Annotated in this window: 54 protein-coding genes (1 of these 54 running past the window's edge); 29 read left to right on the top strand and 25 right to left on the bottom strand. The window is 61.4% G+C overall.

Annotation, left to right across the window (positions count from 1 at the left end):
* The first annotated feature begins 341 nt into the window (after positions 1-341).
* From lhpI to EFB14_RS28145, 4 genes are all read left to right on the top strand, one after another.
* A complete protein-coding gene (gene lhpI / locus EFB14_RS28130) occupies positions 342-1289 on the top strand; it encodes a bifunctional Delta(1)-pyrroline-2-carboxylate/Delta(1)-piperideine-2-carboxylate reductase (protein ID WP_126829782.1) in 948 nt (315 codons plus the stop codon).
* Positions 1286-3751 carry an ATP-dependent helicase HrpB gene (hrpB, locus tag EFB14_RS28135; RefSeq protein WP_126829784.1) on the top strand — a complete coding sequence of 822 codons (2466 nt, stop codon included), beginning with the start codon at positions 1286-1288 and terminating at the stop codon, positions 3749-3751. The genes lhpI and hrpB overlap by 4 nt, the downstream gene beginning before the upstream one ends.
* 24 nt (positions 3752-3775) lie before the next feature.
* A complete protein-coding gene (locus tag EFB14_RS28140) occupies positions 3776-5086 on the top strand; it encodes an ActS/PrrB/RegB family redox-sensitive histidine kinase (RefSeq protein WP_126829786.1) in 1311 nt (436 codons plus the stop codon).
* A 66-nt stretch (positions 5087-5152) separates the two neighbouring features.
* Entirely contained in the window at positions 5153-5731 is a 579-nt protein-coding gene (locus tag EFB14_RS28145; protein WP_126829788.1) for an ActR/PrrA/RegA family redox response regulator transcription factor, read from the top strand.
* Between the two features lie 15 nt (positions 5732-5746).
* On the opposite strand, the gene EFB14_RS28150 is transcribed toward EFB14_RS28145, so the two are convergent.
* Positions 5747-6241, bottom strand: coding sequence for an MmcB family DNA repair protein (locus EFB14_RS28150; protein ID WP_126829790.1), 495 nt, complete (start codon positions 6239-6241; stop codon positions 5747-5749).
* 179 nt (positions 6242-6420) lie between these two features.
* Here EFB14_RS28150 and EFB14_RS28155 point away from each other — a divergent pair, with 179 nt between their 5' ends.
* Entirely contained in the window at positions 6421-7104 is a 684-nt protein-coding gene (locus EFB14_RS28155) for a L,D-transpeptidase (protein ID WP_125849606.1), read from the top strand.
* A gap of 69 nt (positions 7105-7173) precedes the next feature.
* Here EFB14_RS28155 and EFB14_RS28160 read toward each other — a convergent pair whose 3' ends face one another.
* The 6 genes from EFB14_RS28160 to hslV all read right to left on the bottom strand — a co-directional run bounded on the left by EFB14_RS28160 (position 7174) and on the right by hslV (position 14358).
* Entirely contained in the window at positions 7174-9345 is a 2172-nt protein-coding gene (locus EFB14_RS28160) for a malate synthase G (protein ID WP_126829792.1), read from the bottom strand.
* A gap of 85 nt (positions 9346-9430) precedes the next feature.
* The gene (locus EFB14_RS28165) at positions 9431-10843 is read right to left on the bottom strand and encodes a cytochrome P450 (protein ID WP_125849739.1); all 1413 of its coding nucleotides are present in this window, start codon (positions 10841-10843) and stop codon (positions 9431-9433) included.
* A 48-nt stretch (positions 10844-10891) separates the two neighbouring features.
* Entirely contained in the window at positions 10892-11839 is a 948-nt protein-coding gene (locus EFB14_RS28170) for a DUF1402 family protein (RefSeq protein WP_126829794.1), read from the bottom strand.
* Between the two features lie 188 nt (positions 11840-12027).
* Positions 12028-13335, bottom strand: coding sequence for an ATP-dependent protease ATPase subunit HslU (gene hslU / locus EFB14_RS28175; protein ID WP_125849612.1), 1308 nt, complete (start codon positions 13333-13335; stop codon positions 12028-12030).
* Positions 13332-13844, bottom strand: coding sequence for a GNAT family N-acetyltransferase (locus EFB14_RS28180; protein WP_126829795.1), 513 nt, complete (start codon positions 13842-13844; stop codon positions 13332-13334). Before EFB14_RS28180 ends, hslU begins: the two co-directional genes overlap by 4 nt.
* On the bottom strand, positions 13831-14358 hold the full coding sequence (gene hslV / locus EFB14_RS28185) for an ATP-dependent protease subunit HslV (protein WP_126829797.1): 528 nt from the start codon (positions 14356-14358) through the stop codon (positions 13831-13833). Before hslV ends, EFB14_RS28180 begins: the two co-directional genes overlap by 14 nt.
* 177 nt (positions 14359-14535) lie before the next feature.
* Here hslV and hisB point away from each other — a divergent pair, with 177 nt between their 5' ends.
* Genes hisB through coaA form a run of 9 tightly spaced genes read left to right on the top strand, consistent with a single transcriptional unit; the run spans position 14536 to position 19969 of the window.
* On the top strand, positions 14536-15144 hold the full coding sequence (gene hisB / locus EFB14_RS28190; RefSeq protein WP_003583306.1) for an imidazoleglycerol-phosphate dehydratase HisB: 609 nt from the start codon (positions 14536-14538) through the stop codon (positions 15142-15144).
* Between the two features lie 22 nt (positions 15145-15166).
* The gene (locus tag EFB14_RS28195) at positions 15167-15652 is read left to right on the top strand and encodes a DUF2628 domain-containing protein (protein ID WP_126829798.1); all 486 of its coding nucleotides are present in this window, start codon (positions 15167-15169) and stop codon (positions 15650-15652) included.
* 2 nt (positions 15653-15654) lie between these two features.
* Positions 15655-16305: an imidazole glycerol phosphate synthase subunit HisH gene (hisH, locus tag EFB14_RS28200; RefSeq protein ID WP_126829800.1), complete on the top strand. Its 651-nt coding sequence runs from the start codon at positions 15655-15657 to the stop codon at positions 16303-16305.
* A 52-nt stretch (positions 16306-16357) separates the two neighbouring features.
* A complete protein-coding gene (locus EFB14_RS28205; protein ID WP_126829802.1) occupies positions 16358-16540 on the top strand; it encodes a hypothetical protein in 183 nt (60 codons plus the stop codon).
* Positions 16537-17094 (top strand): hypothetical protein, encoded by a 558-nt coding sequence (locus EFB14_RS28210; RefSeq protein WP_126829804.1) that lies wholly within the window; start codon positions 16537-16539, stop codon positions 17092-17094. Before EFB14_RS28205 ends, EFB14_RS28210 begins: the two co-directional genes overlap by 4 nt.
* A gap of 6 nt (positions 17095-17100) precedes the next feature.
* Positions 17101-17847 (top strand): 1-(5-phosphoribosyl)-5-[(5-phosphoribosylamino)methylideneamino]imidazole-4-carboxamide isomerase, encoded by a 747-nt coding sequence (hisA, locus tag EFB14_RS28215; protein WP_126829806.1) that lies wholly within the window; start codon positions 17101-17103, stop codon positions 17845-17847.
* Positions 17848-18636 (top strand): imidazole glycerol phosphate synthase subunit HisF, encoded by a 789-nt coding sequence (hisF, locus tag EFB14_RS28220; RefSeq protein ID WP_126829808.1) that lies wholly within the window; start codon positions 17848-17850, stop codon positions 18634-18636.
* A 17-nt stretch (positions 18637-18653) separates the two neighbouring features.
* Positions 18654-18977, top strand: a complete 324-nt coding sequence (locus EFB14_RS28225; RefSeq protein ID WP_126829810.1) for a phosphoribosyl-ATP diphosphatase — start codon at positions 18654-18656, stop codon at positions 18975-18977.
* On the top strand, positions 18974-19969 hold the full coding sequence (coaA, locus tag EFB14_RS28230; protein ID WP_126829812.1) for a type I pantothenate kinase: 996 nt from the start codon (positions 18974-18976) through the stop codon (positions 19967-19969). Before EFB14_RS28225 ends, coaA begins: the two co-directional genes overlap by 4 nt.
* Before the next feature lie 21 nt (positions 19970-19990).
* Here the strand turns inward: coaA and EFB14_RS28235 are convergent, their stop codons facing one another.
* From EFB14_RS28235 to EFB14_RS28245, 3 genes are all read right to left on the bottom strand, one after another.
* Positions 19991-20608, bottom strand: coding sequence for an alpha-ketoglutarate-dependent dioxygenase AlkB family protein (locus EFB14_RS28235; RefSeq protein WP_126829814.1), 618 nt, complete (start codon positions 20606-20608; stop codon positions 19991-19993).
* A gap of 1 nt (position 20609) precedes the next feature.
* Positions 20610-21044 carry an alternative ribosome rescue aminoacyl-tRNA hydrolase ArfB gene (gene arfB / locus EFB14_RS28240; RefSeq protein ID WP_126829816.1) on the bottom strand — a complete coding sequence of 145 codons (435 nt, stop codon included), beginning with the start codon at positions 21042-21044 and terminating at the stop codon, positions 20610-20612.
* A 107-nt stretch (positions 21045-21151) separates the two neighbouring features.
* Positions 21152-22762 carry a phosphoenolpyruvate carboxykinase gene (locus EFB14_RS28245; RefSeq protein ID WP_126829818.1) on the bottom strand — a complete coding sequence of 537 codons (1611 nt, stop codon included), beginning with the start codon at positions 22760-22762 and terminating at the stop codon, positions 21152-21154.
* A gap of 338 nt (positions 22763-23100) precedes the next feature.
* Here EFB14_RS28245 and EFB14_RS28250 point away from each other — a divergent pair, with 338 nt between their 5' ends.
* The 12 genes from EFB14_RS28250 to trxA all read left to right on the top strand — a co-directional run bounded on the left by EFB14_RS28250 (position 23101) and on the right by trxA (position 40850).
* Entirely contained in the window at positions 23101-23838 is a 738-nt protein-coding gene (locus tag EFB14_RS28250) for a response regulator transcription factor (RefSeq protein ID WP_208661913.1), read from the top strand.
* Positions 23839-23915: 77 nt separating this feature from the next.
* Positions 23916-25706, top strand: a complete 1791-nt coding sequence (locus tag EFB14_RS28255; RefSeq protein WP_126829822.1) for a sensor histidine kinase — start codon at positions 23916-23918, stop codon at positions 25704-25706.
* Positions 25703-26152, top strand: coding sequence for an HPr kinase/phosphorylase (locus EFB14_RS28260; RefSeq protein ID WP_126829824.1), 450 nt, complete (start codon positions 25703-25705; stop codon positions 26150-26152). The genes EFB14_RS28255 and EFB14_RS28260 overlap by 4 nt, the downstream gene beginning before the upstream one ends.
* A gap of 150 nt (positions 26153-26302) precedes the next feature.
* Positions 26303-26704: a PTS sugar transporter subunit IIA gene (locus EFB14_RS28265; RefSeq protein WP_088675366.1), complete on the top strand. Its 402-nt coding sequence runs from the start codon at positions 26303-26305 to the stop codon at positions 26702-26704.
* A gap of 9 nt (positions 26705-26713) precedes the next feature.
* Positions 26714-26989 (top strand): HPr family phosphocarrier protein, encoded by a 276-nt coding sequence (locus EFB14_RS28270; protein WP_125849649.1) that lies wholly within the window; start codon positions 26714-26716, stop codon positions 26987-26989.
* Between the two features lie 277 nt (positions 26990-27266).
* Entirely contained in the window at positions 27267-28667 is a 1401-nt protein-coding gene (gene ahcY / locus EFB14_RS28275) for an adenosylhomocysteinase (protein ID WP_126829826.1), read from the top strand.
* A gap of 203 nt (positions 28668-28870) precedes the next feature.
* Positions 28871-31459, top strand: coding sequence for a sensor histidine kinase (locus EFB14_RS28280; protein WP_126829828.1), 2589 nt, complete (start codon positions 28871-28873; stop codon positions 31457-31459).
* The gene (gene tsaE, locus EFB14_RS28285; protein ID WP_126829830.1) at positions 31456-32967 is read left to right on the top strand and encodes a tRNA (adenosine(37)-N6)-threonylcarbamoyltransferase complex ATPase subunit type 1 TsaE; all 1512 of its coding nucleotides are present in this window, start codon (positions 31456-31458) and stop codon (positions 32965-32967) included. The genes EFB14_RS28280 and tsaE overlap by 4 nt, the downstream gene beginning before the upstream one ends.
* A gap of 13 nt (positions 32968-32980) precedes the next feature.
* Complete coding sequence (locus EFB14_RS28290) at positions 32981-33712, top strand: nucleotidyltransferase family protein (protein WP_126829832.1); 732 nt, start codon at positions 32981-32983, stop codon at positions 33710-33712.
* A gap of 4 nt (positions 33713-33716) precedes the next feature.
* Positions 33717-36911 (top strand): double-strand break repair protein AddB, encoded by a 3195-nt coding sequence (addB, locus tag EFB14_RS28295; protein ID WP_126829833.1) that lies wholly within the window; start codon positions 33717-33719, stop codon positions 36909-36911.
* On the top strand, positions 36904-40458 hold the full coding sequence (gene addA / locus EFB14_RS28300) for a double-strand break repair helicase AddA (RefSeq protein ID WP_126829835.1): 3555 nt from the start codon (positions 36904-36906) through the stop codon (positions 40456-40458). Before addB ends, addA begins: the two co-directional genes overlap by 8 nt.
* Before the next feature lie 71 nt (positions 40459-40529).
* Positions 40530-40850 carry a thioredoxin gene (gene trxA / locus EFB14_RS28305; RefSeq protein ID WP_008528748.1) on the top strand — a complete coding sequence of 107 codons (321 nt, stop codon included), beginning with the start codon at positions 40530-40532 and terminating at the stop codon, positions 40848-40850.
* Between the two features lie 72 nt (positions 40851-40922).
* On the opposite strand, the gene EFB14_RS28310 is transcribed toward trxA, so the two are convergent.
* The 10 genes from EFB14_RS28310 to EFB14_RS28355 form a co-directional block, all read right to left on the bottom strand.
* Positions 40923-42275 (bottom strand): bifunctional folylpolyglutamate synthase/dihydrofolate synthase, encoded by a 1353-nt coding sequence (locus EFB14_RS28310; protein ID WP_126829838.1) that lies wholly within the window; start codon positions 42273-42275, stop codon positions 40923-40925.
* 27 nt (positions 42276-42302) lie between these two features.
* A complete protein-coding gene (gene accD / locus EFB14_RS28315) occupies positions 42303-43208 on the bottom strand; it encodes an acetyl-CoA carboxylase, carboxyltransferase subunit beta (protein ID WP_125849665.1) in 906 nt (301 codons plus the stop codon).
* A gap of 39 nt (positions 43209-43247) precedes the next feature.
* Positions 43248-44087: a tryptophan synthase subunit alpha gene (gene trpA / locus EFB14_RS28320; protein ID WP_125849667.1), complete on the bottom strand. Its 840-nt coding sequence runs from the start codon at positions 44085-44087 to the stop codon at positions 43248-43250.
* Between the two features lie 3 nt (positions 44088-44090).
* Positions 44091-45311, bottom strand: a complete 1221-nt coding sequence (trpB, locus tag EFB14_RS28325; protein ID WP_126829840.1) for a tryptophan synthase subunit beta — start codon at positions 45309-45311, stop codon at positions 44091-44093.
* A gap of 2 nt (positions 45312-45313) precedes the next feature.
* Positions 45314-45982, bottom strand: a complete 669-nt coding sequence (locus EFB14_RS28330) for a phosphoribosylanthranilate isomerase (RefSeq protein ID WP_126829842.1) — start codon at positions 45980-45982, stop codon at positions 45314-45316.
* A gap of 75 nt (positions 45983-46057) precedes the next feature.
* A complete protein-coding gene (locus EFB14_RS28335; RefSeq protein WP_126829844.1) occupies positions 46058-46816 on the bottom strand; it encodes a M48 family metallopeptidase in 759 nt (252 codons plus the stop codon).
* A 108-nt stretch (positions 46817-46924) separates the two neighbouring features.
* Positions 46925-47362 carry a DUF2852 domain-containing protein gene (locus tag EFB14_RS28340; RefSeq protein ID WP_126829846.1) on the bottom strand — a complete coding sequence of 146 codons (438 nt, stop codon included), beginning with the start codon at positions 47360-47362 and terminating at the stop codon, positions 46925-46927.
* 144 nt (positions 47363-47506) lie between these two features.
* Complete coding sequence (locus EFB14_RS28345; RefSeq protein WP_126829848.1) at positions 47507-48784, bottom strand: polyhydroxyalkanoate depolymerase; 1278 nt, start codon at positions 48782-48784, stop codon at positions 47507-47509.
* A 204-nt stretch (positions 48785-48988) separates the two neighbouring features.
* Positions 48989-49831 carry a fumarylacetoacetate hydrolase family protein gene (locus EFB14_RS28350; RefSeq protein ID WP_126829850.1) on the bottom strand — a complete coding sequence of 281 codons (843 nt, stop codon included), beginning with the start codon at positions 49829-49831 and terminating at the stop codon, positions 48989-48991.
* Positions 49832-49925: 94 nt separating this feature from the next.
* On the bottom strand, positions 49926-50879 hold the full coding sequence (locus EFB14_RS28355) for a glutathione S-transferase family protein (protein ID WP_126829994.1): 954 nt from the start codon (positions 50877-50879) through the stop codon (positions 49926-49928).
* A 179-nt stretch (positions 50880-51058) separates the two neighbouring features.
* Between EFB14_RS28355 and EFB14_RS28360 the strand changes: the two genes are divergently transcribed.
* Both EFB14_RS28360 and EFB14_RS28365 read left to right on the top strand, forming a co-directional pair.
* Positions 51059-51343: a DUF2218 domain-containing protein gene (locus EFB14_RS28360; RefSeq protein ID WP_126829852.1), complete on the top strand. Its 285-nt coding sequence runs from the start codon at positions 51059-51061 to the stop codon at positions 51341-51343.
* 44 nt (positions 51344-51387) lie between these two features.
* Positions 51388-51987, top strand: a complete 600-nt coding sequence (locus EFB14_RS28365; protein ID WP_126829854.1) for a nitroreductase family protein — start codon at positions 51388-51390, stop codon at positions 51985-51987.
* A 66-nt stretch (positions 51988-52053) separates the two neighbouring features.
* Here the strand turns inward: EFB14_RS28365 and gyrB are convergent, their stop codons facing one another.
* The 5 genes from gyrB to EFB14_RS28390 all read right to left on the bottom strand — a co-directional run bounded on the left by gyrB (position 52054) and on the right by EFB14_RS28390 (position 57404).
* Positions 52054-54489 (bottom strand): DNA topoisomerase (ATP-hydrolyzing) subunit B, encoded by a 2436-nt coding sequence (gene gyrB, locus EFB14_RS28370; RefSeq protein WP_126829856.1) that lies wholly within the window; start codon positions 54487-54489, stop codon positions 52054-52056.
* 135 nt (positions 54490-54624) lie between these two features.
* On the bottom strand, positions 54625-55002 hold the full coding sequence (locus tag EFB14_RS28375) for a helix-turn-helix domain-containing protein (protein WP_126829858.1): 378 nt from the start codon (positions 55000-55002) through the stop codon (positions 54625-54627).
* Positions 54999-55568, bottom strand: a complete 570-nt coding sequence (locus EFB14_RS28380) for a Smr/MutS family protein (RefSeq protein WP_126829860.1) — start codon at positions 55566-55568, stop codon at positions 54999-55001. The genes EFB14_RS28375 and EFB14_RS28380 overlap by 4 nt, the downstream gene beginning before the upstream one ends.
* Positions 55568-56707 (bottom strand): murein transglycosylase A, encoded by a 1140-nt coding sequence (gene mltA / locus EFB14_RS28385; RefSeq protein ID WP_126829862.1) that lies wholly within the window; start codon positions 56705-56707, stop codon positions 55568-55570. Before mltA ends, EFB14_RS28380 begins: the two co-directional genes overlap by 1 nt.
* On the bottom strand, positions 56700-57404 hold the full coding sequence (locus tag EFB14_RS28390; protein WP_125849695.1) for a Tim44/TimA family putative adaptor protein: 705 nt from the start codon (positions 57402-57404) through the stop codon (positions 56700-56702). The genes mltA and EFB14_RS28390 overlap by 8 nt, the downstream gene beginning before the upstream one ends.
* Positions 57405-57538: 134 nt before the next feature.
* Here EFB14_RS28390 and EFB14_RS28395 point away from each other — a divergent pair, with 134 nt between their 5' ends.
* Positions 57539-57671: the 5' end (the start) of an FxsA family protein gene (locus EFB14_RS28395; protein ID WP_126829864.1), read on the top strand. It continues 371 nt past the right edge of the window; 133 of the gene's 504 nt are visible here — the first part of the coding sequence; its start codon is at positions 57539-57541; its stop codon lies off the right edge, out of view.

Below are 57671 nucleotides of genomic sequence, written 5' to 3' on the forward strand. Positions count from 1 at the left end.
TTAGAACGAAAGACTTCGTCGCCAGCAGCGCCGCCGCCCTCGTTCAGTGAGTGGGCTTATAGAACTAACCCTCCCAAACAGTCAACACACCAAAACAAAGTTTTTTGACATTTTTGTAACAGGTTGAAAATTAAGGGGTTTTAGCAACCGTTTCCAAAAACGCGCAAATTCGCCGCTCGATCGAGCGATATTTGAGATTCGTTTTCGCCGAATCCCCAGGAATGACTTCGCGAAGGAGACAAGAGCTATATGGGAAGCCTGAGATGGAATTCCAGGGCGCTTGCCTCTTACGTGCCTCACTCGCTAGTTTGGCGGGAAAGAACGATCCGGCGGAGTGAAAAATGCTTGTCCTCGATGAAGAACAGACGCGCGCGGCCCTGCCCTGGCCCGAACTGATCGAGGCGATCGCTGCCATGTTCGCGAGCGAATGCGTGATGCCGGTGCGCCACCATCACGACATGGACGTGCCCGGCGAGGAGAGTGCGACACTGCTTCTGATGCCGGCCTGGGTTCCCGGACTCTATGCCGGGGTGAAGGCGGTTTCGGTTTTTCCAGGCAATGTGCGGCGCAGCCTGCCGGCAATCTCTGGAACCTATCTTCTTTCCTCCGGCGCAACTGGTGAAATGCTCGCCGTGATCGACGGCGGTGAGCTGACCGCGCGGCGAACGGCGGCGGCATCGGCGCTGGCAGCCCGTTATCTCGCCCGCCCGGATGCGGAAGAAATGCTCGTCTGCGGAACCGGGCGGCTGTCGCTCAACCTGATGCTCGCCCATGGCACGACCCGCCCAATCAAGAAATACAGGATCTGGGGCCGCAACGAGCAAGCGGCAGAGAAGATCGCAGCCGAAGCACGAGCGTTCGGCCTCGATGCCGAGGCAACCGCGGACAGGGAAGCCGCAGCGCGAACGGCCGATATCATTTCCTGCGCCACGCTTTCGGGCGAGCCGCTGATATCAGGCGAATGGTTGAAGCCCGGCGCCCATCTCGATCTCGTCGGCGCCTTCAAGCCAAGCATGCGTGAAAGCGACGACGAGGCTATCCGCCGCGCTTCGGTCCATGTCGATACCCGCGCCGGCGCCACCAGCGAGGCCGGCGATATCGTCCAGCCGCTGAAAAGCGGTGTGTTACGACTGAACGACATCAAATCAGAGCTTGCGGAACTCGTCAGCGGCGCGCATGGCGGGCGAAGCCATGACGAGGAAATCACGCTGTTCAAATCGGTCGGCGCGGCGCTCGAGGATCTCGCCGCCGCCATCCTTGCCTATGAGACGGTGGCAGGCCGCAAGTGAAAATCGGTGCATCATTGCCGGAGCTTCCGGTTTCCCATGTCCTGCCTGCCGTCGCCACGGCGCTGGCCGAGCAGAGGCGCGCCGTTCTTTCCGCCCCGCCCGGCGCCGGCAAGACGACGCTGGTGCCGCTTTCCCTGCTCGACCAGGCCTGGCGCGGCGACGGCAAGATCATCCTGCTGGAGCCGCGGCGGCTTGCGGCGCGGGCGGCGGCAAGTCGGATGGCGTCGTTGCTCGGCCAACAGGTCGGCGAGACGGTCGGCTACCGCATGCGCCTTGACAACAGGATATCGGCCGCGACGCGGGTCGAAGTGGTGACTGAAGGGGTTTTCGCCCGGATGATCCTCGACGATCCGGAACTGACCGGCGTCTCGGCGGTACTCTTCGACGAATTCCACGAGCGATCGCTGGATGCCGATTTCGGGCTGGCGCTGGCGCTCGACGTCCAGTCGGCCCTGCGCGAGGATTTGCGCATTCTCGTGATGTCAGCAACGCTCGACGTAGAGCGCGTAGCCGCCCTGCTCGATCACCCTCCTGTCATCGAAAGCCTGGGGCGCAGCTTTCCAATCGATATCCGTTACCAGGACCGGCCGGGCGGCGAGCGCATCGAGGATGCGGTCACACGGGCGATCATCGATGCGCATGCCGACGAGGACGGCTCGATCCTTGCCTTCCTGCCCGGCCAGGCCGAAATCACGCGGACCGTGGAGCGCCTGCAGGGACGATTCGGGCCTGAAACGCTGATTGCACCCCTTTACGGCAATCTCAGCCAGAAAGAGCAGGATGCAGCGATCCGGCCGGCACCGAAGGGTACCCGCAAGATTGTGCTTGCCACCTCGATCGCCGAGACGTCGATCACCATCGACGGCATCAGGATCGTGATCGACAGCGGGCTGCAGCGCCTGCCGGTCTTCGAAGCGTCGACCGGGATCACGCGGCTCGAAACGGTGCGGGTGTCGCGAGCCTCTGCCGATCAGCGAGCCGGCCGTGCAGGACGAACGGAACCCGGCATCGCAATCCGGCTGTGGCACCAGGGGCAGACGGCGGCACTGCCGGCCTTCACGCCGCCGCAGATCCTTTCCAGCGATCTTTCCGGGCTGGTGCTCGATCTCGCGCATTGGGGCGTCCAGGATCCAGCATCCCTTGCCTTCGTCGATCAGCCGCCGGAAACGACACTCAGGGAAGCACGGGCGCTGCTCGGCCAACTGGGCGCGCTCGACAGAGACGGCGCCCTGACGGCGCGCGGCAAGGTGATGCGCGATCTCGCTTTGCCGCCGCGGCTTGCCGCCATGGTCGTATCAGCAGGCGAATCGGGCCATGCCCGCGATGCGGCGATGATCGCGGTGCTCCTGACCGAACAGGGGCTCGGCGGAACGAGCGTCGACATCGAGGAGCGGCTGCGACGCTTCAAGGCCGAGCGCGGCGAAAGAGCCGATGCCTCGCGACGCCTGGCGGGGCGGCTGGGCGCCGGCCTCGACACAGTTCCTTCAGCAGCGCCGGCGTTGGCGGGCCAACTTCTGCTGCATGCATTTCCGGACAGAGTAGCACTTCAGCGCGGCGGGCGCGGCCGATTCGTGATGGCGAACGGGCGCGGGGCCGAGCTACCGGAAACCGAGAGGCTCGCCGGCAGCCAGATGCTTGTCATCGCCGACCTCACCGGACGGGCAGCGCAGGGGCGGGTTCTGGCCGCCGCCGAGGTGACGCGCGCCGACATCGAAGCGGAGCTGCCCGGCGAAATCAGAACCGAGGACCAGACATTCTTCGACCGGCAGAGCCGGCAGGTCCGAGCGCGGCGGGCGACCCGGCTCGGCGCGATCCTCTTCGAGGAGACGCCCCTGCCGCGCCCTTTCGGAGCCGCCGTCACCCAGGCGCTGATGGAGGGGGTACGCGAGCTCGGGCTCGATCAGCTTGCCTTCTCGAAGGAGGCACTGCAGCTTCGCGAACGGATCGGCTTCCTTCACCGGACGATCGGCGATCCCTGGCCCGACGTCAGCGACGCCGCCATGCTTTCCCGGCTGGACGATTGGTTCGCGCCCTTCCAGACGGAGGCCCGCAGCCTTTCGGAGATTTCTGCGGGCGGGCTTTCGAACGGGCTGATGTCGCTGGTCCCGCACGACCTGCAGCGCGATCTTAGCCGGCTTGCGCCGACGCATTTCGAGGCGCCGACCGGCCAGCGGCATCCGATCCAGTATGAAGGTGAGGAGCCGGCGCTGACGATCCGCGTGCAGGAGCTGTTCGGGCTGAAGCAACACCCGGCGATCGCGGGAGGCCGCCTGCCGCTGCTTCTGGAACTCACCTCGCCGGCGCACCGGCCGATTCAGACGACGCGCGACCTGCCGGGCTTCTGGGCCGGCTCGTGGAAGGACGTGCGCGCCGAAATGCGCGGACGCTATCCCCGGCACCCCTGGCCGGAGCGGCCGGAAGAGGCGTTGCCGACGACACGTGCGAAACCGCGTGGTACATGAGGGCCATCCAAGGAGCCCCAGGGCATGATCGACAAGACGGAAAGCCATACGCTGGAAGACCGGCATAACAGCCGGAAGCTGCGCCTGCAGACGCTGGTGCGATTGCGCTGGCTTGCCGTCGGCGGGCAGGCGCTGACGGTGTTCATCGTTGCCTTCTGGCTGAAATTTCCCTTGCCGCTGGTTGCGAGCTCCTCGCTGATTGCCGCCCTTGCCTGGGTGAATTTCTATCTGACGATCCGCTATCCGACGACGCACCGGCTGGAGCCGCCGGCCGCCTTTGCGTTGCTTGGCTTCGATCTCCTGCAGCTCTGCGCGCTGCTCTTCATCACCGGCGGCCTTGCCAATCCCTTCGCTGCACTCGTCTGCGTACCCGTCATCATCTCCTTTGCCTCGCAGCCGATCCGCTACAGTACCGCGCTGATCGGCTTTGCGATGGTCTGCATTACGGTGCTTGCCTTTTCGCCCTTCCCGCTGCCCTGGTTCGACGGGGTCGAGATCAATGTGCACAATGTCATGCAGTTCGGCGTCTGGTGTTCGATCGCCTCGACGATGGCGTTTGCGGCCTTCTATGCCTATCGCGTCTCGATGGAGGCGAGCCAGCTTGCCGATGCGCTGGCGGCGACCGAACTGGTGCTGCAGCGGGAAAAGCACCTTTCGCAGCTCGATGGGCTTGCCGCGGCCGCCGCACACGAACTCGGCACGCCGCTCGCTACGATCAGCGTCGTCGCCAAGGAAATGGAGCGGGAACTCAAGGACGACGACCGTTTTCGTGAAGACGTCATGCTGCTGCGCAGCCAGAGCGAACGCTGCCGTGACATCCTGCGGCGACTGACAACGCTTTCCTCCGAAGGCGAAGCGCATATGCGCCGGCTGCCGCTGTCCTCGATGATCGAGGAGATCGTCGCGCCGCACCGCGAATTCGGCATCACACTCGAGCTCATCGAAAAGAGCCCGCGCAAGAGCGAGCCGGTGACCGACCGCAATGCCGGCATCATGTACGGGCTCGGCAACCTCATTGAAAATGCCGTCGACTATGCCAGGGAGAAAGTGACCGTCACGGTCGAGCACGATCACGACAAAGTGCTGATCGTCATCGAGGACGACGGCAACGGTTATGCGCCCGACATTCTGACGCGAATCGGCGAACCCTACGTGACCCGGCGGCAGAAGGAAGATACGGCCGGCGGCCTCGGGCTCGGCCTTTTCATCGCCAAGACGCTGCTGGAACGCTCGGGCGCATCGCTGATTTTCGAGAACCGCGACCCGGAAAGTGCCGGTGCCCGCATCCGCATCGAATGGCCGCGCATGCTGATCGACTCAAATTCGACAAAATGAGCTTATGGGCATAAGTAGAAATTGCGGCTGACCGAGAACGGCGCTCAGCCGCCAGGACCCGAGACGATGACAGAACAGAACCATGAAAATTTCGCCACGTCGGATGAAGACCATATCGGTCCCGATGCCAGCCTGCTGATCGTCGATGATGATGGACCGTTCCTGCGCCGGCTGGCGCGGGCGATGGAAACGCGGGGCTTCCAGGTGGAGACGGCCGAATCAGTGGCGGAAGGCGTTGCGAAATCGAAGGGCCGGCCACCAAAATATGCGGTGGTCGATCTTCGGCTCGGCGACGGCAACGGGCTCGACGTCATCGAAGCTATCCGCCAGCGGCGCGACGACACCAGAATCATCGTGCTGACCGGCTACGGTAATATCGCAACGGCGGTAACGGCCGTAAAGCTCGGTGCCGTTGACTATCTTGCCAAGCCGGCAGATGCCGACGACGTCTTCTCGGCGCTGACGCAGCGCCCGGGTGAAAAGGCGGAGCTTCCGGAAAATCCGATGTCGGCCGACCGCGTGCGCTGGGAACATATCCAGCGGGTCTATGAAATGTGCGAGCGCAACGTCTCCGAAACGGCGCGCAGGCTCAACATGCACCGGCGGACCCTGCAGCGCATCCTTGCCAAACGCGCGCCGAAATAAACTGGCGCGCCAGTATCAGACATCATCCACATCGAACGGTTTCCCGTTCGCCCATTCGGCCATCATGAGCCTCTGGGCGGCGGCCCGCGAGAAATTAAGCGTGACGGACTTGCGCGTGGCAGGGGCCATGCGGTGTTCCGGCGCCTCGCGAATCATGTGGGCGCCATAACCGTCCGAAAGGAAAAGCCCGCATTCCTCGGGAAAGATGTCCAGCGGCACATCCTTGTGAGTCGCGAAGAACAGACGATCGCAATGCGCCCTGTATTCCGGCCATTTGCGATCCACCCTGAAATCCTCGATCGATGTCTTGATTTCGATGATCCAGACCTCGCCCTTTTCCGAAAGAGTGATCAGATCGGCACGGCGGCCGCTCGCAAGCGGCAGTTCAGGCAGCACCGCGTGGCGCATTTCATGCAACAATATCTGTGTTCCGCGCCGCACCATCATGGCTCTGTCCGATTGCCGGCCATCGATTAACGGATTGTTATTGTAAACGCTCAAAATCGTCATGGATAACCATCGTAGGGTCTGGCGTGTTGTTGCAAAAAAACCATGCGCTTCTAATTTGCGCGGCAGAGGGATTTGTCGCACTGCAGTAGTCTTGCAAAGCGCAAGTTAATCGAAAATAAACCATAATCAACGATGGTCGAAAGACCGTTCTCCTTGCCCCAAAACTTCAAGAGTCATCTATGCGCATCCGCAATGCCTTCCCTGTATTTGGCCTGCTGGCGACGCTCGCCCTGGCCGGTTGCTCCACGACATCAGACAGTGCATCCGTTGACGACAAGGGCGCAGGCCCGACGGTCCAGACTGCGCAGATCTTCAATGACGCCTACGGCGTGACGAAGGATGCCGGATACTCCCTGCCGGCAATCCCGATCGACAGGGTCAAGCCGCAGTTCCGCCGCCAAGTCGTCAGCTACCAGACCACCGAGCGCCCCGGAACGATCATCGTCAACACGCGCGAGCGCTTCCTCTATTACATCCTGGCCAACGGTAAGGCGATGCGCTACGGCATCGGCGTCGGCAAGCAGGGCTTCGCATGGGCCGGCACCGCCTACGTCGCCTGGAAGCAGGAATGGCCGACCTGGCACCCGCCGAAAGAAATGGCTGTCCGCCGTCCCGATGTCGCCAAATACGTCGAAGACGGCATGGGTCCGGGCCTCAGCAATCCGCTCGGCGCACGCGCCATGTATCTCTTCAACGAGGACGGCAAGGACACGCTCTTCCGCCTGCACGGCACGCCGGAATGGGCTTCGATCGGCACCGCCGCTTCCTCGGGCTGCATTCGCCTGATGAACCAGGACGTCATCGACCTCTATAGCCGCGTCCGTCCGGGCAAGGCGACCTCCAAGGTCATCGTCATCCAGTAAGCTAGATATCGAATTCGGTATAAAAAAGGCCGCCGGACTATCGTCCTGGCGGCCTTTTCGTCTTCTCCGTCATGCGGACTGCTTCACCTTGAGTTCGAGGCGGCGGCGGTGAAGCACCGGCTCGGTGTAGCCGTTCGGCTGCTCCCTGCCCTTCACGACAAGATCGAGGGCGGCCTGGAAGGCGATCGAATCATCAAAATTGTCCGCCATAGGCTGGTATGCAGGGTCCGATGCGTTCTGCCGGTCGACGACCGCGGCCATGCGTTTCATCGTCTCGACGATCTCAGCCTCGGTGATAACCTTGTGATGCAGCCAGTTCGCCATGTGCTGGGCCGAGATGCGCAGCGTCGCGCGATCCTCCATCAGGCCGACATTGTTGATGTCGGGCACTTTCGAGCAGCCGACGCCCTGGTCGATCCAGCGAACGACATAACCGAGGATGCCCTGGCTATTGTTGTCGAGCTCGCGCTGGATCTCCTCCGGCGTCCAGTTCGGCCGCACGGCGACCGGCACGGATAGGATGTCGGACAGTTTGGCACGGGCGCGATCCTTCAGCCCCTGCTGGACCCTGGCGACATTGACGCGATGATAATGGGTGGCATGCAGGGTTGCCGCCGTCGGCGACGGCACCCAGGCCGTGTTGGCGCCGGCTTTCGGATGGGCGATCTTCTGTTCCAGCATCGCCGCCATCAGGTCCGGCATTGCCCACATGCCCTTGCCGATCTGGGCATGGCCGGAGAGGCCGCATTCGAGGCCGATGTCGACGTTCCAATTCTCATAGGCTGAAATCCAGGCCGCCTGGCGCATGTCGCCCTTGCGAATCATCGGGCCGGCTTCCATCGAGGTGTGGATCTCGTCGCCGGTGCGGTCGAGGAAACCGGTATTGATGAAGACGACGCGCTCGCGGGCGGCGCGGATGCACTCCTTGAGATTGACGGTCGTGCGGCGCTCCTCGTCCATGATGCCCATTTTGATGGTGTTGCGCGCCATGCCGAGCGCATCTTCGACCCGCGAGAAGATCTCGACGGCGAAGGCGACCTCTTCGGGCCCATGCATCTTCGGCTTAACCACATACATGGAGCCGGTGCGGGAATTCTTCTTCCGGCCGGCCGGGCCGATATCGTAAAGCGCAATCAGGCCGGTCACGACTGCATCCATGATGCCTTCCGGCACTTCATTGCCGTCGCGATCGAGGATGGAAGGATTGGTCATGAGGTGGCCGACATTGCGAACCAGCATCAGAGAACGGCAATGCACCTCGAAGGCGGCACCGTCAGGGCCGGTATAGTCCAGATCCGGATTGAGCTTGCGAATGAAGCTCGTTCCGCCCTTTGCCACTTCTTCCTGCAGATCGCCCTTCATCAGGCCGAGCCAGTTGCGATAAACGACGACCTTGTCCTCGCCATCGACAGCGGCAATCGAATCCTCGCAGTCCATGATCGTGGTGATCGCCGATTCCAGCCAGACATCGGAGATATGAGCCGAATCGGCCTTGCCGATCGGCGTCGTCGCATCGATGACGATGTCGATGTGAATGCCATTGTTCTTCAGAAGAATATGCGTGGGAGCGGCGGCATCGCCGCGATAGCCGGCGAAATGCCCGCTCTCCCTGAGCGCTACCCGCTCGCCGTCGATCGATCTGACCACGAGCTCCCCATCCTTGACGGTGAAGCTCCCGACGTCCTTCCAGCGCCAATCCTGCAGCGGCACGGATATGTCGAGGAAATCGCGCACCCAGGCGATGACCTTCTCGCCGCGCTTCGGATTGTAGCCCTTGCCCTTTTCGGCGCCGTCGCCCTCGGGAATGGCGTCCGTGCCGTAGAGCGCATCATAGAGCGAACCCCAGCGGGCATTGGCGGCGTTCAGGGCATAGCGGGCATTCATGACGGGAACGACGAGCTGCGGGCCGGCGATCGAGGCGATTTCGGGATCGACGTTTTGCGTCGAGACCTGGAAATCCGAACCCTCCGGCAGGAGATAGCCGATTTCGCGGAGAAAGGACTGGTATTCGTCCATATCCGCCGGGGCGCCATGGCGGCGATACCAGTCGTCGATCTTTGCCTGCAGGTCGTCGCGTTTGGCGAGCAGCGCCCGGTTTTTCGGGGTGAGATCGTGGACGATCGCCGAAAAATCGACAAAGAACTTGTCCGCATCGACCGCCAGGCCCGGCAGTACCTCCTTGACGAGGAAATCGTGAAGGACGGCTTCGATGGCAAGACCGTTCTTATCAATGCGGCTCATGCGAGATTCTCCCTGGCGACGACTTTGAATGCTGCCACTTTGCCCGGCTTTCATTCATAGTCAATTCCGCAATAATTAGAAAGATTTATGCCATTCTGGAAATTATGCGCCGCGTCACGCGCATCGGCAGTCCATTCTGCGGCTGTGTCGTCAGTTTCTGCACCGGCCACGGATTCGTCTGATCGATGGAATCGAATCGATAGCGGCGCATCAGGACGGCAAGGGCAATCACCGCTTCCTGAAGCGCAAAGGTCGCACCGATGCAGACACGCGGTCCGGCGCCGAAGGGCAGGAACTGGAAGCGTCCGATGGAGCCGCGATTTTCCGGAAGGAAGCGTTCGGGCATATAGGCACGCGGCCTGTCCCAGTAGCGTTCGTGGCGATGCAGCGTCCAGGGCATGATGAGCACGGTGACATCGGTCTCGATCTCGACCCGTTCGCCCTTGGCGCTCGTCCAGGAATCATCCGATATGGCGGCACGATTGATGGATGGCGCCGGCGGATAGAGGCGCAAAGCCTCCTCGAAGGCGGCGCGCGTCTGCGGCATCATATCCAGCCATTCCACAGGCTCGGCTCCCGTGGCGAGCACCGCGTCGATTTCCTGTTCCATCGCCTCGCGGATATGCGGACTGTTCGATACGCAATACAACGTCCAGGCCAAGGCCCGCGCCGTGGTCTCATGCCCCGCACCGATGAAAGTCAGAATATTGTCTTCGATCTCGTCTTTCGTCAGCCCGTCGGGGCCTGTCTGCTCCAGCAGCAGTGTCAGGAAATCCTGAGGTGCGGTGCTGCGATTCGTCTTCATCTTTGCGAGCCGCATATCCATCGTGTCGCGCACGATGGAGCGGAATTTCTCCAGCACTTTCTGACCGCCGATGCGTGTCACACGTGGAACCCAGGACGGTGCGCGCATCAGATCCATCGGATCGATGCGACCCATACGATGCAGGAGTTCATTGACATCATCGGCGAAATGGCCGCTCGAGGTGACGATTTCACCGGAGAACAAGGTCTCCGCAAGAATCGCGAAAGTCAGTTCGGTCATATCGGTGCTGATATCGAAAATTGCGCCTGCCTCAGCCGCACTCTCATATTTGCGGGCATAGTCTTCGGACTGGCGCAGCATTTGCCCGGCGAAGCCTTGGGCATGACGGGGCGTGAAAACAGGCGCCACCGCCTTGCGTGATCTCTTCCAGACGAGACCTTCGGCGGTCAGAAGACCGTCGCGGAGGATCGGACGCAGGACGAGTTGGCGAATATCCGACATGCGGTAGTTATTGGCGTTGTCGACCAGCACATGCTTGATGAGGCCGGGATCGTTGACGATCAGCGTCCGCTGGCCGAAGAAACTGGTGCGGATCCAGGGCAGCGTATAGGACGGCTCGCCCCAGAGTTCGAGCGGGTTACGCAGGATGATGCGGATGATTTCCAACCGGCTCGGCGGCACTGTGCGTGGCAACGGTGCCGGCGGAACGAAGGGATCAGGACGCATGTCCATCATCAAAGCCTTTCGGGGAAGATCGGCGTCTTCCCGGCAAGCTTAAAGCTAGAGCAGGCCCTTGAGCTCGTCCAGCTTGTCGTTGATCAGCCAGCCGTAATAATTCTCCTCCGGCCAGACCGTCGCGCCGCCAGAGCGGTTCTTCGCGGCCAGAGCAGCGGCACGCTGACGTGAGTTGCCGACATTATAAAGCGTCGCCGTCAGGCCGGGATTGCCTGAAATATCCATGCCGGCAATCTCCTTATAATCGTCGATCGACGTGCGGATCGAGGCCGCGACGAAGGCAAGCGAGATGTCGGGATCCATGATGGCCTTGTAGACCGCGCCGGCATTCTTCTCGTTGAGCTTGGGATAGCCCGACACGCGGCTGACGAGATCGGAGAGCATCAGCGCCGTCAGCGGGTTGACCTGGCCGAGACCAAAGGTCTGGCCGGCATAGAAGGGCTGGAAGAAGACCGCGCTGAAGCGGTTGTTCGGGAAGCTCTCGCCGCCCACGGTCTTGCCACGGAAATCGCTTTCCCAGATGTCTTCCCGGCAGGACCAGAGCGTGTAGGAATCACTCTTGCCCTTGCACGCAGCGAATTGCGGCCGTGCGACGAAATCGTCGACGTTTTCGCCGTCATAGGCGAAGCGGAAGCTTTCTCCGGCATAGGAGGCGGCCTTGACGTAATAGGCCTGCAGCCGGTCGTAGGCGTCGACATTATAGGTATGTTCGCCGACGATCGCGCCGATGACGTGGATGGGGTTGATGCCGTAGGCGCTGGAGACCTTGCGGATCTTGGCCATCAGCTCGTGATCGGACGCGAGAAGATCGTGGACCTTTTCGTATTTCCCATCGAAGCTGCTCTTGGTGCCCTTGGTACGCCTGACAGAAGCGCCGGGGATATCGGGCTGCTCGGCATGACGGTTGCCCGCCGGCACAGTCTGCATTGCGAAAGCGGGCGCCGAATTCACCAGGGCAACGGCAATCATAAGGCTTGTCAAAAGGCGTCGCACGATCCGCTATCCCGTCCGTTCATCGTCCTGTTCGCGATGCGGCTGACTGGACCAGAATCTTGGCCGAATAAAGCCGGAGCGGAAAACAAAACGGGCCTTCACTAGAAAGTAAAAGGCCCGCTGTCGAGGGTTGAGTTCGTCACAATCCGTCATTCATACCGGGAAAGGCATGAAGCGGTGCGCCGATATCACAGGATGAAGCGCGAGAGATCCGTATTCTGGGCGAGATCGCCGACATGTTCGCGCACATAAGCGGCATCGATCGTGACTGCCGTCCCACCCCGATCCGGCGCGTTGTAGGAAATATCGTCCAGGACCCGCTCCATCACCGTCTGCAGACGGCGAGCGCCGATGTTTTCGACGGAGGAGTTCAGATGCACGGCGACATCGGCGAGCGCGTCGATCGCGTCGTCGGTGAAATCGAGGCTCAGGCTTTCCGTCTCCATCAGCGCGCGGTACTGGCGGATGAGGCTCGCTTCCGTTTCGGTCAGGATCCGGCGGAAATCTTCCTTGTTCAGCGGACGCAGTTCGACGCGGATCGGCAGACGGCCCTGCAGCTCGGGGAGAAGATCCGAGGGCTTGGAGACGTGGAAGGCGCCGGAAGCGATGAAGAGGATATGGTCCGTCTTGACCGGTCCGTACTTGGTCGAAACCGTCGTGCCTTCGACCAGCGGCAGCAGGTCACGCTGGACGCCTTCGCGCGAAACGCCGGCGCCCATGCCGCCGTCGCGGGCTGCAATCTTGTCGATTTCGTCGAGGAAGACTATGCCGTCATTCTCGGTGGAGCGAACGGCCTCGCGCTGGATCACCTCGTTGTCGATCAGCTTGTCGGATTCGTCGCGGATCAGATCGGTGTAGGAGGCCTTGACCGTCGTGCGGACCTTCTTGGTGCGGCCGCCCATTGCCTTGCCGAACATTTCCGACAGGTTCAGCACGCCGATATTGGCGCCCGGCATGCCTGGAATTTCGAAGCCGCCCATGCCGGAGCCGGCATCGGCCACCTCGATATCGATTTCCTTGTCGTCGAGTTCGCCGTCCCTGAGCTTCTTGCGGAAGCTTTCGCGCGTGGCGGGCGACGCTGTCGTGCCGACCAGCGCATCGAGAACGCGTTCCTCGGCGCTCACATGGGCCTTCGCCTGTACCTCGGCCCGCTTCTTCTCGCGCACCAGGCCGATGCCCACTTCGACGAGGTCGCGGATGATCTGCTCGACATCGCGGCCGACATAGCCGACTTCGGTGAACTTGGTGGCCTCGACCTTGATGAAGGGTGCGCCGGCGAGCTTTGCCAGACGGCGGGAGATCTCGGTCTTGCCGACGCCGGTCGGGCCGATCATCAAGATATTCTTCGGCATGACTTCGTCGCGCAGGCTCGGGTCGAGCTGCTGGCGGCGCCAGCGATTGCGCAGCGCAATCGCGACGGCGCGTTTGGCATCATGCTGGCCGATGATGTAGCGGTCGAGTTCGGAAACGATCTCGCGGGGGGAAAAAGTCGTCATTGGGTGTTATTCTCCTGGCGGTCCAGGGCCATCAACAGCGCCCGGCCGTAATTCGTCGTTGTTTCGCCAAGTCCTTGAAAGCCCGCCTTGGTATAGGCTCTGATTGCGAATGCATTATCCGGATGCGGATCGACGAGGATCCGCTGCGCGCCCTTTGCAAAGAGCATATTGCAGAACTCTATCATAAAGGCCGGTCCATGACCCTTGCCCGCGAGTTCCTCGACGCCGATGAACTGATCGATGCCATAGGTGCCCTTCGGCTGACCGGCGAGCGCTTCATCGTCCTCGTCGTCGAGATCGGCCGCTTGAATAAAGGCGAAGTCCTTTCCGTCAAGCGCGACCATGAAGCACGAGACGGACGCCGCATCGATATGCTCTTCCATCGAAGCCAGCGCCTTGGCCGGATTGCCCCACCAGCGCCTGACATGCCGGCTCTCCAGCCATTTGGCGAGGAGCGGCAGGTCAACCGCGGCAAGTGGCCGGAAGGCATAGGGTTCAGCCTTCGGCATCCAGCGATTCCACCACAACATTGTGGTTCGTGTAGACGCAGATGTCGGCGGCGATATCGAGGGCGCGGCGGGCGATTTCTTCGGCGGATTTGTCGCTATCCATCAGTGCGAGGGCGGCCGCGAGGGCAAAATTGCCGCCGGAACCGATCGCCGTCGTGCCATGTTCCGGTTCCAGAACGTCGCCATTGCCGGTGATCGCGAGCGTGATCGACTTGTCAGCGACGAGCATCATGGCTTCGAGATTGCGCAGGTACTTGTCCGTGCGCCAGTCCTTGGCGAGCTCGACGGCCGCGCGCATCAGCTGGCCGGGATATTGCTCCAGCTTCTTTTCCAGCCTTTCGAGCAGGGTAAAGGCATCGGCGGTAGCGCCGGCGAAACCGGCGATGACTTCGCCCTTGCCGATGCGGCGAACCTTGCGGGCATTGCCCTTCATGACGGTCTGGCCGAGGCTCACCTGGCCATCACCCGCCATCACTACTTTACCGCCTTTTCGAACTGTAATGATTGTTGTCATAAAACACCTGTCTGCCCATTACGCGGGCCGTTCCTCTAGACCGCATGCCGGCCTTGTTGAACCCTATGTAAGTGGGCCGGAGCCGATTGCAAATGGGCCGGCTTTTCTCTTCCCCGGCTTCTGGATATTTCCCCATGCGCCTGATAAGGAACGGCCTTATTCCCGATGGAGGGCCATATGGCCGAGACCGCAGCAAGCCGCACGGGCAGCGTTTCCCGCAAGACCAACGAGACCTCGATTTCCGTTTCCGTCAATCTCGACGGCACCGGCAAATCGAAGATTTCGACGGGCGTCGGCTTCTTCGATCACATGCTCGATCAGCTTTCGCGACATTCCCTCATCGATATGGAAATCGAGGCCAAGGGCGACCTGCATATCGACGACCACCACACCGTCGAGGATACAGGTATCGCGATCGGCCAGGCGATCTCCAAGGCGCTTGGCGACCGGCGCGGCATCACGCGTTACGCTTCGATCGATCTTGCCATGGACGAGACGATGACCAAGGCCGCGGTCGATCTTTCCGGCCGGCCGTTCCTCGTCTGGAACGTCGCCTTCAGCGCGCCGAAGATCGGCACCTTCGATACCGAGCTCGTGCGCGAATTCTTCCAAGCGCTCGCCCAGAATGCCGGCATCACCTTGCATATTCTCAACCACTATGGTGCCAACAACCACCATATTGCCGAGACATGCTTTAAGGCCGTTGCCCGCGCATTGCGCACGGCGACAGAGATCGATCCGAGACAGGCGGGCCGTGTTCCCTCGACGAAGGGCACGCTCGTCTGAGCCCCTCAAGGGAGTGGCGACAATGACATCGAGCTATATTTTCCTGACGCCGCCCGGCGGTACGAATGCGCCTGCTGACGAGACGCGAACCATCCGCGACGGCTTCACGTTCCTCGGCTTCCTCTTCCCGTGGCCATGGCTGCTGGTTCACCGGTTATGGCTGCATGCTGTCGCAGCTTTTCTGCTGCAGGCAGTGGGCGGTGCACTGATGGATGAGCCGGGCCTCTGGCCGGCAGGAGCGGCAATCATGCTGGGCGTGAATATACTGGTCGGCCTCGAGGGTCAGTATTTCCGTGTCCGCAGCCTTGCCGCCAAGGGTTGGAACGAAGAGGCGCTCATTGCGGCCGATACGATCGGCATTGCCGAGCAGGTCTATTTCTCGGACAGGGCAAACATTGCGGAGCGTGACGGCGCAGCGGCGCCGGCCTGGGAGAACAAATCCCACCCGGACGGCCGCCACGGCCATGCTACCTCGCTCGGTCTTTTCGGTTTTGATGGAGGACGCTGACGATGCGCGTCGCGATTATCGACTATGGTTCCGGCAACCTGCGCTCGGCGACCAAGGCTTTCGAGCGTGCCGCCCGTGAGGCGGGCATCGACGCGCATATCGATCTCACCGACAAGGCGGAGAATGTTGCCGCGGCCGACCGCATCGTGCTTCCCGGCGTCGGCGCCTATGCCGACTGCCGCCACGGCCTCGATGCCGTACCTGATATGGCCGAGGTGCTGATCGAGGCCGTCGAGAAGAAGGCGCGGCCGTTCCTCGGCATCTGCGTCGGCATGCAGCTGATGTCCTCGCGCGGCCTCGAGAAGACCGTGACTAACGGTTTCGGCTGGATTCCCGGCGACGTCGTCGAGATGACCCCCAGCGATCCCACGCTCAAGATCCCGCAGATTGGCTGGAACACGCTCGACCTGAAGCGCGAACACCCGCTGTTCGACGGTATTCCGACCGGGCCGCAGGGACTGCATGCCTATTTTGTCCACTCCTACCATCTTGCCGCCCAGAATTCCGACGATGTCATCGCGACCGTCGACTATGGCGGCCCGATGACCGCCCTCGTCGGGCGCGACAACATGGCCGGGGCACAGTTTCATCCGGAAAAGAGCCAGAAGCTTGGCCTGGCGTTGATCGCCAATTTCCTGCGCTGGAATCCGTAATACCGCCGCCTTATTTTCCCTTTATGGAAATGGCGGAACAGGAGTGCGCTCGATGCCGGCTTCACGGAAATCAGGCAAGATGTTCTATACGCTGCGGCCATCCCGCGAGGGCCTGCCTCCCTTCTCTGACATCCGGCTTCCCGACGGAACGATCATTCGCCGTGTCGACGAAACCATCCATAAAAAAGCGCTTTCCAATGCAGCCAAGGCATTGAAAGAAAGGCTGGACCGATGATCCATGAATTCCTTGCCGGCAACGAGAATTCCCAGCTGCGCGCCAGCGGCATCAGCGCCGGCGATATCGCCGAGGCCGTGCTGGAATTCTATATCGAAGGCGAGGACGATCTGATCGGTCTGCTTGCCTATGCACTCTACGAGAGGCAAAAGCGCGATTTCGTCCTCAGCCATCGCAAACGCAATGCCGGCCGTTCGCCCAACGAGGCCGAGCTTGCTGCCGTCAATAGCAATTATCTCTCGACCGATCTGCGCAACACGCTGCGCGACCGCGCCTCGCAGATTCTTTCGAGCTATGCCGAGACCTATGTGGAGGCGATGGAGCCCGAGATCCGGCTTGCCGCCGTCAACAGCGATGCGCTTCGCCGGGTGCGCGAGATCGAGAAGTCGATGAAGAAGCGCCTCGGCTTTTGGCGCCAGGTCCGCGCCGGCTTTACCGTCACCCTGCTGCTTCTTCTGCTTTTCGGCGCGGCCACCATTGCCGCTGTCTTTTTCCGCTCGGATATCGTAGATGCGTGGAATGCGCTGATGGTACCGACCACTCTACGGACGTAAGACGACATGATCCTTTTTCCCGCGATCGATCTGAAGGGCGGCCAATGCGTCCGCCTGAAGCTCGGTGATATGCAGCAGGCGACGGTCTACAACACCGATCCGGCCGCCCAGGCGAAATCCTTCGAAGACCAGGGTTTCGAATGGCTGCACGTGGTCGATCTCGACGGCGCCTTTGCGGGACATTCGGCCAATGGCGATGCCGTCGAAGCGATCCTGAAGGCGACGAAGAATCCCGTGCAGCTCGGCGGCGGCATCCGCACGCTCTATCATATCGAAGCCTGGCTGTCGCGCGGACTGCGGCGCGTCATTCTCGGCACCGTCGCGGTCAGAAATCCTGATCTGGTCATCGAGGCCTGTCGGAAATTTCCAGGCCATGTCGCCGTCGGTATCGATGCCAAGGGCGGCAAGGTGGCCGTCGAGGGTTGGGCAGAGGCGTCCGAACTCGGCATCATCGAGCTTGCCAGGAAATTCGAGGGCGCCGGCGTCGCCGCAATCATCTACACCGATATCGACCGCGACGGCATCCTGACCGGCATCAACTGGACGTCGACGCTCGAGCTTGCCGATGCCGTCTCCATTCCGGTCATCGCCTCGGGCGGCCTTGCCTCCATCGACGATATCAAGCGCATGCTGCAGCCCGATGCGCAGAAGCTTGAAGGGGCTATTTCAGGTCGTGCGCTTTACGACGGCCGGATCGATCCGGCGGAAGCGCTGGCGCTGATCAAGGCCAGCAGGGCAAAGGAGACCGCGTAAATGACGCTCAAAGCCCGTGTGATCCCCTGCCTCGACGTCAAGGACGGCCGCGTCGTCAAGGGCGTCAATTTCCTCAATCTCGTCGATGCCGGCGATCCCGTCGAAGCGGCGAAGGCCTATGATGCGGCCGGCGCCGACGAACTCTGCTTCCTCGACATCACCGCCTCGTCGGACAATCGCGAGACGATCTTCGATGTCGTGTCGCGTACGGCGGACCAGTGCTTCATGCCGCTGACGGTCGGCGGCGGGGTGCGAACCATCGCCGATATCCGCAAGCTTCTGCTATGCGGCGCCGACAAGGTCTCGATCAATTCGGCAGCCGTCAGCAATCCCGATTTCGTCACCGAGGCGGCCGATAAGTTCGGCGACCAGTGCATCGTCGTCTCGATCGATGCCAAGCGCAGGCGCACGCAGGCGGTCGGCGGCGACAATCTCAGCGCCTGGGAAATCTATACGCATGGCGGCCGCAACGCGACCGGCATCGACGCCATCGAATTTGCCCAGAAGATGGTGGCGCGTGGTGCCGGCGAACTGCTGGTCACCTCGATGGACCGTGACGGCACCAAGGTCGGCTATGATCTGGAACTGACGCGGGCGATCGCCGATGCGGTGCGGGTGCCGGTCATCGCCTCCGGCGGCGTCGGCGATCTCGACGATCTCGTCGCCGGCGTGAAGGAAGGCCACGCCAATGCGGTGCTCGCCGCCTCGATCTTCCATTTTGGAACCTATTCCGTCGGCGAGGCGAAACACTATATGTCGAAGTGCGGCATCGACATGCGTCTCGACTGAACCTTGAAAGCGGACATATGAGTGGATTTTCCCTTTCCGATCTCGAAAGGATCGTCGCAGAGCGATCGAAAGCCTCGCCGGATGAGTCCTGGACGGCCAAGCTCGTGGCCGCCGGCCAGCCGAAAGCGGCAAAGAAGCTCGGTGAAGAGGCGATCGAAGCCGTGATGGCGGCGGTAACAGGCGACCGCGACAATCTGACCTATGAAGCCGCCGATGTGCTCTATCATCTTTTGGTCGTATTGAAGATTGCTGAAATACCGGTAGAGAATGTTATGGCCGAACTTGAGCGCAGAACCGCGCAGTCCGGCCTCAAGGAAAAGGCCAGCCGGCAGAGTTCATGAGTATCGCGACTGAGATTATCGGGGTGCCGGAAACGTTGGATCACTTCCAGTCGGAATCCTATTCGCCCTACCATTTCTTCTCCTCCGAACAATGGGCGAAATTCCGGGCCGATACGCCGCTGACGCTGACCGGCGACGAAGTCAACCGACTGCGCTCGATGGGCGACCCGATCGATCTCAAGGAAGTCAGGCGCATCTATCTCTCGCTGTCGCGGCTGCTTTCGGCGCATGTCGAATCCTCGCAGATGCTGTTCGAGCAGCGCAACCGCTTTCTCAGCCTGTCCGATGTGACGAAGACCCCTTTCGTCATCGGTATCGCCGGTTCGGTCGCGGTGGGAAAATCGACCACGGCGCGTATCCTCAAGGAGCTCCTGGGACGCTGGCCTTCCAGCCCAAAGGTCGATCTCATCACCACCGACGGCTTCCTTTATCCGAACACCGAGCTGCAGCGAAAAAAACTGATGCAGCGCAAGGGTTTCCCGGAAAGCTACGACACCGGCGCCATTTTGCGCTTCCTCTCGGCGATCAAGGCCGGGCGGCCGGATGTGAAGGCGCCCAGTTATTCGCATCTCGTCTATGATGTGCTGCCCGACGAGTACAAGATCGTCGACCGGCCCGACATTCTGATCTTCGAAGGCATCAACGTGCTGCAATCGCGCGACCTGCCGGCCGACGGCAAGATCGTGCCGATGGTGTCCGACTTCTTCGACTTCTCGATCTATATCGATGCCGCGGAAAACCAGATCCACAACTGGTACGTCACGCGCTTCATGCGTCTGCGGGAGACCGCCTTCCGCGATCCGAACTCCTATTTCCATCGCTACGCCTCGATCACCGACGCGGAGGCGCTTGAAATCGCCGAGGATCTCTGGACGAACATCAACCTGAAAAACCTGCGCCAGAACATCCTGCCGACGCGGCCGCGCGCCGATCTGATCCTGAAAAAGGGCAAGGATCATCTGATCGAGCAGGTCGCGCTGCGAAAACTATAGCAGGCGATCATATTCCGGATATCAGACCGAAGGACTGACGCGGCGCAGCGTGAGATTGATGCGGCCGCCATTTTTCAGCAGCGTCGAGGTCGCCGGATGGATGCGGTCGACGCCATGGAAACAAAGCCTCCCCTCGCCGCCCAGCACGACCAGATCGCCGCTCGAAAGCTTGACGGATAGCGTGCTATCATTGCGATTGAGACCGCCGATGCGGAAGAGGCAGCTGTTGCCGAGCGAGACCGAGACGACAGGCGCCTGAAGATCCTGCTCGTCCTTGTCCTGATGCAGGCCCATGCGGGCGTCGTCGGAGTAGAAATTGACGAGGCAGGCCTCGGGTGGCTTGTCGTAGCCTGACACATCGTTCCAGATGTCGAGCAGCTGCTGCGGCATATCAGGCCAAGGCCTGCCGGTTGCCGGATGCGTCGACTGATACCGATAGCCGCGCTCCTTGTCCGTCACCCAGCCGAGCGGCCCGCAATTGGTCATCCGCACGGACATCGGCTTGCCGGTGCCCGGCATGGCAGGCACATAGAGCGGCGCTTCGGCGACGACCGCGCGGATCGCCTCGACCAGGGCTTCCTGGCGGGCGCGATCGAGATAGCCGGGGAGATGGCGGATGCCGTTCAGGAGCTCAGGCATATCAATCGCCGCCGGGGCGGCCGCGCATTTTCTTGACTTCCGAGCGGCCGGATTTTTCCTTCAGGCGGCGCTCGACCGAGCCCTTGGTCGGCTTGGTCTTCTTGCGCGGCGGCGGTGGCGGCTTGGCGGCCTCCAGAATCAGTTCCTTCAGCCGCTCGCGCGCATCCTCGCGGTTGCGGTCCTGACTGCGAAAGCGGCTCGCCTCGATCATCAGCACGCCCTCCTTCGACAAACGTCGGCCGGCGAGTTTGATCGCATTGGCCTTGACGCGCTCATTGAGGGAGGGCGAATTCGCAATGTTGTAGAACAGCTGGACTGCGGTTGAGACCTTGTTGACGTTTTGCCCGCCGGGACCGCCCGCCAGAACGAACTGTTCCGTCAGCTCCCATCCCGCGATGGTAATCCTGTCATCGATGTAGAGCGCGTCGCTGGCCATGCGGCGTTCTATCTCATATCGGCAATGAATTGAAAATATCGGTCGTCAAAGCGAAAACCCGGCAATCCTGCGATGCCGGGTTTCACGTGAGTCAGGGATTTTTCCTGTTATTCGGCTGCGACCTTCACGCCGGGAGCCGCGTCGCGGACGCCGCCATCGACATGACCCTCGAACTTGGCGAAGTTGGCAATGAACATCGAGACCAGCTTTTCGGCCTGCGCGTCATAGGCCGCCTTGTCGGCCCAGGTCGAGCGCGGATCGAGAATGCCGCCGTCGACGCCGTTGACGGAGACCGGCACGGCGAAGCCGAAATTCGGATCCGCACGGAATTCGACCTGGCCGAGCTCGCCGCTCAGGGCGGCGGCCAGAAGGGCGCGCGTCGCCTTGATCGGCATGCGCTTGCCGGTGCCGTAGGCGCCGCCGGTCCAGCCGGTATTGACGAGCCAGCATTCGACGCCGTGGCGGCCGATCAGATCCTTGAGCAGGTTGCCGTATTCGGCCGGGTGGCGCGGCATGAATGGCGCGCCGAAGCAGGTGGAGAAGGTCGCTTCCGGCTCGACGACACCCTTTTCGGTACCGGCCACCTTGGCGGTGTAGCCGGAAAGGAAGTGATACATCGCCTGATCGGGCGTCAAACGCGCGATCGGCGGCATGACGCCGAAGGCATCGGCGGTCAGCATGATGATCGTCTTCGGATGGCCGGCCCGGCCCGTTTCCGAGGCGTTCGGGATGAAATCCATCGGGTAGGCGCAGCGGGTGTTCTCGGTCAGCGATCCGTCGTCGAAATCCGGCTCGCGACGTTCGTTCAGCACGACGTTTTCGAGCACGGTGCCGAAGCGCTGCGTCGTCGCATAGATTTCCGGCTCGGCTTCGGCCGAGAGACGAATGGTCTTGGCGTAGCAGCCGCCTTCGAAGTTGAAGATGCCGTTTTCGCTCCAGCCGTGCTCGTCATCGCCGATCAGCGTACGGGCTGGATCGGCCGAAAGCGTCGTCTTGCCCGTGCCGGAAAGGCCGAAGAAGACAGCCGAATCGCCCTCCGGGCCGACATTGGCCGAGCAATGCATCGGCATCACGCCCTTGGCCGGCAGCAGGTAATTGAGCACGGTGAAGACCGACTTCTTCATTTCGCCGGCATAGGAGGTGCCGCCGATGAGGACGAGGCCGTTGGTGAGGTCGCAGGCGATCACCGTTTCCGACCGGCAGCCGTGGCGCTCGGGATCGGCCTTGAAGCTCGGCAGATCGATGATCGTCAGCTTCGGCACGAAAGCGGGAAGCGCCGCAGCATCGGGGCGGATGAGCAGATTGCGGATGAACAGCGAGTGCCAGGCAAACTCGGTTACGACGCGGGTCGGCAGGGCGTGGCCTTCCTCGGCACCGCCGACGAGATCCTGGACGAAAAGGTCCTTGCCCGCGGCATGCGCCAGCATGTCGTCGCGCAGCAGGGCAAAATGCTCCGGCGAGAGCGGCTTGTTGTTGTCCCACCAGACTTCGCCATCGGTATTCGCGTCGCGAACGACGAACTTGTCGCGCGGCGAACGGCCCGTGTGCTGGCCGGTGATGGCCCGGAGCGCACCCTGAGCGGTCAGTTCGGCTTCACCCCGGCGGATCGATTCCTCATAGAGTGCTGCGGCGGAAAAGTTATAGCGAACGCTGGCTGCGCCGCCCAATCCAACCGTTTTCAGCTCCGTTGCCGGGTTATGAACTCCGAACTTTTCCATGGCTAGTTCCCTTTGCTCAGGCGCATTGCCGTTAACACTAAGCGCGAAAATACGGGGAGAAATTTTAAAACACAAGAGACCAAAATTGAGAAAATCTAGTAATATCAAATAATTAATCGATTTAAATTTATCGCGTTCTTTTTAAATCGTTTGAAAGATCGCGTTGAAACATTTTCCCGCACATCTTCAGATTGCGGTCGAATTTAACAACAATCCTCCCCTTTATCTTTGCCACAATTTGTTCCACCTTTATCCTCCATAAGCGCATCCGGTCACTGAGACCGCCTGGGGACGACCAAAATCCGGGAGATTGCGCACTGATGACGGAGACCAACACCATGCCGACAATCGCGCTCGTTGATGACGACCGCAACATCCTCACCTCGGTGTCGATCGCGCTGGAGGCCGAAGGATACAAGGTCGAAACCTATACGGACGGAGCCTCGGCGCTCGACGGCCTTCTGGCGCGACCGCCGCAGCTTGCGATCTTTGATATCAAGATGCCGCGCATGGACGGCATGGAACTCTTGCGCCGCCTGCGGCAGAAATCGGATATCCCGGTCATCTTCCTCACCTCCAAGGATGAGGAGATCGACGAGCTCTTCGGCCTGAAGATGGGTGCGGACGATTTCATCACCAAGCCTTTCTCGCAGCGTCTGCTGGTGGAGCGCGTGCGCGCGGTCCTGCGCCGCGCCTCGAGCCGCGAAGCCGCAGCCGCCGGCGGCACCAGCCCTGCCGGCACGCCGAAAGCCGGCGCGGTGCAGCAGGCGCGATCGCTGGAACGCGGGCAGCTGGTTATGGACCAGGAACGCCACACCTGCACATGGAAGGGTGAGGCCGTGACGCTGACGGTGACGGAATTCCTGATTCTGCATTCGCTGGCGCAGCGCCCCGGCGTCGTCAAGAGCCGTGACGCGTTGATGGATGCGGCCTATGACGAACAAGTCTATGTCGACGACCGGACCATCGACAGCCACATCAAGCGGCTTCGCAAGAAATTCAAGATGGTCGATACCGATTTTGATATGATTGAAACGCTCTACGGAGTGGGATACCGCTTCCGCGAAGCAGCCTGATGCCTTACGGCGCGGCAAGAGACGATTGAGGGTTGCGGGCCGGTCCATCCGGCCCCGCCCTTTGAAAGGGCCTGTCATTGGCACAATTGGTGCAGGAAAGGGATCTGGACGACGCGGAGGGCCTGAGCAGCCCCCTCGCCCGAGGGCGCCGTTGGTCGCATCCCTTCACGCTGATCCGCCGGATCTTCGGCAATGCCGTCTTTTCGAGCCTGACGCGGCGCATCGTCTTCTTCAATCTCGCCGCGCTGGTGGTGCTCGTCGGCGGCATCCTCTACCTCAACCAGTTTCGCGAAGGGCTGATCGACGCCCGCGCCGAAAGCCTTTTGACCCAAGGTGAGATCATTGCCGGCGCCGTTTCAGCCTCTGCGTCGGTCGATACGAACTCGATCACCATCGATCCGCAGAAGCTTCTCGAACTGCAGGCCGGCCAGAGCATCACCCCGGTGCCGAACGACGAGGATCTCGAATTCCCGATCGATCCCGAGAAAGTCGCCCCGGTTCTGCGCCGGCTGATCTCTCCGACGCGCACGCGCGCGCGCATCTTCGATGCCGACGCCAATCTGCTGCTCGATTCGCGTCATCTCTATTCACGCGGCCAGGTGCTGCGCTTCGACCTGCCGCCGGTCGAGGAGGAGAAGCAGACCTGGAGCGATTGGTTCGCGACCCTGTTCAACAAGGCGCTGCAGCCCGGCAATCTGCCACTCTACAAGGAAGCGCCGGGCGGCGACGGTTCGATCTATCCCGAAGTCATGAACGCGCTGACAGGCGTACGCGGCGCGGTGGTGCGTACGACTGAGAAAGGCGAGCTCATCGTTTCCGTCGCCGTGCCGATCCAGCGCTTCCGTGCCGTACTCGGCGTCTTGCTGCTGTCGACGCAGGCGGGCGACATCGACAATATCGTTCATGCCGAACGGCTGGCCATCATGCGGGTCTTCGGCGTCGCCACCCTCGTCAACGTGCTGCTTTCCCTGGTGCTGTCGTCGACGATCGCCAACCCGCTACGCCGGCTTTCGGCAGCCGCCGTCCGCGTGCGTCGCGGCGCCAAGACGCGCGAGGAGATCCCGGACTTTTCCGCCCGCCAGGACGAAATCGGCAATCTTTCCATCGCATTGCGCGAGATGACGACGGCGCTCTACGACCGCATCGATGCGATCGAGAGCTTTGCGGCCGACGTCAGCCATGAGCTCAAGAACCCGCTGACCTCGCTGCGCAGCGCCGTCGAGACACTGCCGCTCGCCAAATCCGAGGATTCCAAGAAACGGCTGCTCGATGTCATCCAGCACGATGTCCGCCGCCTCGACCGCCTGATCAGCGATATTTCTGACGCCTCGCGTCTTGACGCCGAACTCGCGCGGGTCGACGCCGGCACCGTCGACATGGAAGTGCTGCTGCGTGATCTGATCGATGTGTCGCGCCAGATCAGAGGCACTAAGAAGCAGGTGGAGATCGAATATTCCGTCGAGCGCAAACCGAACGTCAAGGCGCGCTTCGTCGTCAACGGCCACGATCTGCGGATCGGCCAGATCGTGACGAACCTGATCGAGAACGCCCGTTCCTTCGTGCCTGAAAAGGGCGGCAAGATCACCGTGCGGCTGGTGCGTACGCGATCACGCTGCATCACCTATATCGAGGACAACGGCCCAGGCATCCAGGCGGAAAATATCGACCGCATCTTCGAGCGCTTCTATACGGACCGGCCGGAATCGGAAGGTTTCGGGCAGAATTCCGGCCTCGGCCTTTCGATCAGCCGCCAGATCGCCGAAGCCCATGGCGGTTCGCTGAGGGCGGAAAACATCACCAACGGCGAAAACGGGCATGTGTTCGGCGCGCGCTTCATCCTTGCTCTGCCCCTCGATGCCGCCGCATGACGGAAGCCCCGAACATTCACGCGACGGCGATCGTCGTGGGCAGGACCGGACTTCTGTTCAGCGGACCCTCCGGCTGGGGGAAGTCGATGCTGGCCTTCTCCTGCATGACCGAAGCGCGCCGGCTGGGTCTCTTCACGGCGCTTGTCGCGGACGACCAGGTTCTTCTTTCGAAGGAAGCCGGCTCGGTGATCGCCGCATGCCCGCCATCGATCGCCGGGCTGATCGAGCTTCGCGGCACCGGCATCGTCCGGCAGGACCATATCCCCAAGGCGACCATGCATTATGCCGTGCTTCCCGGCAGCGCTTCCGGTGAAAACCGCGTCCCTCCCGAGGGCGAAATCGTCAGCCTTGCGGCCGGTTTTTCGCTTCCCGCATTGCGGTTGCTCACAAACGCCCCCTCGCCCCTTGCGATCCTGATGGCGAAAGCGCCGGATATCGGCGATTAAAGCCTTCAAGATTGGCCAATCTGCCTTATATATTTGCATTTTTATCTTGCACTTCAGCTTTTCATAGCCAAGATGTGCCGCCACCGGTGGACGTCATTGCTGCATTGCGATATCTGGTCCACCGTTTGCGTATATGGGAGCAGTAATATCATGATCGGACTTGTGCTTGTCACTCATGGCAAGCTGGCTGAAGAGTTTCGTCATGCTGTCGAGCACGTCGTCGGTCCTCAGAAATTCATCGAGACGGTCTGTATTGGCCCCGAAGACGACATGGACCAGAGACGGCAGGACATTCTGGCAGCTGTTTCCGGCGCCGACGACGGTCATGGCGTCGTCATTCTGACCGACATGTTCGGCGGCACGCCGTCCAATCTCGCCATATCGGTCATGAGCAGCGGTCATACGGAAGTCATTGCCGGGGTCAATCTGCCGATGCTGATCAAGCTTGCCGGCGTGCGCGGCGAGAACAACATGGAGAAGGCACTGGTGGAGGCTTCCGAAGCCGGGCGGAAATACATCAATGTCGCGAGCCGCGTGCTCAGCGGAAAATAACGGACTTTCATGACGTCGCTCTCCCGGGAACTCCTCATCGTCAACAAGCGCGGCCTTCACGCGCGCGCCTCCGCCAAATTCGTGCAGATGGTCGAGACCTTCGATGCCGCCATCACCGTTTCGAAGGACGGAATGACCGTCGGCGGCACCTCGATCATGGGTCTGATGATGCTTGCGGCAAGTCCTGGTTCGAGCGTTGTCGTCTCCGCGAGCGGCAGCCAGGCCGCGGAAGCGCTGGAGGCCTTGGATCAACTGATCCAGAACAGGTTCGGCGAAGAAATATAAGCGCCGGTCGAATCATATAAACATATAAAGACTTCTTTATATCCTTATTGCCATCCCTCGCGAAGCCTGCTAAACGGCGGGCATGCCGTGCGCTGAAGCGCGTTCGCATCGAACCTGGTTCATGCAATGCGCTTGAGCTCTTTGTCGTTATGCATCTCGCCATACCGGAGCCGCTGCACACTTCCGGGCGACATGCGTTAGCACGCGGCCTATCCGTCGCGCGATCATCTTCGCGCCTGCGCCAATTTTTGAGACGTTTTTCAGCCTGGAGACCTCTATGAGCACTGAAAAAGATTATGTCGTCGCCGACATCGGGCTTGCGGATTTCGGCCGCAAGGAAATTACCATCGCCGAAACCGAAATGCCGGGACTGATGTCCTGCCGCGCCGAATTCGGCCAGGCAAAGCCGCTGAAGGGCGCGCGCATCACTGGCTCGCTGCACATGACCATCCAGACGGCCGTGCTCATCGAAACGCTGGTCGCGCTCGGCGCCGAAGTCCGCTGGGCTTCGTGCAACATCTTCTCGACGCAGGACCATGCCGCTGCCGCGATCGCCGCTGCCGGCGTTCCGGTCTTCGCCATCAAGGGCGAATCGCTCGAAGATTACTGGGTTTATACCGACAAGATCTTCCAGTGGGCCGATGGCGGCCTTTCCAACATGATCCTCGATGACGGCGGCGACGCCACCATGTACATCCTGCTCGGTGCCCGCGCCGAAGCCGGCGAGGACGTGTTGTCCCATCCGCATTCCGAGGAAGAAGAAATCCTCTTCGCGCAGATCAAGAAGCGCCTCGCCGCTTCGCCGGGCTGGTTCACCAAGCAGCGCGATGCCATCAAGGGCGTGACCGAGGAAACCACGACGGGCGTGAACCGCCTTTACCAGCTCAGCCAGAAGGGCCTGCTGCCCTTCCCGGCGATCAACGTCAACGACTCCGTTACCAAGTCGAAGTTCGACAACAAGTATGGCTGCAAGGAATCGCTGGTCGACGGTATCCGCCGCGGCACTGACGTGATGATGGCCGGCAAGGTTGCCGTCGTCTGCGGTTACGGTGACGTCGGCAAGGGTTCTGCCGCTTCGCTCTCCGGCGCCGGCGCCCGCGTCAAGGTCACCGAAGCCGATCCGATCTGCGCCCTGCAGGCCGCGATGGACGGTTATGAAGTCGTGCTGCTCGAGGACGTCGTTTCCTCGGCCGATATCTTCATCACCACGACTGGCAATAAGGACGTCATCCGCATCGACCACATGCGGGAAATGAAGGACATGGCGATCGTCGGCAATATCGGCCATTTCGACAACGAAATCGAAGTTGCTGCGCTGCGTAACCTCAAGTGGACCAACGTCAAGCCGCAGGTCGACCTGATCGAATTCCCCAAGGGCAACCGCATCATCCTTCTTTCCGAAGGCCGCCTGCTCAACCTCGGCAATGCGACGGGCCACCCGTCCTTCGTGATGTCGGCCTCCTTCACCAACCAGACGCTGGCCCAGATCGAGCTCTTCACCAAGCCCGGCCAGTATTCCAACCAGGTCTATATCCTGCCGAAGCATCTCGATGAAAAGGTCGCACGCCTGCATCTCGACAAGCTCGGCGTGAAGCTCACTCAGCTTTCTGAGGAACAGGCTGCCTATATCGGCGTCTCGCCGAAGGGCCCGTTCAAGTCCGACCACTACAGATATTGATCTGACCATCAATATCCACAAGATGTAGAAGCCGCGGCATTGACAAATGCCGCGGCTTATTTTTTGGGCGCTCCCTTCCCGCCGATTCCCTTCCGAAGTATTGTTTTAAGACTTGATTCGTGACGCCGGACCCAGTCCGACCGTCCCGAAAATGGGATGTCTTGTCGTAATGCGGCACATTGAAGGACGGAGACATACCGCGGATGTCGGAAATGAAAAGCAGCCTGCCCGGTCAGGCGGATGACGGCGCTCGCGCCAGTCGCCGCCCGCTCACGGCAGGCCAAGAACATAAATCTGCAACGGCACACGAGGCCGCAGAGCAAGAGCATGGATCATTGGCGCGCTTCCTGAAAACCTGCGCGGCCGGCACGGCGCTTTCTGCGCTGGCTCGGCCGGTTCTGGCACAGGCGGAGCAGCAGGCGGCGGCCTCGGCTCACCTCTTCACATCCTCCCAGGTCGTCGGCGTTTCCGTCGTCATCGGCGTCATCTCGGCAGCCCTGCTTTCGACGCTATGGCTCGTGCGCCAGCGCGGCAACCTGGAAAACGAGAGCCGGGAAATCCGCTCGGCGCTTTCCGATGCCCAGCAGCGCATTTCGCAATACCAGGCCCTGATCGCCGACAAGAACCGGCGGATCGTCATCTGGGACGGCAATGCCCGCCCTGAGCTTCTGGGCCAGCTTCCACCCGAGACCGGGGCGCCGCAGGACGGTGAATTCCTCGCCTTCGGCCTCTGGCTGAAGTCACGCTCGGCTTCCGAGCTGGAAAAGGCAATCGATCGGCTGCGCGACGAGGCGCAGAGTTTCGATATGGTGGTCGAAACCATTCGCGACGAGATCCTCGAAGCGCAGGGCCGGGTTTCTGGCGGGCGCGCCTTCGTCCGCTTCGTGGCGCTCAACAATCTGCGCGCCGAGCTCGCCGAGCTCAGGATCGAGCGCGACCGGCTGATGACCTCGATTTCAGCCTTCCAGACCATGCTCGACGCGATCGACATGCCGGCCTGGCAGCGCGACCCGGGCGGCCGCCTCACCTGGGTCAACCAGGCTTACGGCGAGGCCGTCGAAGCGCGAACGCCGCAGCAGGCGATCAATGAAGGCCGGGAAATGCTGACGACCGTGGCGCGCGAACGCATTCGCGCGACGACGACGCCGGAATCACCCTTCCACGACACGATCTCGACCGTGGTGCGCGGCAATCGCACATTTTTCGACGTCGTCGACGTCAAGGTGCCCGGCGGCTCGGCCGGTATCGCGATCGATGTGTCCGACATTGAGGCGGTGCGCGCCGAACTGGAACGGACGCTGAAGAGCCATGCCGAAACGCTCGACCATCTCGCCACTCCAGTCGCCATCTTCGACGGCGACCGCCGGCTGCAATTCTACAACCAGGCCTTCGTCGCCCTTTGGGAGCTGGATATCGCCTTCCTCGAAGGCCGCCCCGACAATAGCGAGCTGCTCGAACGGCTGCGGGCAGCCAAGAAGCTGCCGGACCAGCTCAACTGGAAAAGCTGGAAGGAAGCGGCCCTTTCTGTCTATCGCGCGCTCGACACGCAATCAGACCTCTGGCACCTGCCGAACGGACAAACGCTGCGGGTCTTTGCGACCGCTCACCCGCAGGGCGGCGCTACTTGGGTGTTCGAAAACCTGACCGAACAGGTCGATCTCGAAACGCGCTACAACACGCTGGTCAAGGTGCAGGGCGAAACGATCGACCATCTCTCCGAAGGCGTGGCGGTGTTCGGTCCCGATGGGCGCATCCGGCTGTCGAATCCGGCCTTCCGCGCGCTCTGGGGGATCACGGAAACCGAAGCCAAGCCCGGCACGCATATCCGTGCGCTCGGCGAAGCCTGTGCGCCGTCCTATGATCGGCCGGATGGCTGGAAGGCCTTCGCCGAACTGATCACCAGTTTCGACGACGAGCGCCGCTCGGGCCAGGGCACCCTGGAACTCTTCTCCGGCCTCGTGCTCGACTATGCCGTCATCCCGCTGCCAAACGCCCAAACCATGCTGACCTTCGTCAACATGACCGACAGCGTGCGCGCCGAACGCGCGCTGACGGAGAAGAACGAGGCGCTGCGCAAGGCCGACGAGTTGAAGAACGACTTCGTGCAGCATGTATCCTATGAGCTGCGTTCGCCGCTGACGAATATCATCGGCTTCACCGATCTCCTGCGCACGCAGGGTGTGGGGCCGCTGAACGCCCGGCAGGCCGAATATATCGATCACATCTCGACCTCGTCTTCGGTTCTGCTGACGCTCGTCAACGATATTCTCGACCTTGCGACCGTCGACGCCGGCATCATGCGGCTCAACTATGCGGAGATCGACCTCAACGACCTGCTCGACGACGTTTCGATGCAGATCGCAGATCGCCTCCATGAAAGCGGCGTTGCGCTGGAGATCACCGCGCCCGCCTATCTCGGCTCGATCGTCGCCGATCCGCAGCGGCTGAAGCAGATCCTTCTGAAACTTCTTTCCAATGCGGCGAATTTTTCGCCCGAAGGCACTTCGATCTCGCTGGAATGCCATCGCGAAGGCACGGATTTCGTCTTTTCCGTCAGCGATCGCGGTCCCGGCATCTCGCCTGACATGATCACCACCGTCTTCGACCGCTTCGCGACGGGGGCGAAAAGCGGCAAACGCGGCGGCGCCGGCCTCGGCCTTTCGATCGTCGACAGCTTCGTCAGCCTGCACCATGGCGATGTGACGATCGATAGCGAGCCGGGCAAGGGCACGACCGTCGTTTGTCGCATCCCCTCGGTCGATATCCCGCATTCCGCCGCCGCCGCCGAATGACGACCGGCGATACGATCTCGCTTTTTCTGGAAGACGAGGCGGCGACCGACCGCCTCGGCAACGATCTGGCGCTTGCGCTGAAGGCTGGCGATTGCCTTGCTCTCTCCGGCGATCTGGGGGCTGGAAAATCCTCGCTCGCGCGTGCCTTTCTGCGCACGATGGCCGATGACGAGGGACTTGAAGTCCCGAGCCCGACCTTCACACTGGTGCAATCCTACGATCTGCGCATCCCGGTTTCGCATTTCGACCTCTATAGGCTCGGCGATCCCTCGGAACTGACGGAACTCGGCTTCGACGAGGCCTTGCAGAACGGCATCTGCCTCGTCGAATGGCCCGAGATGGCCGAAAGCGAGTTGCCTGAAACACGCATCTCGTTGCGACTTGAACACGAAGGCGCCGGCCGTCGCGCGACGATCGAGGCCCCTGAAAAAATCACGGCCCGTCTCCGTCGCGTGCTTGATATCCGCAGTTTTCTTGCCGATGCCGGCTATGGAGAGGCCAAGCGGCGGTTTCTTATCGGGGATGCGTCGCTGCGCGCCTATGAATCCGTCTATCCCAAGAAGGGCGAACGCAAGATCCTGATGGATTGGCCGCCGCTGCCGGACGGGCCTCCGGTTCTGGATAGCAAACCTTACCCCAAAGTCGCCCATCTCGCGGAAAACGCTTATCCCTTCGTGGCGATCGCCAATGTTTTGCGCGAGCGGGGTTTTGCCACGCCGGAGATTTACAAGGTCGACTATAACAAGGGTATCCTGCTGATTGAGGACCTCGGCAGCGAAGGCGTGCTCGATAACGACGGACGGCCGATTGGCGAGCGTTATCGGCAAAGTGTCGCCTGCCTTGCACATCTCCATTCCATGCAGATTCCGCAGGATATTCCGGTTTCATCAACGCATACGCATCACATTCCGGATTTCGATCGCACGGCGATGAAGATGGAAGTGCGGCTCGTGCTCGACTGGCATATTGCCTGGAAGCGCGGCACGGCACCATCGGATGCCGAACGGGAAGAGTATTTGGCGATCTGGGACCACCTGATCGATGAGCTGCAGTCGGCTGAAACGAACCTTCTGCTGCGTGATTTCCATTCGCCCAATATCATCTGGCGAGACCGTGAAAACGGCATCCGCAAGGTCGGCATCATCGATTTCCAGGACGCCATGATCGGGCCGACCGCCTATGACCTTGCCTCGATCGTCCAGGACGCGCGTGTCACCATCGAGCCGGATCTCTTCCGGCAGCTGATGGACGATTACCGCACCCTCCGTCACGCGCAGGGCGGTTTCGACGAAGCAGGATTCATGAAGGCATGGGCCATCATGTCGGCGCAGCGCAATTGCAAACTTGCCGGCCTCTGGGTGCGCCTGTTGCAGCGCGACGGCAAGCCCGGCTATATGAAACACATGCCGAGGACGCTCTCCTATCTGAACGTCGCGCTTGAGCATGAAGCGCTTGCCCCCTTGCGCGATTGGTGCGCAAGGGCTGGAATAGGCCAGAGCGAATCATAAGTTTCGGATCAGGATGACCATCAGACAAGCCATGGTACTGGCCGCGGGTCTCGGGACCCGCATGCGCCCGATCACCGACACGATCCCGAAGCCGCTGGTGAAGATCGACGGCAAGCCGATGATCGACTATGCGCTGGATTCGCTGGTTGCGGCCGGCGTCGAACGGGCTGCCGTCAACGTTCACCATCATGCCGACCAGATGCTTCACCATCTTGGAAATTACCGCGGTCTCGACATCGTCATATCAGACGAGCAGGACGCTCTGATGAATTCCGGTGGCGGACTGGCGAAGGGCCTCGCACTGCTGACCCGCGACAGCGTCTTCGTGATGAACGCCGATCTCTTCTGGATCGGCGAACTGCCGGGGCGGCCGACCAACCTGCAGCGCTTAGCCGGATTCTTCGACGCCGAGCGCATGGACATGGCGCTGCTTTGCGTCAAAATCGAAGATACGACGGGTCACAACGGCAAGAACGACTTCAGCCTTGCAGCCGATGGCCGGCTGACGCGTTATCGCGACGATCCCACCAATCCCGTCGTCTACGCCGGAGCGATCGTCATGAACCCGTCGCTGCTCGACGATGCGCCGAAGGATGCCTTCAACCTCAATATCTATTTCGACAAGGCGATCGCGCGCGGGCGGCTTTTCGGCATGGTGCTCGAAGGCCACTGGCTGACGGTGGGAACACCGGAGGCGATCGGCGAAGCAGAGGAAACGATCCGTCGGCTGCGGGCGTTCGCGTAGGCTCATGGCGGAGCGGCACCAGCCACGCATCCTGACGATCCCGGCGGGCCTTCCTTTCCTGAAAACCCTGGCGACGACACTTTGCGACGGCCGGCTGACGCCGCTCTTCCGGCACGAGCCCGACGATCCGCTGTCGCTTGCCGGGGTGACGATCTACCTGCCGACCCGGCGCGCCGTGCGTGTGCTACGGTCGGAATTCGTCGATCTGCTCGGCGGCCGCTCGGCCATACTTCCTGTTATCCGTCCGCTCGGCGAAACCGATGACGACAGCGGCTACTTCGACGAGGCGCTGCCGGCGACGATCGATCTCGCCCAGCCGCTGTCGAATACCGCCCGCCTGCTGGAGCTTGCGCGCCTCATCCTCGCCTGGCGAAACAAGCTGCCGGAGATCGTCCGCCACATCCATTCGGACTCGCCGCTCGTCGCACCCGCAAGCCCGGCGGATGCGATCTGGCTTGCCCGCAACCTCGCGGAGCTGATCGATTCCATTGAAACCGAAGATCTCGATTGGTCGGAACTGTCGAAACTCGACACCGGCGACTATGCCGCCTGGTGGCAGCTGACAGCGGAATTCCTGCAGATCGCCAGCGCATTCTGGCCGGAGCGCCTTTCCGAACTCGGCAAATCCTCTCCTGCGCGACACAGAAACGCTATCCTCCGGGCCGAAGCAAACAGGCTTTCGACGGCCAAACCCAGCGGGCCGATCATCATTGCCGGTTCGACGGGTTCGGTTCCGGCCACCGCCGATCTCATCGCTGCCGTGGCCAATCTCGCCGAAGGCGTCATCGTGCTGCCTGGCCTCGATCTCTCCATGCCCGAACGGCACTGGCAGATGGTCGCACCGGAACCGGCGCCCGGCCTGCATGCCAATCCCGCAAGCCGGAGCCATCCGCAATATGGCCTGTCGTCGCTGCTCAAGCGCCTGAAACTGACGCGCGCCGACGTCGCGCTCCTCGACACGCCGGAGACCGATCTCGACCGGCGCGCCGAAATCCTGTCCCGGGCGCTCGCTCCGGCGGAGGCGACCAGCGATTGGGAACCCTGGAAAAACGACCTGCCTGCGGACGTGTTGTCTTCAGCCTTCGCCAACACCGCACTGATCGAAGCTGCCAACGAGCGCGAGGAGGCAACCGCGATTGCCATCGCGCTCCGGCTTGCGCTGGAAAGGCCTGGACAGGACGGCGAGAGCCGGGCGGCGCTCATCACCCCGGACCGCAATCTCGCCCGGCGGGTGATGGCGGAGCTTTCCCGCTTCGGTATCCTCGCCGACGATTCGGCCGGCACGCCGCTTGCAGTCACGCCGCAGGGCACCCTGCTGCAATTGCTGCTGGAGGCGGCGTTGCGGCCCGGCGATCCGGTGGCGATTGTCTCGCTGCTCAAACATCCGCTCGCCCGCTTCGGGCTCGAACGCGACGCTTTGGCTTCCGCCACCGAGGCGCTCGAGCTCCTGGCGCTGCGCGGCGGCGTGGCAGAAGTCGATATCAGTGCGCTCGAACCGCTCCTGACCCATCAGCTTGCCGAACAGGCCCTGGACAGGCACGCGCCGCAATGGCGAAAGGCGCTTCCGACCGATGCGTCTGATGCCGCATATGACCTTGCCCGCCGCGTTACGCAGGCGACCGAGCCTCTGGCTTCCGTGCTGATGCGGCAGCGTCCGGAGGATCGCGGGAGAACGTCGAGTTTCAAGCTGTCCGAGTGGGCCGAGCGCACCGGTCGCTCGCTCGAAGCCGTCGCGGCCGATCCGCAAGGCAATCTCGCCGATCTCTGGTCTGATGAAGCGGGAGATGCGCTCGCCGCGCTGCTCAGTGAAGTGATCGACACGGACGGCCAGATGGAGGCCGACGGGCCGCAATGGATCGACATCATGGCGGCACTTTCCGCCGGTCATGCGGTGAAGCCGCGGGCGCTCAGCCATCCCCGGCTCTTCATCTTCGGCACGCTGGAAGCCCGCCTGCAGAGCGTCGACACGCTGATCCTCGGCGGCCTGAACGAGGGCTCCTGGCCGGGACAGACGGCCAACAATCCCTTCATGCCGCGCATGATGAAGACGGAGATCGGGCTTGAGCCGCCGGAACGGCGCATCGGCCAGCTGGCGCATGATTTCGAAATGGCGAACGGCACGCGCCATCTGATCTATTCAAGGGCGCTGCGCCAGGGCTCAACACCGACCGTCGCCTCACGCTGGTTGCAGCGGCTATTGGCGCTCGGCGGAGAGGCGTTCGAAGCGGAATTGAGGGGACGCGGCAGCCGGTTCCTGCAATGGGCGGGCCTCATCGATCGGGAAGAGGCCCAGACACCCGCGCAGCGGCCCTCGCCGAAGCCGCCGCTGGCACTGCAGCCGAAATCCTATTCCTTCAGCGAAGTCGGCCGGCTGCGCCGAGACCCCTATGCCATTTATGCCCGCCGTGTCCTGCGGCTCGACCCAGTGGAGGCGTTCAACCGCGATCCAGGAGCTGCCGAACGCGGCACGCTCTACCACAAGATCATCGACCGGTTCATCCGCGAGGCCCATATCGCCGGCACGCCGGATGCAGCAGAAGCGATGGAGCACATCCTTTCCGAGCTTTTCGACATGGAGAAGCTGCCGCCGCATATCGATGCCGTCTGGCGGCCTCGCTTCCGCCAGGTGGCCCGCGCCTTCCTCGAATGGGAGGCCGGACGGCGGCCCGGCATTCGCAGGACACTGACAGAGGTGCGCGGCGGCGTCGAACTGGAGGCGATCAATATCCGGCTCAATGGTGTCGCCGACCGGATCGACGTCACGGGACCGAACGCCGCCGATATCATTGACTACAAGACCGGCTATAACCCCTCGCCCGCGCAGGCGCGCGCACTTCTCGATCCGCAGCTTGCGCTGGAAGCCGCCGCACTCAGCGCCGGCGCCTTCCGCGACGCCGGCAGCCTCGTGCCCCAGGACCTACTCTATGTCCGCCTGCGTCCGGGGCGCCGCTTCCAGGTCGATACCGTCAATAACGAGAGCTCGGCGCGCAGCGACAAGGCGAAATCGGCGATGGACCTGGCCGAGGATTCGATCGACCAGCTGGTCAAATTCGTGGGATTGCTGCAATCCGGTGAAAAGGGCTTCACCTCGCGGCTCATTCCAGCGCAGCAATTCGATTTCGGCGGCGACTACGACCATCTCGCCCGTGTTTCCGAATGGTCGACGGCCGAGACTGAGGAAGGCGGCGGCGATGAGTGATGTGGCCGACCTTCCCGATGACGACAATCCAGGCACCTGGATCGGCTGGACGACCATCCAGCAGGCAATCGCATCCGATCCGATGCGTTCGGCGTGGGTGTCGGCCAACGCAGGTTCCGGCAAGACCCATGTCCTGACACAGCGCGTCATTCGGCTTCTGCTTGCCGGGGCGCGGCCCTCGGCCATTCTCTGCCTCACCTATACCAAGGCTGCGGCTTCAGAAATGTCGAACCGCGTCTTCGAGCGGCTGTCCGAATGGGTGGTGCTCGACGACGATGACCTTAGCCGGCGGATCACCCAGATCGAGGGCGCGGCGCCCGACAGAATGAAGCTTGCCGAGGCCCGCCGGCTGTTTGCCAAGGCGCTGGAGACACCCGGTGGACTGAAAATCCAGACGATCCATGCCTTTTGCGAGGCGTTGCTGCACCAGTTCCCGCTGGAGGCCAATGTCGCGGGACATTTCTCGGTTCTCGACGATCGCGACGCAGCGGCGCTGCTTTCCGATGCGCGCCGCGCCTTGCTGACGGCGACTGCACCGGAGGAAGGCAGCGCGCTTGCCGAGGCGTTTGCCTATGTGCTCAATCTCGGCGACGAATCCGGACTTGAGAACCTGCTCGGCGACATCGTCGCCAACCGCAATGCCATTCGCCGTTTCAACGCAGCGGCCGAACAGCAGGGCGGTATGGAGATGGTCCTGCGCAAAAGGCTCGGCCTCGCCGCCGACGACACGGAAGAAGGGATCGCGGCGCAATATTGGCCATTGCCGGAGTTGTCGGGAGGCACGCTGGAGCTTTATCTCTCGCTTGCCGACCAGAAAGGCGGCGTAAAGGCGCAGGAAGTCGCCTATGGCCTCAGGCTCGCCGGACGTGAGCGTGATGACGCAAGACGCGCCGAGATGCTCGAAAGGATCTTCCTGACGGCGGCCAAGGGCGAGCCGAAGGCAGACTCGCAATTCCTGGTCAAGGCCATGCTCGCCGAGGCACCGCAGCTGGCGGACGCCATAGCCGCTGCCCGTGCGCATGTCGCGGCAAGCCGCGACCGGCTGAAACTGATGCGGATGTATGGCGCCACGCATGCCGCGCTTGTGCTCGCCGACCGGCTGAACCGCGATTACGAGGAGCTGAAGAAACAGCGTAGCCAGCTCGATTTCGAGGACCTGATCACTCGCACCGCCGACCTCCTGACGAAAAGCGGAGTCGGTCCCTGGATCCACTACAAGCTCGACCGCGGCATCGACCACATCCTGGTCGACGAGGCGCAGGATACCAGCCCGATCCAGTGGAGCGTCATCCAGTCGCTTGCCGAGGATTTCTTTTCCGGCGAAAGCGCCCGGCCGATCGTACGCACGCTCTTTGCCGTCGGCGACGAGAAGCAGTCGATCTATTCCTTCCAAGGGGCGCGGCCCGAGCGCTTTTCCGAAGAGAGCGACCGAACCCGCCGGCGCGTTTCCGACAGCGGACAGAGCTTTTCCTCCGTCAGGCTGCCGCTCTCCTTCCGTTCGACCGCCGATGTGCTCGAAGCCGTCGACGAAATCTTCAAGATGCCTGACAATGCGCGGGGTCTCAGCGCGCTCAGCGAACCGGTCGTGCATCGTTCGAGCCGCATCGGGCATCCCGGCGCCGTTGACCTCTGGGAGATGGTTGCGCCGGAAATCGTAGTGAAGGAAGAGGACTGGACAGCACCTTTCGACGCCACGCCGGAAAGCGCGCCGGCCGCAATTCTTGCGCGGCGGATCGCCCATTCGATCGGCGCGCTCGTCGGCCGCGAGACGATCGTCGAAAAAGGCAAGGAGCGGCTCATCGAAGCCGGCGACATCCTCGTGCTGGTGCGCAAGCGCGACGCCTTCGTCAATGCGCTAACGCGCGCGCTGAAGCGCCGCGGCGACATTCCGGTCGCCGGCGCCGACAGGCTTGTACTCACCAGCCACATTGCTGTGCAGGATCTGCTGGCGCTCGGCCGTTTCCTGCTTCTGCCGGAAGACGATCTGTCGCTCGCCGCCGTGCTGAAGAGCCCGCTTTTTGATCTCTCCGAGGAAGACATCTTTTCGATCGCCGCCCTGCGCGGCGACAATGAGAGCGTCTGGAGCCATCTCAGGAGGTTCGCCGCCGACGGCACGGAACGTTTCCGCACTGCCGTCGAGAGGCTGGAGCTTTTCCTCCGTCAGTCCAGGAGCCTGTCGGTTCATGATTTCTATGCGCGCGTGCTCGGCAGCCATGGCGGGCGGCGGCAATTCCTGGCGCGTCTCGGCACCGAAGTCAGCGATATTCTCGACGAATTCCTGACCTTCACCCTCGACCACGAGAGTTCCGGCCTTCCCGGCCTGCAATCCTTCATCTCGACCCTGGAGCTCGAAGCGCCGGAGGTGAAGCGCGAACAGGACAAGGGGCGCAACGAAGTGCGTATCATGACGGTGCATGCCTCCAAGGGGCTTGAGGCACCGATCGTCTTCCTCGTCGACGGCGGCTCGAAAGCCTTTACGCATACCCATCTGCCGAAGCTTCGCCTGATCGAATCCAGATCCGGAGAGCCGCCGATGCCGGTCTGGGTGCCCGTCTCCGATCTCGCCAATTCGCTGACGCAGAATGACGCGGCGCGTATCCAGACGCTGGCGGAAGAAGAATATCGCCGGCTGCTCTACGTCGCCATGACGCGCGCCGCCGACCGGCTTGTTGTCTGTGGCTATCGCGGCGTGCGGGAGAATAGCGATACCTGGCATATGATGATCTCCGCCGCGCTGCACGAAGATCATCCCTATGTGGAGGCGGCTACTTTCTCCGGCCCCGACGGCGAATGGCAGGGCACCAGATGGCGCGTGCCACGGGTGGAACGTAGTTTCGAGCGTCTCGACCACAGCCAAGAGCGCAAAAGCGAAGAGGCCCTGCCGGACGGGCTGTTGCGGCCGTTGCCGCCGCAGGCTGAGCTGCCCCGGCCGCTCAGCCCATCCGGAGCCGGGACGATCATCGACGAGGACGAAGGCGGCCTGCTCGTCACTTCGCCGCTGTTTAGCGAGAAGGAGCGCAGCGATCGTTCGCTGGAGCAAGGCAGGCTGATCCACCGCATGCTGCAGGCGCTTCCTGATATCCCACTGGACGAACGGCCCGATGCGGCGAGCCGTTATGCCGAGCGGGCGGCCCGGTTCTGGCCGGAAGCCGAACGGCTGAGGCTTGTCGATTCGGTTCTGAAACTATTGGACGAGGAGAATTTGCAGCCGGTCCTCGGAGGGCAGGCGCGGCCCGAGGTCTCGATCATGGGCACATTGACGCTCGACGACAGGCGCTACGCCGTTTCCGGCCGCATCGACCGGCTTGCCGTGCTATCCGATCGTGTCGTCATTCTTGACTACAAGACCAACCGGGTGCCGCCGGCGAGCGAAGAGGCGATCCCCTTTGCCCATAAGGCGCAGCTCGCGATCTATCGCGAGATCCTGGCGCCGCTCTATCCCGGCAAGCGCATCGACTGCATGCTCGTCTATACCGAGAACGCTACGCTCTACACATTGAGCGAAAAGGCCCTCGGTTTGGCGCTTGCAGGACTCAAGACAAAGTGAAATACCGGACATTGAAAATTCGGCACCGCACCATCACATGTGGTCCAACACCCGAGGTAAAGGAGCAGCCCATGGCTACCGTGAAAGTCGATATCAATAATTTCCAGTCGGAAGTTCTGGAATCCGCAGAACCCGTCGTCGTTGATTTCTGGGCTGAATGGTGCGGCCCGTGCAAGATGATTGCGCCGAGCCTCGAAGAAATCGCCGTCGAGATGGAAGGCAAGGTCAAGGTCGCCAAGCTCAATATCGATGAGAATCCGGAACTCGCCGCCCAGTTCGGCGTGCGCTCCATTCCGACCCTTGCGATCTTCAAGGGCGGCGAAGTCGCCGATATCTCCGTCGGCGCCAAGCCGAAGACGGCTCTTTCGAACTGGATTTCGAACGCTGCCTGATCGATATCGCCTATTGATATCACATTGACGAAAAAGCCCGGCTTCGACCGGGCTTTTTTCATTTCGTCCGCTTCATTTCGGCGGAGTGCCGTTGTCGGCAAGCACGTCGCCGACGAGATAGAGAGAACCGCCGATCAGGATGCGCGGAGGCATTGCCTCCGGATCGACGACGGATTTTATCGTCTCCAGCGCATCGCCCACCGTCGACATCGGTTCGGCGACCAAGCCGGCATCGTAGGCTGCATTCGACAATATCACCGGGTCGATCATCGCGTCGCTGCCGCGGATCGGCACGCAGAAAACCTTCTCGACCAGGCCTGCGAAAGCCTTGAAATAGCCGATCGGGTCCTTGGTGTTGATCATGCCGATGATCAGGAAAAGCGGCCGCGGCTGACGCTCCTCGAAATTGGCCATGGCTTCCGCGATCACTTCGCCGGCTCCGGGATTATGTCCGCCATCGATCCAGATCTCGGCACCGGCGGGCGCATGCGGCAGCAGCCGGCCTTCACTCAGGCGCTGCAGCCGGCCAGGCCATTCCACGGAATTCATCGCCTTTTCCATCATCGTCTCGGTGACGGTAAAGCCCGCAGCCTTGACGGCGCGGATGGCGGCAGCGGCATTGGCATATTGATGGCGGCCAGGAAGGCGCGGCAGCGGCAGGTCGGCCAAGCCGAACTCGTCCTGATAGACGAGCCGGCCATATTCCTCATGCGCCATGAAATCCTGCCCGAAGACGGCGCTCGGGCAGTGCAGCCGCTCGGCCGTCGACATCAGGACGTCGAGCGCTGCGTCATATTCCTGATGGCCGATGACGACAGGCAATCCCGGCTTCATGATGCCGGCCTTTTCCGCGGCGATGAGCTCGATCCTGTCGCCGAGATAGGGCTGGTGATCCAGTGAGATCGGCATGATGACCGAGACGGCCGGATCGGAAACGACGTTCGTGGCGTCGAAGCGGCCACCGAGGCCGACTTCGATGATCGCGGCATCCGCCGGATGTTCGGAAAACAGGATGAAGGTGACCGCCGTCAGGATTTCGAAGACGGTGATATGCTGGCCGCCATTGGCATCTGCCACGCGTCGCACGGCCTCGGCAAAGACGGCGTCATCCACAGGCTGTCCGCGCCCGCCTTTGACGCCGATGCGGTAACGTTCGTGCCAATTGACGAGATGCGGCGAGGTGTGGACATGGGCGCTGTAGCCGCCGGCCTCGAGCAGGGCGCGGCAAAAGGCTGTCACCGAACCCTTGCCGTTGGTACCGGCGACGTGGATCACCGGCGGCAGTTTCCGGTGCGGGTTGCCGAGCCGATCGAGAAGACGGGTAATGCGATCGAGCGACAGATCGAACCCCTTGGGATGCAATCCCATGAGCTTGTCGATCTCTTGCGCTGCCTCACTCACCGCTGTTTGGCCTCTGGGTATCATTTCGGCACCCCGCCTGCTTGTCGGTTATCAGGCGCTCGCCGCCAGGGCGATCGCGCCGCTATTCATGTCGTTTGCGGCAGAAACGGGCTTCTTCGTCAGGATCTTCAGAAGGCGCGCCAGCGTATCCGGAATGTCGTGACGCTTGATGACCATGTCGACCATACCATGCTCCAGCAGGTATTCGGAGGTCTGGAAGCCTTCCGGCAGCTTTTCACGCAGCGTCTGCTCGATCACGCGCTTGCCGGCAAAGCCGATTTCAGCGCCGGGCTCGGCCAGATGAATATCGCCGAGCATGGCGTAGGAGGCCGTGACGCCGCCCGTCGTCGGGTTGGTCAGCACCACGATGTAGGGCTGGCCAGACTCCTTGAGCAGGTCCACGGCAACGGTCGTGCGCGGCAGCTGCATCAGCGAGAGAATGCCTTCCTGCATGCGCGCGCCGCCGGAAGCGGGGAACATCACCAGCGGGCACTTTTCGGACGTCGCGCGTTCGAAAGCCTTGACGATCGCCTCGCCGGCGGCAATGCCGAGCGAACCGCCGATGAAGTTGAATTCGTGCACGACGGCAACGAGTTTCAATCCTTTCACCTTTCCGAGGCCGGCAAGGATCGTATCCTCCTGTTCGGTCTTCAGGCGGCTGTCGCGGAGGCGATCGATATATTTCTTTGAATCGCGGAACTTCAGCGGGTCCTGGGCGACCTTCGGCTGCGGCAGTGATTCATACTCACCATTATCGAAAAGATCGGCAAGGCGGGCCTTTGCCGGCATCTTCATGTGATAACCGGACGCCGGAATGACCCATTTGTTGGATTCCAGGTCCTTGTGGAAAACCATTTCGCCCGTTTCCGGGCACTTGATCCAGAGGTTCTCCGGCACTTCGCGACGGCCCAGCATGGAATTGATCCGCGGGCGAACGTAGTTAGTGATCCAGTTCAACTCGAATTCTCCTGGTTGAATAGTGCCAATGTGGCCAAACTATTCGGCAGCAACAAGGCGCGCCGAACGTGTTCCCGAGGAAAGGCCGCGCACCAGCGTTGCGACTGCCTGAACCGTGTCCGCCGTCGCCTTTCCGTCCTTCGTCAAGCTGGTCGCGACCTGATTGACGATGGCGGTGCCGACAACGACGCCGTCGGCCGAACCGCCGATGACCTTTGCATGCTCGGCCGTCTTGACGCCGAAGCCGACGCAAACGGGCAGCTCCGTATGCTGCTTGATGCGTTGAACCGCGCCAGAAACCAGCGACGGATCCGGCAGCGCCGAACCGGTGATGCCGTTCATCGAGACGTAGTAGACAAAGCCGGAGGTGTTTTTCAACACGGCCGGCAGGCGCTTCTCATCGGTGGTCGGCGTCGCCAGGCGGATGAAATTGATGCCTTTGCGGATCGCCGGAATGCAGAGCTCGTCATCCATCTCCGGCGGCAAGTCAACGACGATCAGGCCGTCGATGCCGGCGGCGATCGCATCGTCGAGGAATTTTTCGACGCCGTAGATGTAGATCGGATTGTAATAGCCCATCATCACGATCGGCGTCGCATCGTCGGTCTTGCGGAAATCGGCGGCCAGCTGCAGCGTCTTCTTCAGCGTCTGGCCGCCCTTCAGCGCGCGCTGGCCAGCCAACTGGATCGCCGGGCCGTCGGCCATCGGATCGGAAAAAGGCATGCCAAGCTCGATGACATCGGACCCCGCCTCCGGCAGCGCCTTCATGATGCCGAGAGAGGTGTCGTAATCGGGATCGCCGCCCATGAAATAGGTCACAAGCGCCGGACGGCCCTCGGCCTTCAGCTCGGCAAAGCGTTTGTCCATGCGTGCGGTCATGTCTTACAGTCCCATTCCCAAAATCTTGCCGACGGTGAAGATATCCTTATCGCCGCGGCCGGAGAGGTTCATCAGGATGATCTCATCCTTGCCCATCTTCGGCGCGCGCTTGATGACCTCGGCGATCGCATGTGCAGCCTCGAGCGCCGGGATGATGCCTTCGAGGCGGGTCAGGGTCTGGAAGGCCTCGAGCGCTTCATGATCCATGATCGGCACATAGTCGACGCGGCCGATATCGCTCAGCCAGGAATGTTCCGGGCCGATGCCGGGATAATCGAGACCGGCCGAAATCGAATGGCCTTCCTTGATCTGGCCATCGCCATCCTGCAGCAGGTAGGTGCGGTTGCCGTGCAGCACGCCAGGTGTTCCGGCGGTGATCGAAGCGCAATGTTCGTCGCCCTGCAGGCCCTTGCCGCCGGCTTCAACGCCGACGATCTTGACACTGGGATCGTCGAGGAAGGGGTGGAAGATGCCGATCGCGTTCGAACCGCCGCCGACGGCAGCAACGACGAGGTCGGGAAGGCGGCCTTCGGCTGCGAGCATCTGCTGTTTCGCCTCCACGCCGATCACAGACTGGAAGTCACGGACCATCTCGGGATAGGGGTGCGGGCCGGCCGCCGTGCCGATCAGGTAATAGGTATCCTCGACATTGGTGACCCAGTCGCGGAGCGCCTCGTTCATGGCGTCCTTCAGTGTGCCGCTGCCTGCTGTCACCGGTTTGACTTCGGCGCCGAGCAGCTTCATGCGGAAAACGTTCGGTGCCTGACGCTCAACGTCGGTGGCGCCCATATAGACGACGCAGGGAAGGCCGAAGCGGGCAGCAACGGTCGCGGAGGCGACACCATGCTGGCCAGCGCCGGTTTCGGCGATGATCCGCGTCTTGCCCATGCGCTTGGCAAGCAGGATCTGGCCGATGCAGTTGTTGATCTTGTGCGAACCGGTGTGGTTGAGCTCTTCGCGCTTGAAATAGATCTTGGCGCCGCCGAGTTCGGCTGTCAGGCGCTCGGCAAAATAGAGCGGGCTCGGGCGGCCGATATAATGCGCGCCGAGATGCTTCAATTCCGCCTGGAATGCAGGGTCTTCCTTCGCCCTGTTCCACTCGTCCTGGAGATCGAGGATCAGCGGCATCAACGTTTCGGCAACGAAACGGCCGCCGTAAATGCCAAAACGGCCATCCTCATCGGGGCCGGAACGGAAGGAATTCGGTTTAGGCGTTTCGTTCACTCTCAACTCCCTGAGGCCATGACAGGCGCATCCGCCCTTTCGACCGCATCGAAAAATTCATCGATCATCGCGACGCTCTTCACGCCGGGCGCGCTTTCGACGCCCGAGGAGACGTCAATACCAGGCGCTTTGGTGATCAAGAGCGCATCCGCGACATTGTCCTTGTTCAGCCCGCCGGAAAGCATGTAGTCGATGCTGCCGTCGAGCCAGCCGAGAAGGCTCCAATCGAAGGAAATACCATTGCCGCCGGGTAGTTCCGAACCCTTCGGCGGCTTCGCATCGAAGAGGAAACGGTCGGCGATGCCAATATAGGCCTCGACACGCTTCAGATCGTCGGCGGTTCGAACCGAGAACACTTTCATGACGGGCAGACCATAGAGCGCCTTGATGGTCAGCACATGTTCGGGGCTCTCGTTGCCGTGGAGCTGCAGCATGTCCGGCTTCAACAGCGAGACGATCTCGTCCAGGTCGTCATTGGTGGGATCGACGACGACGGCGACGATCTTCGCTTTGCCACGGGCAGGCTCGGCAAGTTTTGCCGCCACATCGGGTTCGATGTAGCGCGGGCTCTTTTCGAAGAAGATAAAACCGATATGGGTCGCGCCGCGTTTCAGCGCGCGATCAACGGCTTCAGGCGTCTTCAAGCCACAGATCTTGATATCCGGTTTCATGGCAGCGAAGTGACACGAAACGCACAAAGAGTCGAGCCAATTTGCGTGGGAAGCTGCATTTAACGCAAGGCTTGGCTAGTCGAAATCAATGGCGTGCAGCTGGCTGCCGTGCCGCTTCAGCCAGGATTTCGCCTCCTCCATGCCGGGGCAAAGCTTCTTGCAAAGCGACCAGAAGCGCGGGCCATGGTTCATTTCCTTGAGGTGGGCGACTTCATGGGCGGCGAGATAATCGATCACCGAAGGCGGCGCCATGACGATGCGCCAGGAAAAACTCAAGTTTCCTTCCGATGAGCACGAGCCCCACCGGCTGCGGGTATCCTTCATCGAGATCGACCGGATCGGCGCCCTGATCGTTGCGGCATGCATCGCCGCCAGCCTTTCGAGATCGGCGCGCGCTTCCTTCTTGAGGAAGGCCGCTATACGCCGGCCGACATGTTCCGGCATGCCGCTGACGCGCAGCACAGGGCTGCCCTCCACAGAGACCACCTCCGTCAAGCCGCGCAGGCTGCCGGTGTGCTCGATCCGATGGGCAACGCCGCGCAGGAGGATCTTGCCGCCGTCGCGCAGCCCGGTGTCAGTCGAAAACTTGGCAAGCCTGGTGAGCAGCCATCCCTGGTGCCGATCGAGAAAAGCATTGACCTCGCGCGCCGCAAGGCCTCGCGGCACCGTCATCTTCAAGGCACGCCCGCCCGGTTCGATGCGCAGCGTAATGCGCGTTGCCTGGTCATGCTGCTTGATGGTCAGAGGCATGAGCCGACCGGCGACGTCAAGTGTCCGCGTTTCGGGCGGAGCCGGCTTTCGCGCCTTTGGCCGTGTCTTCAGAAGCGGAAACATGGGTGTTTTCTATACGATTCGCCGGGGAATCTAAACGATTGCCGGGCGTTCAGGCACGGAAAAACCGGCATCGGTGAGATGCCGGTCATCACTTCATTGCTCAAGCCTTCAGGGCGTCTGGAATTCTGCGACCGGGCCGCCATTGTCGTCACGCTTTGCGTTCCTGCGGTCACGCATGAAGCGGTCAAACTCTTCCTGGTCCTTGGCGCGGCGGAGTTCGCGCAGATAGTCGTCAAATTCCTCGCGCATTTCGTCAAGCTTACGGCGCTCTTCCTCGATCCGGTCAAGCTCGGCCTTGCGCCAGTCGTCGAAGGCGACGTTGCCGGTCGAGAAATGCGGGCGGTGACGTCCATGCGGACGGCGGCAGGAGGCAAAGAAGCCATCGGTCGCCTGGTTGACGTCGCGCTTGAAGCCGCGCAGACGTTCGCCGAAGATGATATAGGCAAGCATGGCCAGACCAAGAGGCCAGAAAACCATGAAGCCGAGAATCATCAGGGCAATGGTAGCCGGAGTCCAATCCGGTCGAAGCAATGCTGACTGGTTCATCGTGCGGTATCCTTGCTTTGCGCGCCCGGCAAGATGGCCGAACGCTGAAATCGATGTGGTTACCGCAATAGATGCCTTCAAGACGATTGCCCGCGAAATCGGACAAGACCTTGAATCCGCTTTTCTAATTCAGCTGCCGCTCAATCAACCCGTTCGCCCGCCCTTGATGACCCGCGGGACCGGCGGCTTGACGACGGAACGGGAATGCTGGCGGACGAAGTTGACGATGCGCGGCGCGATCTCGCGGCGGAAACGCGAACCGTTGAAAACGCCGTAATGGCCGACATCCGGCTGGAGATAGTGCATGCGCATATCTTCGGGAATGTTTACGCAGATGGTCTGCGCCGCCTTTGTCTGGCCGACACCCGATATATCGTCATTCTCGCCTTCGACGGTCAGAAGCGCCACCTTGCGGATTGCCGCGGGATCCACGCGTTTGCCGCGATGCATCAATTCGCCCTTCGGCAAGGCATGCTTTATGAAGACCTGATCCACCGTCTGCAGATAGAATTCGGCGGTCAGATCCATGACGGCGAGATATTCGTCGTAGAAATCGCGGTGTTTTTCCGGTTCACCGTCGTTCTTCACGAGATGCATGAAGAATTCTTTGTGGGCGACGACGTGTCGATCGAGGTTCATCGACATGAAACCCGAAAGCTGCAGGAAGCCGGGATAGACGGGGCGCATGAACCCCGGCTGCGGCCAGGGCACGTTCATGATGACATTGTCGGAGAACCACTGCAGCGTGCGTTCCTGGGCGAGCTTGTTGACCGCCGTCGGGTTGATGCGAGTATCGATCGGGCCACCCATCAGCGTCATCGACGATGGCGAAAGCGGATCGTTGGCTTCTTCCATCACGGCAGCGGCCGCCAGCACCGGAACGGAAGGCTGACAGACGGCGATGACGTGTGTGTCATGACCGAGGAAATGCAGCATCTCGATGACATAATCGACATAATCGTCGAAATCGAACGTGCCTTCCGTCATCGGCACCATGCGGGCGTCGATCCAGTCGGTAATGTAGATATCGGCACTCGGCAGCAGCGCTTCGACCGTGCCGCGCAGCAGCGTCGCATAATGGCCTGACATCGGCGCGACGATCAGGATACGCGGGTCGCTGGCGCGGCCGGGCGGAACGTTCCGCGCAAAATGCAGCAGATTGCAGAAGGACCGCGACCAGACGATCTCTTCACGGACCGAAACCGTCTGCTCACCGATCGTCGTCTGCTTCAATCCGAATTCCGGCTTTCCGTAACGGCGAGTCGTGCGTTCGAACATTTCCAGGCTTGCCGCCATCGTCCGGCCGAACGGCGTCTGGGAAAACGGGTTCAGCGGATTGGCATAGGCAAATCGCATGATGTCCGCCGCGGCGCGAAACGGCGCCATGGCGGCGTGGTTCAATTCATAAAGCTGATAAAACATGGAAGGCGCCACCTTTCTCTATCGAAAAGATGACGCTGATTGAGAGACATCGAATCTTTCCGCAATGCGGGCACGTAACGCAGACTAACAGGTTTTTGTTGCGCAGCAACATGGACGTGCCGGACCTGCACAAGAAATGCCAGGGAATTGATCCCCGGCATGACTATAAAACTGAGAGCTTAAGGTTCAGCGCAGTTAACGTCGTTAACGATCCGCAACGAAACTCTGCTTCTGGCTGCCGAGACTTTCGATACCGAGTTCGACGACATCGCCATCTTTAAGATAACGCGGCGGCTTCATGCCCATGCCGACGCCGGGAGGCGTTCCAGTGGAGATAACATCGCCCGGGTGCAGCGACATGAACTGGCTGAGATAGGAAACGATGTGGGCGACGCCGTAGACCATGGTCCGGGACGAGCCGTTCTGCATCGTCTGACCGTTGACCTTCAGCCACATGCCGAGGTTCTGCGGATCGGCGACCTCGTCCTTTGTAACCAGCCAGGGACCGATCGGTCCGAAGGTGTCGCAGGACTTGCCCTTCGTCCACTGCCCAGCGCGTTCCGTCTGGAAGGCGCGTTCGGAAACGTCGTGCGACACGCAGTAACCGGCGATGTAGTCGAGTGCGTCGGCTTCGCTGACATATTTCGCCGTTTTGCCGATGACGACACCGAGTTCGACTTCCCAATCGGTCTTTTCCGATCCGCGCGGGATAAGCACGGTGTCGTTCGGACCAACGATCGCCGAGGTTGCCTTCATAAAGATCACCGGCTCGGGCGGCACGGTAGCGCCGGTTTCGGCTGCATGGTCGGAGAAATTGAGGCCGATGCAGATGAATTTGCCCGTGCCGGCGACGCAGGCGCCGATGCGACCTGGCGCAAGTTCCGGAAGGCTTTTCGGATCGATCGCCGCTATCCGTGCAAGGCCCGCCGGCGAAATCGCCTCGCCGCCGATATCGGCGACGTGACCGGACAGGTCGCGGATCTTGCCGTCGGAATCGAGCAGCGCCGGCTTTTCACGACCTGCTTCGCCAACACGCATCAGCTTCATGGAATTCCTCCTCATCGAAAACGGATTTGCAGTCACCTATGAACGAATTATTCATCGGTGTCATTACGGCTTTCATGAGAAGCGGTACGGCCTTCTAGAAAATTTCGGAGAGATTCGGACCGGCAGGCACGATTTTCGTCGGGTTGAGGCTTTCTACCGAGTAGTAGCCGCGCTTGATGTGATCGAGATTCACGGTTTCGGCAATGCCCGGCCAATCCAGCATGCGGCGGCAGAAAGCGCGCAAATTGGCATAATCCGAAAGCCGGCGCAGATTGCATTTGAAGATACCGTGATAGGCAACATCAAAGCGAACCAGCGTCACAAATAGCCGGATATCGCTTTCCGTGGGATGATCTGCAAAGAGGAAAGGCCGGCCCTCGACCTGCGGCTCGATCCAATCCAGGCAGGAGAAAACATCGGCGAAGGCATCCTCGTAGGCGATCTGCGTGGTGGCGAAACCGGCGCGATAGACGCCATTGTTGAGCGCCGGATAGATGCGGTCGTTGAAAGCATCGATCTCGGCGCGTCTTTCCACGGGATAAAGATCGATCGAATTTCTTGCCAACTCGCCAAAGCCGTCGTTCATCATACGCAGGATATCGGCGGATTCGTTGTTGACGACGGTCTGTCTCTCCTTGTCCCAAAGAACCGGCACGGTGGCCCGGCCGGTGAAGTCAGGTGCTGCCCGGGTATAGATTTCATGCATGTAGGTCGTGCCGTTGACATGATCCGGCGTCGCACCTGGATAGTCGCCGAAGCGCCAGCCCTGTTTCGTCAGCACCGGTTCAACGACCGACACGGAGATGACATCTTCCAGGCCCTTGAGCTTGCGGCCGATCAGGGTGCGCGAGGCCCAGGGGCAGATATAGGCAACATAGAGATGGTAGCGGCCGGGGCTGGCTTCGAAACCACCTTCGCCCGTCGGCCCGGCGCGGCCATCCGGCGTCACCCAATTGCGGAAACTGGAGATCTGCCTGACGAAGCCGCCCTTTTCATCCTTTGCCTGAACGGGCTGCCAGTCTTCCGTCCATTTTCCGTTCACCAGCATGCGCAATTCTCCGACCATATGACTGAAGCGGTTCATTATCTTGCTTCGGCGTCCGCGTAAGGCCGCTTTTATGGAGACAGTCTGTCCACCCAACCTGCGACGACGCTGCGCTTGCCAAGCCGGCAAAGCAGGAAATATGACTTTGATGAAATCCAAATGAGACGAGACGGGAGTTCGAAATGCACCTCTCCAAGGCCGTCGTGCGCACCGAACATGCGAGCCGTTATCTGCAGCAGCTCTGCAAACACTGGAGCCACAAGTTCAGCGTCGATTTCGATCCAACAAAGGGCCGGGTGCCGTTCAGCGATGCGGCCGAGGTGACGTTCATCGCCGACGAGACGACGCTGACCATGACGCTTTCCGTTGCCGACCTCGCACAACAGGCAAGGATGCAGGGCGTCATCGACGATCACCTGAAGCGCTTCGCCTTCCGCGAGGAACTCGACATCGTCTGGACGGACTAAGCCTGGCCCGATTCAAATTTTGCGTCCCAACCCCTGGAACAAGCATGACGAAGAGCAATAACCGCGAATCCCAATATCCGATCGATCCGATGTTTCTCGATCGCTGGTCGCCCCGCGCCTTCACCGGCGAAATCATCGAGGAAGCACAGCTGCTCAGCCTGCTCGACGCCGCCCATTGGGCGCCGTCCTCCTCCAACCAACAGCCCTGGCGTTTCATTTATGCCCTCAAAGGCTCGGAGCATTGGGAAAAATTCGTCGCATTGCTCGTCGATGCCAACCAGGAATGGGCGAAGAATGCATCGGCACTGATCTTCGTCGTGTCACGCGCCTTCACCGGCGCTGCCGGTTCCGGCGAGGAAAAGCCGAGCTACACCCATTCCTTCGATGCAGGTACGGCTTGGGGATATCTGGCGCTCCAAGCGCGCCTTTCCGGTTTCTATGCACATGGCATGGCCGGCATCAAGCTTGAGGAAATCGGCAAGACGTTCGGCATTCCGGAGGGTTACCGGGTTGAGGCCGGCGTTGCAGTTGGTCGCCTGGCCGACAAGAGCGTCCTTTCTGAACGCTACCAGGCGCGCGAATTCCCCAGCCAGCGCAAACCGCTCTCAGAGATCGCCTTCAACGGCCATTTCGTCGCGAATTGAGTGGCGCTCGAACAAATAAAAGCCCCGCCGTCCCGGGATGGCGGGGCTTTTATTGAGGAATAACGGTCAGATATCGAGATTGGCGACGCTGAGCGCGTTGTCCTGGATGAATTCGCGACGGGGTTCAACTTCATCTCCCATCAGGCGGGCGAAGAGGCCGTCGGCATCGGTTGCATCATTGACCTTGACCTGCAGCAACGAGCGGACGTTCGGATCGAGCGTCGTTTCCCAGAGCTGCTCGGCATTCATCTCGCCGAGGCCCTTGTAGCGCTGCATGGTCAGGCCCTTGCGACCGCTGGCGAAAATCGCATCGAGCAGCGCGCGCGGGCCTGAAATCTCGATATCACCTTCGCGGCGATGCAGAGACGGCGGCGTCTGGTAGATTTCCTTGAGGCGTGATGTCAGCTGGTCGATGTGCCGGGCATCCGAGGAACCGATCAGCGCCATGTCGAGCACGACGATTTCCCTGACGCCACGGACCATTCGTTCCAGGCGCAGGCCGCCATCGCTGGTCAGATCGCCCTGCCAGCCGCGCTCGGTTTCCTCGGCAATGATATCGAGACGGCCTGCCGCTTCATTTGCCAGCGCCAGCGCCCTTGTCTGGTCGCTGACGAGATCGGCGTTGAGGGCGCCGGCAATGGCGGCCTGTTCGACGACGGAACGATTGTAGCGCGAATGAAGATTATCGAGCAGGGTGCGCATGCGCAGCGCATCCAGGATAACCTCGCGCAAATCCTGGCCGGCGCGGACCTCGCCGCTGCCGAGCCTCAGCGAAGCATCCTCCAGGCCCTGGCTGATGAGATATTCCTCGAGCGCCTTTTCGTCCTTCAGATACTGCACCGACTTGCCGCGCGAGACCTTATAGAGCGGCGGCTGGGCGATATAGAGATGGCCGCGCTCAATCAGTTCCGGCATCTGGCGGAAGAAGAAGGTGAGCAGCAGGGTGCGGATATGGGCGCCATCGACATCGGCGTCCGTCATGATGATGATCTTGTGGTAACGCAACTTTTCGACATTGAACTCGTCCTTGCCGATGCCGGTGCCGAGCGCGGTGATCAGCGTGCCGATTTCCTGGCTGGACAGCATCTTGTCGAAACGGGCGCGTTCGACGTTCAGGATCTTGCCACGCAGCGGCAGGATTGCCTGGTTTTCGCGCGAACGGCCTTGCTTGGCCGAGCCGCCGGCGGAATCGCCCTCGACGAGGAAGACTTCAGATTTCGCCGGATCGCGTTCGGAGCAGTCGGCAAGCTTGCCCGGCAACGAGGCGATATCGAGCGCGCCCTTGCGGCGGGTCAATTCGCGGGCCTTGCGGGCCGCTTCGCGCGCGGCGGCGGCCTCGACGACCTTGCCGACGAGAATCTTGGCTTCGCTCGGATGTTCTTCGAACCAGGTGTTCAGCGCCTCGTTGACGAGACTTTCGACAACAGGACGGACTTCCGAGGAAACGAGCTTGTCCTTGGTCTGCGAGGAGAATTTCGGATCCGGCACCTTGACCGACAGCACCGCCGTCAGGCCTTCACGGCAATCTTCGCCCTGCAGCGTTACCTTTTCCCTTTTTGTGATGCCGGAATTGTCGGCATAGGAAACGACCTGACGCGTCAGCGCCGCACGAAAGCCGGCCATATGCGTGCCGCCGTCGCGCTGGGGAATGTTGTTGGTGAAGCAGAGCACGTTCTCATGATAGCTGTCGTTCCACCACATCGCGACTTCGACGGTGATGCCGTCTTTTTCGCCGCGAATGGCGACCGGCTTGTCGACGAGCGACTTCTTGGCGCGGTCGAGATAGGCGACGAAAGCCTCGAGGCCGCCGTCATAACGTAGTTCTTCCTGCTTGATATCGGAATGGCGCTTGTCGGTCAGCAGGATACGCACGCCCGAGTTCAGGAAAGCGAGTTCGCGAAGGCGATGCTCCAGCGTTCCGTAGTCGAATTCCGTCATGGTGAAGGTGTCGGTGCTCGGCATGAAGCTCACTTCCGTGCCGGTCTCATTGGGCGCTTCGCCCGTCACCTTCAGCGGAGCATCGGCCACGCCATGGGTGAAGCTCATTTCGTGGATCTTGTCGTGGCGGCGGATCTTCAGCTTCAGCCAGACGGACAGCGCATTGACGACGGAAACGCCGACGCCGTGCAGGCCGCCGGAGACCTTGTAGGAATTCTGGTCGAACTTGCCGCCGGCATGAAGCTGCGTCATGATGACTTCGGCCGCCGAGACGCCCTCGCCGGTATGAATGTCCGTCGGGATGCCACGGCCGTTGTCGGTCACCGTTACCGAGCCGTCCGGATTGAGCGTGACGGTGACGATGTCGGCATGACCGGCCAGCGCTTCGTCGATCGCGTTGTCGACGACTTCATAGACCATGTGATGAAGGCCGGAGCCATCGTCGGTATCGCCGATATACATGCCGGGGCGCTTGCGCACAGCATCGAGGCCCTTCAGGACCTTGATGGAATCTGCGCCATATTCGGTGCTTACGCCGTTTTCCGTCGCGGATGTATCGCTCATTCTGTCGAGATTTTCCCTGTTGTCGTAAAGCGGCGGCGCGCCTTGCGAATCACCGGCTTTCTTCACTCTCGTATATAGGTTTTTTAAGGTGAGTTCCCAATGGCAACTCCCCTGAACAAGGCATAAAACAGGGGATTATGACGCTTTTCCGTCGCCTTTGCCGCCATTTTCGAGAAGTGCCGATAGCCGGGCGATGTCGGCGCTGTCAAGGCTGCGAATCTGGCGCGCCAGCCGGTTGGCAAATTCGGTATGTTCGGGAGGCAGGCCGGAGGTGTCGATGACGACGCGCGGGTCCGAAGAACGGGCCAGCAGAAACAGCTCCTCGGCCTCGTCCCAGATGATGTTGAAATAACCGGCGATGCGCTGCAGCAGATCGAATGTCGGCAGGCCGCGCTTTCCATGTTCGAGCGCGGAGAGATAGGCGGGGGAGACGTTCAGCGCTTGTGCCATTTCTTTCTGCGAGACGCCCTTGCGCGCTCTCAGCCTGCGAACCGCCTCTCCGAAAGGTGTCATGGCCTTTCCCCATGCCGCCGGGAAAGGCGGATATAGAGCGCGCCCTCACCACCATGATGCTGTGCAGCCGACTCATAAGAGGAAATCAGGTAGCGGAATTCCGGCTTCGAGAACCAGAGGGGTACGGCCCGCTTCAAAGCCCCCTCGCTGCCCATCGAACTGCCCTTGCCGGTGATGACGAGCACATGGCGCATGCCGCGCTCATGGGCGCGGATCAGAAAATCGAGAAGGATGGCATGGGCCTCGCTCTGCACCAGCCCATGCAGGTCGATGCGCGCCTCGAGCGCCAGCCGACCCTTAGCGATCTTCCGCTTGACCGGTCTTTCCAGCGGATGGTGCACTCCGGCCAACGGTTTCGCCGCCGAAGGTGTTACCGCCTGTGGCGCGACCGGCGACGCGGCTGTCTGCTTTTCGGCTTTCTCCTGCTCGGCCGCCGCTTCGGCTTGCGCAAGAAAGACGTCGAGCTCGGTCAGTTCTCCCGCTTTGCCGGGCATCGGCCGCGTGCTGCGGGCGACCTTGCCCCAGAGGATTCTCTCGTCAGTGCTGAGCTTACGGTCCCTCGCCATCAGCCGAATCGTCCGGCGGCGGCATTGGGGATGAGAATGGTGAAATCGGCGTCGTTGCGAACGGTGCCGGCACTTTCGCCGGCCATATCTCCCGAGCCGGTGAAGATATCGCCCCGCGCCGGCCCGACAATCGCCGAGCCGGTATCGAGCGCCAGCATCAGCCGGCCGAAGGGCCGGCCCTCATCGAGATGGACGAGGCTTTCGGCGCGGATGAAAAAGGGAAAGCCGAACGTATGGATCATCCGATCGACCGCAAGCGAGCGACCGGCGAGAAGCGGCACTTTTGCGGCGGCGATCGGACCCGCCTCAAGATCGGCGGTTCTCAGGTGAGGAGCCCGCGAGGGCGTCTCGCGGAAGAAAATATAGGAGCGATTGTGCCAAAGCACCTCGTCCACCTGCTCGGGATTGCGTGCCAGCCAGGCGCGGATCGACTGCATCGAGATATTGGCCCGGTCGATCTCCCCGCGCTCGATCAGCAGCTTGCCGATGGCCGAGAACGGATGGCCAGCCTTTGCCGCATAGGTGATGCGGCCGATGCGGCCGTCGCTGTAACGCAGGCGGGCGGCACCCTGGACATGCACGAAGAAGACATCGACCTTCGATTTCGCCCAGGCGATTTCGAGGCCCCGGCCTTCGAGAAAACCTTCGTCGATGGCGCGGCGATCCGGATAGGCGCTGATGCGGCCGTCATGCAGACGGCCGAACACATAGGTCTCACCCAACTCGGCGGGGCGGTTGGCGCCGTCGAGATCGATCAGATCGTCCGGGCGGCGGTAGAAGGGAAATCGGTAAATTTCGTCCGGCCTTTCCGACACATCGATCTCAGGTTCGTAGAAAGCGGTGACGAAGCCGGAATTGCCGTCTTTTCGGCGGATCAGAAAGGGCCGACAATGCCTTTCAAAAAAAGCGCATGCCGATGCCGGCGAGGAGGGCGTGAAATCTTCGGCAGCGTTCAGAAGCGGAAGCAGGTCTTCCGAACTGAGGCCGAGCGATCCGGTGCGGTAGGGTTTGACCTCGGTGATCTGCCGCCGGCAGCGCCGCATAACTTCAAAAAGGCCGGAGGGATCGTCATCCTTCCAGCCTTCCAATGTATCGAAGCTCACAGCCTGCAGGACGAAGTCCGATGCCTGGTCACTCATGTTCCGATTCGGTCGCCACAAGTTTCCAGTTCGGGTCACGCGAGCGGGTGTCGCGGGCGAAGGTCCACAGATCGTTGACCTCGGCGACGTTTTCAGCGTCGCCCTCGATCAGCGCATCCGCCTTGTCATAGGTCGCCGATATCAGCTGGCTGACGATACGCACGGTGATCTGGGCTTCACTGCCCTTCGTCTCCGCATGGGTGATTTCGGCCTTGTCGATGCCGACGAAGGTGGATTTCACCTTTTCGCCACGGGCTTCGCGATCGGCGATCGCCGTCTCGAACCCATCATAGACTTCGCGGGACAAAAGGTTCTTCAGCGCTTTCCGGTCGCCATCGGCATAGGCCATGACAATCATCTCGTACGCCATGCGGGCGCCGTTCAGAAACTCCTTTGGATTGAACGAGGCATCGGCCTTGTTCAGGGCGCGCAGCGATTCGTTGAGCGGCGTTCCGGGCGCAGCGAAAGCATCGATGGCGGAGAAGCGATCGTCATCCTCGGCGGTCGCGTCGCGCCGCGGCAGCGTCACGACCTTGCCGGCATCGGCGGCTTCAGCCGGAGCCGCATCCCGCGGCGTATAGAGATCGCGCGGCGGCTTCTCATTTCCCGTGCGGCGTCCGAGAACGGAACGGAGCTGAAAGAAAATCAGCACCGCCGCCACCAGGAAGAATAATGTGATGAAGTCATTCGAACTCATATCGTATCGCAACCGCCGTTAACATCTCTGATTTGTACTCCCATATAGTCCGCCTATACAGATGATTCAAATGATGGCTGGCATCTTCGCCGGCGCCCGAGAGGAGACCGGCAAAAGCCGGGGAAATGACGACCATGCGTTTTTCGATCCTGCCAGCTTTCATCCTGCTGCTGCCGCTTGCCGAAATTGCCGGTTTCGTCGTCGTCGGCCGGACGATCGGACTGGCGCTGACGCTTGCGCTCGTCATGGCGAGCTTCGTTATCGGCG

Origin of the sequence: Rhizobium fabae (assembly GCF_003985135.1) — a bacterium.
GTDB lineage: Bacteria > Pseudomonadota > Alphaproteobacteria > Rhizobiales > Rhizobiaceae > Rhizobium > Rhizobium pisi.

Bases quoted from the DNA above. Each gene is read 5' to 3' on its own strand.
- lhpI (WP_126829782.1), top strand. From the start codon at position 342: ATGCTTGTCCTCGATGAAGAACAGACGCGCGCGGCCCTGCCCTGGCCC.
- EFB14_RS28140 (WP_126829786.1), top strand. From the start codon at position 3,776: ATGATCGACAAGACGGAAAGCCATACGCTGGAAGACCGGCATAACAGC.
- EFB14_RS28145 (WP_126829788.1), top strand. From the start codon at position 5,153: ATGACAGAACAGAACCATGAAAATTTCGCCACGTCGGATGAAGACCAT.
- EFB14_RS28150 (WP_126829790.1), bottom strand. From the start codon at position 6,241: ATGACGATTTTGAGCGTTTACAATAACAATCCGTTAATCGATGGCCGG.
- EFB14_RS28155 (WP_125849606.1), top strand. From the start codon at position 6,421: ATGCGCATCCGCAATGCCTTCCCTGTATTTGGCCTGCTGGCGACGCTC.
- EFB14_RS28160 (WP_126829792.1), bottom strand. From the start codon at position 9,345: ATGAGCCGCATTGATAAGAACGGTCTTGCCATCGAAGCCGTCCTTCAC.
- EFB14_RS28165 (WP_125849739.1), bottom strand. From the start codon at position 10,843: ATGGACATGCGTCCTGATCCCTTCGTTCCGCCGGCACCGTTGCCACGC.
- hslU (WP_125849612.1), bottom strand. From the start codon at position 13,335: ATGACGACTTTTTCCCCCCGCGAGATCGTTTCCGAACTCGACCGCTAC.
- EFB14_RS28180 (WP_126829795.1), bottom strand. From the start codon at position 13,844: ATGCCGAAGGCTGAACCCTATGCCTTCCGGCCACTTGCCGCGGTTGAC.
- hslV (WP_126829797.1), bottom strand. From the start codon at position 14,358: ATGACAACAATCATTACAGTTCGAAAAGGCGGTAAAGTAGTGATGGCG.
- hisB (WP_003583306.1), top strand. From the start codon at position 14,536: ATGGCCGAGACCGCAGCAAGCCGCACGGGCAGCGTTTCCCGCAAGACC.
- EFB14_RS28195 (WP_126829798.1), top strand. From the start codon at position 15,167: ATGACATCGAGCTATATTTTCCTGACGCCGCCCGGCGGTACGAATGCG.
- hisH (WP_126829800.1), top strand. From the start codon at position 15,655: ATGCGCGTCGCGATTATCGACTATGGTTCCGGCAACCTGCGCTCGGCG.
- EFB14_RS28205 (WP_126829802.1), top strand. From the start codon at position 16,358: ATGCCGGCTTCACGGAAATCAGGCAAGATGTTCTATACGCTGCGGCCA.
- EFB14_RS28210 (WP_126829804.1), top strand. From the start codon at position 16,537: ATGATCCATGAATTCCTTGCCGGCAACGAGAATTCCCAGCTGCGCGCC.
- hisA (WP_126829806.1), top strand. From the start codon at position 17,101: ATGATCCTTTTTCCCGCGATCGATCTGAAGGGCGGCCAATGCGTCCGC.
- hisF (WP_126829808.1), top strand. From the start codon at position 17,848: ATGACGCTCAAAGCCCGTGTGATCCCCTGCCTCGACGTCAAGGACGGC.
- EFB14_RS28225 (WP_126829810.1), top strand. From the start codon at position 18,654: ATGAGTGGATTTTCCCTTTCCGATCTCGAAAGGATCGTCGCAGAGCGA.
- coaA (WP_126829812.1), top strand. From the start codon at position 18,974: ATGAGTATCGCGACTGAGATTATCGGGGTGCCGGAAACGTTGGATCAC.
- EFB14_RS28235 (WP_126829814.1), bottom strand. From the start codon at position 20,608: ATGCCTGAGCTCCTGAACGGCATCCGCCATCTCCCCGGCTATCTCGAT.
- arfB (WP_126829816.1), bottom strand. From the start codon at position 21,044: ATGGCCAGCGACGCGCTCTACATCGATGACAGGATTACCATCGCGGGA.
- EFB14_RS28245 (WP_126829818.1), bottom strand. From the start codon at position 22,762: ATGGAAAAGTTCGGAGTTCATAACCCGGCAACGGAGCTGAAAACGGTT.
- EFB14_RS28250 (WP_208661913.1), top strand. From the start codon at position 23,101: ATGCCGACAATCGCGCTCGTTGATGACGACCGCAACATCCTCACCTCG.
- EFB14_RS28260 (WP_126829824.1), top strand. From the start codon at position 25,703: ATGACGGAAGCCCCGAACATTCACGCGACGGCGATCGTCGTGGGCAGG.
- EFB14_RS28265 (WP_088675366.1), top strand. From the start codon at position 26,303: ATGATCGGACTTGTGCTTGTCACTCATGGCAAGCTGGCTGAAGAGTTT.
- EFB14_RS28270 (WP_125849649.1), top strand. From the start codon at position 26,714: ATGACGTCGCTCTCCCGGGAACTCCTCATCGTCAACAAGCGCGGCCTT.
- ahcY (WP_126829826.1), top strand. From the start codon at position 27,267: ATGAGCACTGAAAAAGATTATGTCGTCGCCGACATCGGGCTTGCGGAT.
- EFB14_RS28280 (WP_126829828.1), top strand. From the start codon at position 28,871: ATGTCGGAAATGAAAAGCAGCCTGCCCGGTCAGGCGGATGACGGCGCT.
- tsaE (WP_126829830.1), top strand. From the start codon at position 31,456: ATGACGACCGGCGATACGATCTCGCTTTTTCTGGAAGACGAGGCGGCG.
- EFB14_RS28290 (WP_126829832.1), top strand. From the start codon at position 32,981: ATGACCATCAGACAAGCCATGGTACTGGCCGCGGGTCTCGGGACCCGC.
- addB (WP_126829833.1), top strand. From the start codon at position 33,717: ATGGCGGAGCGGCACCAGCCACGCATCCTGACGATCCCGGCGGGCCTT.
- addA (WP_126829835.1), top strand. From the start codon at position 36,904: ATGAGTGATGTGGCCGACCTTCCCGATGACGACAATCCAGGCACCTGG.
- trxA (WP_008528748.1), top strand. From the start codon at position 40,530: ATGGCTACCGTGAAAGTCGATATCAATAATTTCCAGTCGGAAGTTCTG.
- EFB14_RS28310 (WP_126829838.1), bottom strand. From the start codon at position 42,275: ATGATACCCAGAGGCCAAACAGCGGTGAGTGAGGCAGCGCAAGAGATC.
- trpA (WP_125849667.1), bottom strand. From the start codon at position 44,087: ATGACCGCACGCATGGACAAACGCTTTGCCGAGCTGAAGGCCGAGGGC.
- EFB14_RS28330 (WP_126829842.1), bottom strand. From the start codon at position 45,982: ATGAAACCGGATATCAAGATCTGTGGCTTGAAGACGCCTGAAGCCGTT.
- EFB14_RS28335 (WP_126829844.1), bottom strand. From the start codon at position 46,816: ATGTTTCCGCTTCTGAAGACACGGCCAAAGGCGCGAAAGCCGGCTCCG.
- EFB14_RS28340 (WP_126829846.1), bottom strand. From the start codon at position 47,362: ATGAACCAGTCAGCATTGCTTCGACCGGATTGGACTCCGGCTACCATT.
- EFB14_RS28345 (WP_126829848.1), bottom strand. From the start codon at position 48,784: ATGTTTTATCAGCTTTATGAATTGAACCACGCCGCCATGGCGCCGTTT.
- EFB14_RS28350 (WP_126829850.1), bottom strand. From the start codon at position 49,831: ATGAAGCTGATGCGTGTTGGCGAAGCAGGTCGTGAAAAGCCGGCGCTG.
- EFB14_RS28355 (WP_126829994.1), bottom strand. From the start codon at position 50,879: ATGCTGGTGAACGGAAAATGGACGGAAGACTGGCAGCCCGTTCAGGCA.
- EFB14_RS28360 (WP_126829852.1), top strand. From the start codon at position 51,059: ATGCACCTCTCCAAGGCCGTCGTGCGCACCGAACATGCGAGCCGTTAT.
- EFB14_RS28365 (WP_126829854.1), top strand. From the start codon at position 51,388: ATGACGAAGAGCAATAACCGCGAATCCCAATATCCGATCGATCCGATG.
- gyrB (WP_126829856.1), bottom strand. From the start codon at position 54,489: ATGAGCGATACATCCGCGACGGAAAACGGCGTAAGCACCGAATATGGC.
- EFB14_RS28375 (WP_126829858.1), bottom strand. From the start codon at position 55,002: ATGACACCTTTCGGAGAGGCGGTTCGCAGGCTGAGAGCGCGCAAGGGC.
- EFB14_RS28380 (WP_126829860.1), bottom strand. From the start codon at position 55,568: ATGGCGAGGGACCGTAAGCTCAGCACTGACGAGAGAATCCTCTGGGGC.
- mltA (WP_126829862.1), bottom strand. From the start codon at position 56,707: ATGAGTGACCAGGCATCGGACTTCGTCCTGCAGGCTGTGAGCTTCGAT.
- EFB14_RS28390 (WP_125849695.1), bottom strand. From the start codon at position 57,404: ATGAGTTCGAATGACTTCATCACATTATTCTTCCTGGTGGCGGCGGTG.